Raw genomic sequence first — 54,253 nt, 5'->3', positions numbered from 1 at the left:
TGTTGTCGTCCATCGGTCGACGCGGCGCTAATGGTGCATCAGTCATTGAGAATCTCCATCTAATCGGATGGCTGTCAGGATATTATCAATACCGGCGAATGAACTCTCACACGACCTCTGTATTCTACACACAGGGTATCCGGAAAGCGAAAAGTACTCTCTATTAATCGGCAGACGGAGTTATTGTTCAGGGGAAAGCTTAATTGAAGCTGTATTAATACTCTGGCTATGGCGTCAGCTCTGGATCGAGTTGAGATCTCTTTTGATCGAGATTTTTGGATAGATGTCGAAGTTCCTGCTAATGTAATCGCAAATAATTGGAGTACAGAGTATCAATCACGGCTCTCAAGGTTTGTTGATTCTCAAACAGTCGTCCGTAAAGAGCTTGAGCCCTATTGGCGTCGGTTCAATCCAGATTCTGAAGATCTACCCGGTAAAAAGTCAAAAATGCTGACGGCGATCAGCAACCATGATCTCGAACTTGCCCAGAACCTATATTCGATTCACCATTTCGGAAAGAATCGTGCGTCTGAATTTATAGACCACTACTTCAACCAGCTGGAGACAGATGCGGGTGCAGCTAACCTTTTGGAATATTATAATGATTTTAGCGACAAGTCGAGGCGATTTGGGAAACTATTGATTGTGGATATGCTTGATCGTCCGAAGTTCCGAGATATTCTAGTACTAGACTTTTGTAAGGGAAAAATGCCAGATGCCAATTCAACAAGTGACAATATACTCTCTGATCCGATCGAAGAGCTAGATACGGACGCTATTCTGGACCAATTAGGTGCTGACAGTCGTGAGTATGACCATTGGCATAGTTTTGAATACAAGTCTGACAAATATATTGCTATAAAACGACATATTCGAGACAGAGTTGAGCGACAGGTTGATGAAAATCAGGACGTAGCTGAGGCAGACCTTGTTGTACTACGGTTTAATGATAAAAGATTGATGGTTTATGCCCCAACAGCATCAATTGCGAATCGCGCAGTTACGGGAGTCAATTCTGCTGCCGAGGACGAAGAGGGGGAAAGTCAGGTCACATATGAACCTGAGGGAGAAACTGCAGGGTCAGACCATTTTAGTGATTTTCGCGCGAAGGTTGAACAGATCCAGAATGAAGATGATGATGTCGAACTAACTGAGATTGGATTGAGACAGTCACCCCTCGCTGGCAGCCCCAAAGTCGAAATCAAGGGTAATAGTAGTATTTTACCCGCACTTAATCAATTAAAACAGGCAGATCTCGACCTACTAGATGATCCTGAAAATGTGCGCTACCTCAAGATTGAGTACGATGAGCGACCGTACAGTGTGTATCTAAATCGGCCTGAGCGCGATGGCGAAAAATTGTGGGCTCTTCGGTATAGCTCTTCGACTCCGACAGATGAGGAACGAGCTGCATTTGAGCAGTTCATCGAAGAAATGCTCGGTATTATACCAACTTACAAGCACTCGTGACTATTGATCGCCTCTTACAGCCCTCTGTTCACGGACTTACTGAAGATCAACTTGAGAGCGCCAGAAGTCTTGAAGAGTTAGGATTACTCCGTGAAATCGAGGAGCGAGAATATATCAAATGTGTTTCTCCAAAAGATGATGATTACTTCGAAGTAAAAGAACGTGGATGTGATGAGGAGATAGGTCTCTCTGAAGTTCCAGACGGCAATATAACTTGCCCAGGTTGTGGTCGAAATATTGAATTATACAAAAAGACTCGCAGATCACGTCTAATCACGCACCGTGACGACCGTGGAGTCTATTCATATGTTCGTGACGTAATCAAGCATGAACTCGATGCAAGGGCCTCAAAAATAAATAACGGCCTTCGATTCTTAGATACTCGATTGAAACCTGCATTCACCGTTCGCCATGGTGCAAATCAAACTCGCTTTCTGATTCAGTTTGAGTACACCAGCTCAGAAATACTCGATTCAATACAGGTATTCAATCAACCATTAGTTGTTGTCCTCGTTGGTAATGCGGTTCCTCAGGCAACTCAATATGAGCAGAGGGGACTTACCTGTGTAGCCGCATCAGAAATAATTGAGATCGGTGATAGTAGCGCCGACATTGAACAATTGATTTCTTCTGCTCGGGAATCAAAGATTCCAGCTGGTCAACTGGCAGATAAGGGAATCGATCTATACAGCAAACATCGTTCAAGGTATACTTGGCGTGAGTTCGAACATACTGTCCAACACTGCTTTTCGGCTTCTTTCGAAACCTCTCGACTACTTGGGGGTGAAGAAAGCGGGGAGCAGGTTCCTGAAGGAGTTTTGTCACTTGATTATGAAGATAGTTCACATGCGTATATTTGGGATGCAAAGTATGTTCAAGAACCAGGTGAGAGTAGGGGTCTGAGTGGCGAGTATGAAAATATGGCAAAACATCTAGTAAATTTCCGTCGAGAATCGAATGTGAAAGACATCTATGATGATCTCTCAGGATATCTTATCATCTCCCCCGGCGTTTCAGATAGCTCAATGGTTCGGCTTGCAGAGCGCATACAGCGGCGACTGACAGAAAATGATGACGACTGGAATGGTTCCGTAACACACCTCCAGTTTGATGCGCTAGTCCATATATTCCAAGCCGTACAGTCGGATCGAGATGGAGTGCAAGCGAAATCAAGAGAGTTCCGTAAGCACGTCCATAGGCTATTTACAAAGGGTAATTACCATGATCCCGACCCAGATACATATATGGAAGCTGACCAGCGAGTATTTGACGTTTCTACTGAGGATGTTGATAAGATCTTTCGAGAATTCATCGCTCCGCAAGAACCTGAGACTGAGCGTGTGAATATTGATGGCTATCTTGCAAATATTCGGAGTTTGGATTACTGAGTTGTCGTTATCCAACTCAACATGAGGCGTTGCATAAGACAAACCAAGATCGGCCACGCCCAGAAGAGAGCTACGTACCAGGGGGTGTCCCAGGAACGAAATCTTGCACGCGTCCCTCCTCTAAGCTCCGACTGAAGAACGAGTTCATCTTCTCTCGTAGAGTCTCCTTCCGAGAATCAACCCGAAGGCCGTACGCTTTCGTTTCTCCGACTTCGAGGTCTTGCCAATTCTCTGGCTTGGGCTCGTTGAGCGGTACGAGGAGACTCCCGGTCGTATCAACCTCGCCTTCGATTATCAGCTCGCCCCGAATGATACCCGCGTCCTCCTCGATGAGGTCCATTTCGAGAACGACAATCGAGTCTTTGAAACCTTCGTCATCTTCTCGTTCTTCGAGCATCAGTTCTTTCGCACGTTCCTTGTCCATCGTCAGATGTTGCAGTGAATCGGAGACAGGTCCTTATCGTTCGGGTTGTAGTGAGCCCGGTCCCCAGTGAATGACTCGTCTGTCAGCGTCAGGTTCCCCATCTTCGCTACGGTGAAGAGACGCCAGAACGGAACTCGCCGCGAATTGCTCCCTCCTGCGATTTGGTAGCCTCGAAGCGACTCCTTGCCCTTCTTGCTTCGGCCGTGGCAGTAGGGTTCGACTTTTCGGTGATGTCCGTCATAGGTGAATTCGATTGCTTTCTGCTCCTGAATCGCTTTACAGATGATATTGCTCATGATGAGTGTAGCCTTCACTTTGTGACCGACCGTCATGAAAGTCCTCCAACCGGAGTGAAAGTGGTCTCGAAGATTCACATTTCGGATTACGAGTTAGAGATTTACATGCGGGTTTGTTAATGAGAGTATGTCCTACGGAAATCGCTCAGCATGGCGCGAGTGCCCCGAGTGCGGGGAAAAGCAGAAGGTAACGGCAGGCCAGTGGGTCACCTGCCGAAATTGCGAAGAAAACTTTCACGCGTAATGGAAGTCATCGAAGTACTCGAACAGCACTAAGTCGATGCCCGAGATCTATTCTTGCCTGAATTCACTCAGTCGGGACCTATGGGAGTCTATCTCCTGCTGAGTGAGCTTCAGTAGCATTTTCGAGAACAGATGTCGCCCCGTTTCCCAATCATCCATTTCCTCTAGAAACGAGAATTCACTTCCGTCTACTGTGTCTCCGACATGGGTGTTGAACTCAGAGACTGCTTCTTCCATGAACTCTCGTGCATCACTGGGATTATCGGCATCGAAAGCCTCGATGTTTTCTGCTTGAGAGTATAATTTGCCAGAAAGGGATTCTACTTCTCTGACTGCCGCGATACTGACTCCAGTTGGAGCCCGGCCTGCAATTCTGGCGAGTTCGTCTGAGACTGCTTCGTGTTCTTCCGCTACCTGTTTAAAACCGATATCAGAGGTGGTCAGTTGCTTCTGACAATAATGTTTGAGTCGGCTCAGTTCTTCGTTCAACTCTCGATACCATTGGTCCGCCTCTTGCTTTTCATCTTTCGTGGATTGTCTCCTCACTTGATACTCAGATACGAGAAAGCTGACAGCAAGACTCACACCTCCACTAAGAAGCAACGTTTCGGCAGTGGCCATGGAAGCTAATTGAAATAGAATCCAAATAAATGTGGGAGAGAATCAAATGAGGATTCCACAACATAGGGCGCATCTCAGTAGTTATCCCTGCGCCGTCTATCGGTTTAGGCGCGAATCGGATTTCCTTCTATAAATAGTTTCGTAAGTCGGTAATATTTACTGGTTCGAGTGCGTGTGTGTCCAAAAAGCGCGCAAATCGGTTTACTTCGTTTGGGTAGCGTGGATGGTTGCGAGCAGCCGTGGAGCGTTCCCCAACATAGGGCGCGTGGCCTAATACCATAGCGCCGTCTATCGATTTGGATATTGGGCGAGTGCTCTTCTATAAATAGTTTCGTGAGTCGGTAATAGTTACTGGTTCGAGTGCCGAGGCCAAACTCTTACCGACCGTTTAGACAGGGGCGTTGAGCGCGCCGAAGAACACCTGCCAGGCCAGCAGGGACTTCGCGACCAGGCTGAGGACGATGTAGGTCCTCTCGCCGAAGAGGTAGTCCTGCCACTTCCAGGTCTCGCGGTACTGCAGCACCATATTGATCGCGAACAGGTTGAAGAACACGAACAGGCTGACGTAGATTAGCAACACGAAGTCCGGCGGCCCGCCGCCGTCGCTCCCGAGTACGGTGGCCACGATGGTGATGGCGATGACGACCCAGGGGACAAGGCCCGCGACGGAGCCGATGATGTAGGACGTCCAATCGGTCTCCTCGGTGGTCTGGTTGTGCACTTCCATCATGAGGCCCATGAGGTTCATCACGGCGACCAGCGAGAACAGCGCCACGAGGGTCCCGAGGTCCCAGACGCCCGCGAGCATCGCGATGACGACGATCATCACGGACGCGCTGATCGAGTACTCGTACCAGCGGTACGGGTTCATGCCACGTTTGAGATACGCCACGTAGGAGTCGTACAGCACCGTCGCGATGAGGAGATGTGCGAGCGCCGAGAGGAGCAGGAACCCGGCGACGAGATACGACAGTTGAATCGTCGTCCACGGTTCGAGGACGGGTGCGAGCCGTTGGGTGTCGGCGTTGAATTCGAGTGCGGTGACGGTGATGGTCCAGTTGCGTGTGGTGCTCAGGTAGACCATCAGTGCCCCCTGAACGAAGTGGAGGACAGCCATCACGGCATTGAACTGGCGGAGCCGTCGATACTGCGAGTCCGGCGTAGTCACACCCTCGTATTCGACGGGAAGTGTTATGATGATATGTTTTCCAAACGAACGTTTTCGACGACTGCGTCCAGAACGCGTCCTCGGACTCACGCACTGCCGAGAGGAACGATACAGGTCGGTTCCGACCCTCTATGCGGTGCTCGGATTACGGGCTGCGATGCCACCGTCGGTTTGCCCGCGCTCACTCTGGATCAATTGTGCGTCGCGAGTGCCGAGCCCACCGTTCCGACACCTCCCGCTGGGCCCCCTTCGTCCGCGTACTCCGTCGATGGCCGTAGAACCGGCTTGCGGCCCCGATTCCGGGGGTTTCTGGACTGTCACGTCGCCGAGACGGCGAGCGATAGCCCGCTCACTCGCCCGGCCACTCGTCGGCCGCGAGCGGCTCCCCCGAGAGGAACGCCTCGATCCCCTCGTTGGCGTCCGCCGTCGTGCACAGGCCGGCGAACTGCTCGTTGGAGTAATCGAGCGCCTCGTGGTAGGGCATGTCCTCCATCTCGTAGTAGGCGCGCTTGCCCAGTTGCACGGCTGCGGGGCTCTTCGAAGCGATGGTCTCGGCGAGCTCGACGGCTCCCTCGACGTGTTCGCCCTGCGGTCGGACGCGGTTGACGATCCCCCACTCCAGGGCCGTCTCCGCGTCGATCAGATCCCCCGTGAGCACCATCTCCAGACACCGCTTGCGCGTGAGCGTCTCCATCAGCGGGACCGACGGTCCCATGCAGAACAGCCCGACCTTCGGCGCGGTCGCCCCGAACATCGTCCCCTCGGCGGCGACAGCGAGGTCGCACGCCGCCACCAGCCCGAGGCCGTTCGCGGCCGCGTGGCCGTGCGCCGCCGCGATGACCGGTGTGGCCATCTCCGCCAGCGTGTGGAACGGGTCCTCCATCCGCGCGACCCACGCCTCGTACTCGGCTTTCGTGTCGTACTCGCCGTGCTCGGAGACGTCGATCCCCGCGGAGAACGCGTCGCCCGCTCCGTCGACGACGACCGCTCGGATGTCGTCGCGCTCGTCGAGATCGTGCAGCGCGTCGTCGAGGTCGACCGCCAACTCGGTGCTGAACGTGTTCATCGCCTCCGGTCGGTCGAGGGTGATCCGGCCGACGTAGCCGTCGCGATCGACGTCGACAGTCTCGTACGCGTCTCCTCCGACCGGATCGGTATCTGCTGCCATGGTTGGCGATCCGCGAGCGCCACCATAGTACTTCGCTCCCGCCGCGTTACGTCGCGACTGCCTGGGTGTCGTCTTCCGCCGCGCCGACGCGGTGAGCGCGCGTCGACGGTCGGGCCGAGTCGGTCGATATGGCACGTGTGTTGATATCGGTCCGTGACATCTGCGGTCGTGTGACGCTACAGCGTCGGTTCCTCCTCGTCGCCACCGCGGTCGTCGTCGCGGCGGCGGTAGCGGTTGTCGCGCCGGTCGCACAGTACGTCCTGTTCGGGGTGCTGCTCGCGTACGTCCTCCGGCCGGTTCACGATCGGCTCGCACCGAGCATCGGCGAGCGTCCGTCGGCGGCCGTCCTCGTTTCGGTTTCGACGGCCACAGTCCTCGCGCCGATCGCGGTCGTGATCGCGGTGGCGCTGCGTGAACTGCTCCGTCTGCGCGCGGCGCTCGCAGAGGGGACCGTCGAGCTCGAGACGGTGGAACTGCTCGCGGCGGCCGGCGGCATCGACCTGCGCGCCGAGCTCGACCAGTTGACGCGTCGCGGGCTCGAATCGGGGCTGGGGAGGGTCCTCGACCTGTTCGGCGGGCTCACCGAGGTGCTCGTGGGGCTCACCGTACTGCTGTTCGTCGTCTACTACCTCCTCGCGGACGGGGACAGACTGCTCGCGTGGACGGGGCGTGTCATTCCGCTCGACGGCGAAACGCAGACGGCTCTCCGCCGGGACCTCGACCGGATCACGTGGGGCGTCGTCGTCGGCAACATCGCCGTCGCGGCCGTTCACGGCGTGCTCACCGGGCTCGTGTTCGGGCTCGTCGGGATCTCGAACGTCGTGTTTTGGGTCGTCGTCACGACGCTGCTGTCGCTGCTGCCGCTGATCGGCGCGTCGGTCGTGTGGCTTCCGATGACCGCCTTCCTGTTCATGGCGGGGCGCCCGGTTGACGCTGCGGTCGTGTTCGCGTTCGGGACCGCGGTGATCAGCCTCTCGGACAACTACCTGCGCCCCGTGATCACCGGACACGAGGCGCGGGTGAGTCCGGGGGTGATGGTGGTCGGCATCTTCGGCGGCGTCCTCGCGTTCGGGTTCGCGGGCCTGTTCGTCGGTCCTATCGTGCTCGCGTTCGCCGCGGTGCTCGTGGAGACGCTCGTCGAGGTCGACGAGCCCGCCGGCGCGAGCCAGGAGACTCCCGGCGCAGTGGAGGCCGACGGCGAGACTGACGGCGATGTCGAATCGATCGACGACGGCGGGGTGTGAGGTTCTTTACCCCTCGGTGTCGCATCCGGGGGTATGGACGGTCACGCGCCGGGAGGTGCACCGCGAGCGTTCCGCGAGCGGGTGCGCTTCTACCTGCTCGATCACCAGACGAGGCTCGGACAGGCGATCGACATCGCGCTGTTGGCACTGAACCTCGCGTTCGTCGGCGTGTTCGTCGTCCAAAGCTACGACATCTCCCAGTCGACGCGGGACGCGCTGTGGCGCGTCGAGGTCGCTATCGCCGTCGTGTTCTCCGTCGAGTACGTCTTCCGACTGTACGGCGCCCGCGACCGACTCGACGAGGCGACCGACCCGTACACCGTCGTCGACCTGTTTTCAGTGCTGCCGACGCTCATGGCGATTGCCGCCGTCGGCCCCGTGTTCGGCGTCAACATCGGGTTCCTCCGGGCGATCCGCGTCGTTCGCGTGCTCCGCTTCTATCGGTTCGCCCGCGACGAGGAGTTCTTTTTCGGGACCGTCGAGGTCAGCACGCTCCGGGCGACGAAGCTCCTGTTCACCGTACTCGTGATCTTCTTCGTCGGCGCCGGACTGTTCTACAGCGCCGAGGCGGCCGTGAACCCCGGCGTCGCGAACTTCGGCGACGCGTTCTACTACATGGTCATCGCCCTCACGACCGTCGGATTCGGCGACATCGTCCCCGCCACCCGGCTCGGGCGATGGGTGACGGTCGGCAGCGTCCTCGCGGCCATCGTTCTCGTCCCGTGGCAGGCGAGCAAGATCATCCGCGCGTGGACCCGCGGCGACCGCGTCGACGTGACCTGCCCGAACTGCGGGCTCACGGGCCACGACGCGGACGCGTCCCACTGCAAGGCCTGCGGACGCGTCATCTACCAGGAGTACGAGTCCGACGAGTGACTTCCGCACGTGGGTGCAGTTCCCGTCCACGGTGTGAGCCGGGTCCGGAAATCCGACGGCCGAGCAGTGTGCTGTGGGTGCACGGATCGGGCGTCAGTGCCTCACAGGGGGCCGATACCTCCGAATTCCGAGAATCACCGCCTCGTTATGGTGGATCAGTCACCGTACTCCTCGATAACCGAGTGTATATCGGCGAATAACAACTATTCTCATTTGTCACAGAATATTTGTCCGGGAAGAATCGCTGTTGGAACACAAATGCGGAACCCTTATCCGATCGACGGGTGTTCGATCAGTTGCAATGGCAAACGGTAAGGTTGACTTCTTCAACGACACTGGCGGCTACGGTTTCATCGCGACTGAGGACTCCGACGACGACGTGTTCTTCCACATGGAGGATGTCGGCGGCGAGGATCTGACGGAAGGGACCGAGATCGAATTCGACATCGAACAGGCCCCCAAGGGCCCGCGCGCGACGAACGTCGTCCGCGCATAATTCCGGCTCACACCGTCGCCTGACGGCGACATCACTGTGATTCCGTTTCTTCACTGACGCGCACATCCGACAGCGACGGCCCCGCCTCCGACAGTACGCCCGGATCGGGGTGAGTTGAGAGCGACCGGTGTGGGGCGTCGGCTCCCGTCGCGTGTCGTGGACGGGTCACCGTACGCGGGACCGCGATCGGGCCCCTCGGTCGTGGAGGCGACCTATCCGGTCGTCACGACCTCGACCACGTCGCGGTGCTCAAGCACGGTATCGGCGCCGACCTGGCGGCCGCTCCGGCAGTCGATCCCGTGGAGGAAGCCGTCGCCGATATCCGAGTGCAGCGTGTACGCGAAATCCTCGGCGGTCGCGTACCCGGGGAGGACGAAGCAGTCGCGGAACGGCCCCTTGCTCCAACTGCCGCTCGCGCTCCCGGGGAAGACGGCCTTCGCGTCGAGTTCCTCGAACAGCGCGGCCTCGATGACGCGCTGGACGCCGGTGCCGCCGTACTCGGTCACGAACTCCCGGATGGCCTCGAGCCCCCGCTCTTGCTCGTCGCTCACGTCGCCGACGATGGCGAAGTCGTCGTCGCCCTGCGCGTAGTCGACGACGCCCGCCTCGTCGGCCTTCTTCAGCGACCCCTCCGCGTGCGCGCTCGCGGGAACGACCGTGAGGTGCTCGTACTCGGGGTCGCTCGTGATCTCGTCGTAGTTGTCGCGCGCGGCGGGTGTGTCCATCTTGTTCGCCGCGATCACCATCGGCTTCGTGCGCTTGCGGATCTCGCGGGCCAGATCGAAGCGGTCCTCGTCGTCCCACGTCTCCGGATCCAGCGCCAGATCCAGCGCGAGGACGGTCTGTTTGATCTCGTCTTTGTTGGTGCGGAACGCGCTCATCTGCTCGGCGAGCACCTCCTCGACGCCGACCTCGTCGCCGGGGTTGGGGCCCTGATACATCGACTCGAACTTCTGGATCCCCTTCTGGAGGATATCGAGGTACCACTGGTCGAGTTCGTTCTCCAGGAAGTCGATGTCCTCGCGCGGGTCGTGACCCTCGGTCGGTTCGCCCTCGATGTCGGTCGTGCCCGAGAAGTCGACGACGTGGACGAGCACGTCCGCCTCGTTGAGGTCCGAGAGGAACTGGTTGCCCAGCCCCTTTCCCTCGTGGGCGCCGGGGATGAGCCCGGCCACGTCGACGAGCTTCACGGGGACGAATCGGGTGTCGTCGCGGCAGAAGCCGTGGTTGGGCTGGCACGTCTCCTCGAACTCGGGGGCGGGGCAGTCGACCCCGACGTACGCCTCGCCGACGCTTGGATCGATAGTCGTGAACGGGTAGGCGCCCTCGGGCACGTCGTTCATCGTCGCCGCGTTGAAGAAGCTGGACTTGCCGACGGACGGCTTCCCGACGAGACCGATCTTGTAGCTCATTACGCTCGCTGGGCCGTCGCGACTGAAACGCGTTTCTACCGCAGGTCGCCTGTGCTGTCCGTTCACACGGGATCCACACGGGACCGCTTCGACTGGAACCCGAATCCACCTCGCGTAACCGATGCCGGCGTCGACGCGGCGCAGTCGGCCGATCTCGCCGGAATCACGGTACCGACTCTCTCGGAAGCCATATACGTGAAACTGCCCTCCATCGCCTATGAACTACGCCGACGCGCTCGACAGAGCCTACGACGAGCTGCCCGACACGCCCGCCGACGCGGGCGAGCGCCTACAGGTCCCCGACCCCGAGGGACAGACCGACGGGGCGTTTACCCGGCTGACGAACCTCTCGGACATCGCCGACGCGCTCTCGCGAGACCCCGAGCACCTCCACAGCGCCATCCAGCGACAGCTCGGGACGAACGGGCAGTACGAGGACGGCGTCGCCCGCTACAACGGGTCGTTCTCTATCGCCGACTTCGACGGCGCCATCGACGAGTACGTCGCCGAGTTCGTCACCTGCTCGGAGTGCGGTCTCCCCGACACGATCCTCAAGACAGAGGACGGGGTCCGGATGCTGCGCTGCCAGGCGTGCGGTGCGTTCCGCCCGGTCCAGAAGCGTTCCTCGGCGGCGGCCTCCCACTCGCAGGGCCCCGAGATCGAGGAGGGCAAGACGTACGAACTGGAGATCACCGGCACCGGTCGCAAAGGCGACGGCGTCGCCGAGAAGGGGAAGTTCACCGTGTTCGTCTCCGGCGCCCAGGAGGGCCAGACCGTCCAGGCGTACGTCCACAACATCTCGGGCAACCTCGCGTTCGCCCGCCTGACGTAACGCCGACCGGCGCGCGCACGACCGCGTCACCCGCAGTTCTCCGGTCCCCGCCTCGCCGCTCGCAGCGCTGCGGGCCGGGACCGAAGCTACTTGCCCGTCAGCCACCGCCTTCCCGTGTGACTAGCCTCGATCTCTCCAACGGCTTCGACGTCCACGACTACCGGGCCAAACTGAAGCTCCTCCGGCAGGACGCCGGTTCGATGTCGCTGGCGAATCGCGAGGGACTGAGCTGTCCGGCCTGCGGCGCCGAGTTCGACCGACTGTTCGTCAGCGACGACGAGGCCGTGACGTTCGACTCGGCGCCGAACGGCCCGATCTGCGTGGCGCGCACCGACGAGCGACTGCTCGTGTTGACCCACTGAGGGCCTCGGTTCCAACGCGATCGGCGGCTCCGGCGACCCCCCGCTACACCACCCGATTCCGGAGTCCGTCGATGTCGCCATCGGCCAACGCCCGGGAGTTCTCCGCGATGATCTCGGCCCACCGTTTCTGCTTGTGTGGCGTGCTCCCGGCCATGTGCGGCGTCACGATCACGTTCGAGAGATCCCACAGCCGCGAGTCCGCGGGAAGCGGCTCCTCCTCGAACACGTCGAGGGCGGCCCCGCCGATCAGGTGCGAGCGCAGCGCGCCGACGAGGGCATCCTGATCGCAGACCCCGCCGCGGGCGACGTTGACCAGCACGCCCGCATCGCCGAGGAGCCGGAGTTCGTCACCGCCGATCAGCCCCGACGTCTCGTCGGTGAGCGGACACGCGAGCACGAGGTAGTCGGCGGCGAGACACGTCTCGTGGAGCGCGTCGGGCGGGCGCGCCTCGTCGACGGCGTCGGGCATCGTATCGAGGTCGCGCTTCACCCCCCACACCTCCATCCCGAACGCGCTCGCCAGCTCTGCGACGCGCGTGCCGATGGCGCCGACGCCGACGATCCCGACGGTCTTCCCGCGCAACTCGCCGCCCTCGCGGCGCTCCCAGCGCGACTCGGCCTGCTGGCGCGCGAGTGCGTGGAGGTCGCGCTCGAAGCTCAGCATATAGCCGAGCACCTGCTCGCCGATCGGTTCGGCGTGGACCCCCGCCGAGTTCGTGAGTGCGACGCCACGGTCGGCGAGGTCCTCGGTCGGGAGGTAGTCGGTGCCCGAGGAGAGCACCTGTACCCACCGAAGCGAGTCGGCGCGGTCGAGCAACCCCTCGGGGAGTCGGCCGACGACGATGCCGTCGGCGTCGGCGACGTGCGCGTCGGTCTCGGCGGGCGTCGCGGCGGCGACGACGCGGTCGGCGGGGAGCCCCTCGTCGAGTAACCGCTCGCGGAGATCGGCGCCGCGCCCGGGGCCGACGGTGTGTGCTAACAGGAGGGTGTGATCGGCGGACATACCGCTCGCGTCGCCCGGTCGAAACTAAAACGCGCCGGTGAGTGCGGGCGTCGGACCATCGGGCGTCGGACCATCGGGCGTCGGACCATCGGGCGTCGGGCCGCTCGGCGACCGTGTCCCGCGGTGGCGCAGCCTACTCGTCGGGCTCGAAGTCGAGCACGGCGGAGTTGATGCAGAAGCGCTCGCCGGTCGGTTCGGGGCCGTCCTGGAACACGTGCCCGAGGTGGCCGTCACAGACGGCGCAGTTCACCTCGACGCGAGACATCCCGTGACGGTTGTCCTCTTCTAGCGTCACCGTCGACTCGTCGGCGGCGTAGAAGCTGGGCCAGCCACAGCCGGAGTCGTACTTCGTCTCCGACTCGAAGATGACGGTGCCGCAGCCAGCGCACTTGTAGACGCCGTCGTCCTTCCGGTCGACGTGCTCACCGGAGAACCGCGCCTCAGTGCCCCGCTCGCGGAGGATCCGGTACTCCTCGTCGGTCAGCCGCTCGCGCCACTCCTCGTCGGTCTCCGGGAGGTCCTCTTCGGGTGTCTGCTCGGCGGAATCGCTCATACTCGATAGTGGAGCCACAGCCGCATGAACCCACGGGAGCCGGCGGTCGGACGCACCGACCGCCGGCACGGCGCGATCCCGCGACTGCTACTGCGAGCACGGAACGGTCCCGCGCCGACTCACTCCGGGAAGAGCTCCTCCTCGCGGTCGATCCCGTCGATGCGCTCGCGGTCCTCGGCGTCGAGGTCGAGGTCGGCGGCAGCGAGGTTCGCTCGCAGGTGGCGCTCGCTCGACGCCTTCGGGATCGTGACAACGCCCGCCTTGTCGGTGAGCCACGCGATGCTCACGGCCTCGGGCGTCGTGTCGTGCTTCTCGGCGACCGCGCGAACCGCCTCGACCTCGCTCACCCGACCGCCCGCCAGCGGCGAGTAGGCGACGAGCAGGTAGTCGTGCTCGACGGCATGCTCGCGCAGCGCCGGCCGTCGAAACAGCGGGTGGTACTCCGTCTGGTGGGCCGCAAGCGGTGCGTCGAGGAGGCGAATCGCCTCGTCGAGCTGATCGAGCTCGAAGTTCGAGACGCCGACGTGCCCCACGAGGCCGTCAGCGACGAGGGCGTCGTAGGCGGCGAGCGTGTCCTTGGGATCGTAGCCGCCGCGGGGACGGTGGACGTACAGCAGATCGACCGCGTCGAGGCCGAGGCGGTCCAGGCTGGCCGCCGTCGAGGGGCGTACGTCCTCGGGGTCGAGGCGGTCGATCCACGTCTTCGTCGCGACAGTGACGTCGTCGCGGACGACGATGTCCGCCTCGACGGCCGCCGCGAGTCCGGCGCCGACGGTCGCCTCGTTCTCGTACACCTGCGCGGTGTCGAGGTGGCGGTACCCGACCTCGAGTGCCGTCTCCACCGCGGCAGCGCCCTCGTCGCCGTCGAGGCCCATCGTGCCGAGCCCGACGGCCGGAAGCGGGAGCGTCGTGTCCATGCGTGACCGTCGTCGGTCGTGCGGAAAGCGTCGGCGGTGGCTGTTCGGCGCCCGTCGGCCGACGGAAACCAGTCAGGGGGTCGACGACCGTCCCCGACCTCACCTCACAGGCAGATCGCTTGGAGGTCCGCGAGCCCGTCGATGTCGTACGTCGGCGTGACCGAGAGAGTCCAGTCCTCCCGGTGCGGGCGGCGGATGAACGCCGAGTCGATGCCGGCGTTGTCGGCCGCCTCGATGTCGGACTCGTTGTCGCCCACGAACAGTGCCGTCTCGGCGTCGAGGTCCGCGAGCGCGCGGTCGATGTAGTGGCTGTTCGGTTTCTTCCGGCGGAGGCTCTCGACGGTCGGCTCGCGGCCGTAGGCGGTGTCGAACAGGTCGGCGACGCCGAAGTGGTCGAGCAGGAACTCCACCGTCTCGTGTTGGTTCGAGGAGACGACGCCGAGGGGCGCAGAGAGGTCGCGCAACACGTCGACGTCGTCGTACAGGCGTTTGTTGCCCGCACGGACCTCGCGACGCTGTGCCTCGAACGCGGTCCGGTCGCGCATCGCCCAGAACTCCCGCGGCGTGAGGTCGTACGTCGAGCACACTTCCTCGACTTGGTGGGGGGAGACGCCGACGACCATCGACTCGACGTGCTCGGGGTCGGGATCGGCCACAGAGAGCGCCTCGAAGGCGTCCCAGGCCGCCTCGTGGAGCACCTCGTAGTGGGTGCGCCCCACGAGCACCCCGTCGTTGTCGAAGACGATCGCGTCGTACATGCCTGTATTGACGCGTCTTTGCGGATAAGCGTTTCACACACGGACGCTGGCGTGAGCACGGCGCGCCCGGACCGCCCGCAAGCGATACGGCGCCGCCGCCCGTGGACACGGTGATGGCACACATCGGTATCGTCGGCGCCGGCCTCGCGGGCGCCGGTGCGGCGTACGCGCTTCGCGACACTGACCACGAGGTGACGATCTTGGAGAAGTCGCGCGGGGTCGGCGGGCGGGCGGCGACGCGGCGGCGCGACGGCTGCCGCTACGACTACGGCGCCAACTACGTGAAGGTCCCCGACGACCGGACCGGCGAGTTGATCCGCGACCTCGGCGAGGAGGGCCTCGTCGACATCGCGGAACCGGTGTGGACGTTCGGCGCCGACGGGGAGATCGCTCCCGGCGACGGCGACGACGACCACAAGTACACCTGGGAGGCCGGGATCACCCAGTTCGCCAAGCGCCTGCTCGCCGAGAGCGGCGCCGAGGTACGCAAGACGACCCGCGTCGCCGCCCTCGACCGCGCGGGGGGGACGTGGGCCGCGACCGACACCGACGGCGACGACCACGGCCCGTTCGACGCGCTCGTGCTCACGCCCCCGGCGCCGCAGACGGCCGAACTGCTGGCCGCGACGGAAGGAGCCGACGCCGACGGCGCGCTCGAAGATCTCCGTGCGGCCGTCGAAGGGACCAAGTACCGGACGATCCGGACGCTCGTGTTGCACTACCCGTTCGAACTCGACGTGCCGTGGTACGGGCTCGTCGACACGGACAAGGCACACGAGATCGGGTGGCTCTCGCGCGAGGAGTGCAAACGCGGACACGTCCCCGACGGGGAGAGCCTGCTGATCGTACAACCGAGCCCCGAGTGGTCCGCCGAGCGCTACGACGACCCGCTGGAGGAGACAGCAGAGACAGCGGCGACGCTGGCGGCCGACCTCGTCGGCGACGATCGACTCGCGGACCCGGACTGGGTCGACGACCAGGGGTGGCGCTACGCGCTCCCGAACGAGGGGCTCGACGGCGACCGGGACGGCGTCGAGGGCGGCGGAACCGACGCCGACGCTGACGGAACCGCCGACGCGGTCGCTGCCGCCCGCGAGGCGGGAGTGTTCGTCGCCGGCGACTGGGTCGCCGGCCGCGGCCGCGCCGCCGCGGCGCTGTGGAACGGGATCGACGCTGGCGAGTCCATCGCCGACCGGCTGTAGCGCTCCGCCGTCGACAGCGTCCGTATTCTCCGCTGTCGAAACCAACACCCGATAGTCGGTCGAAACTTTCCCCGAGACGCGATGCCGGACCCAGCAGCCGTCCGACGTGCCGACGCACCCGGTCCCGTCACGGTGGAGTCCGGCGCGCGCCTGCATTTCGGCTTCGCCAACCTCTCGCTTGCGCACGAGCGCCTGTACGGCGCCGCCGGCGTCGCCCTCGAGGCGCCCCGCGTCCGACTCCGCATCTCGCCCGCGGGCTCTGTCACAAGCGAGCACGTCGCCGTCCGCGACTACGCCGAGCGCGCGTGCGACCTGCTCGGCGTCGACGGCGCTCGCGTCGCGGTCGAGACGGAACTCCCCCGCCACATGGGCCTGGGGAGCGGGACGCAACTTGCGCTCGCGACGCTCGCGGGCGTCGCCGCCGCACATGGCTGCGACCCGGCGGTGCGCGAGCGCGCGCCGGCGCTCGGGCGGGGCGGCCGATCGGGCGTCGGCGTCGCGACGTTCGAGGACGGCGGCTTCGTCCTCGACGCGGGCCACCCCACCGGGAGATTCACCACGGACCGCCCCGCAGACGGCGACTGGCGCGTTCCCGCGGTCGCCGCGCGCCACCGCGTGCCTGCCGACTGGCGGTTCCTGCTGGTCGTCCCCGACGCGGACCCCGGTCGCGCCGGCGACGACGAGGACTCGGCGATACGCCGCGCGGTCGAGGACGCCGACCCCGCGGTCGCCGACCGCGTCGCAGGCGTGATACAGCGCCGACTGCTCCCCGCGGTCGCGGAGGGCTCCGCCGAGCGGTTCGGCGCCGCAGTCGAGGAGATCGGGCGGCTCAACGGGGCGTGGTTCGCCGACGAGCAGGGCGGGGTCTACCGCCCGCCGGTGGGCGACATCGCCGCCGAAGTGGGGGACGACCCCGCGGTTTACGGCACCGGACAGTCCTCGTGGGGGCCCGCCGTCTACGGCGTCACCGACGCGGCCCGCGCCGACGCGGCCCGCGAGGCGGGGGTCGACGCGCTCGAGGCCGCCGGCGTCGCCGGCGACGTGCGGGTCGCCGAGCCGCGGAACGGCGGCGCGACGATCGCCCGCGTCGACGCCGACTGACGGCGCGACGCGCCCGCGACCCCCGCGGTTCGGCACAACGCCTAAGCGCCCGCCCGAGCGAGCAGACGCATGGACCGGATCCCGTTCGGCGTCGCCCAACTCGACTCGGTGCTCGGCGGCGGCGCCCCCGAGGGCAGCGTCGTGCTCGTCGCCGGCGAGTCCGGCGCCGGCGCCCGGGAGTTCGCCTACACGAGCGCCGCGATGAACGCGCTCGCCAGCGTCGACGACGAGACGTTCGACCTGTACTACGGGGATCTCGACGACGACGCGACGGTCCCGCCGGAGGTCCACTACCTCTCGTTTACCACCGACGACGACTACATCGAGCGCGAGCTGCGCTACACGATGGCCGACGAGATCGTCGACGCCGCCATGGCGGGGATCGAGTTCGCCGACCTCTCGGCGGAGTACTTTCAGCTGTCCCCGATCCCCCGCGAGTGGTACATGGGGGCCACCAGCACCATCCACGACCTCAACGGCGCCGGCAACCGCGACACCGTCCTCTCGGCGCTCGGCGAGTATCTGACGGCTAACGCCGCCGGCAACCTCGTCGTGATCGACGCGGTCACCGACCTCGTCGGCGCCTCCGGCGGCGAGGTCGAGTGGGAGGACGTGGCGATGCTCGTTCGCGGGCTCGCGAAGGCGGTCCACTCGTGGGGCGGGCTGCTGCTCGCGCTCGTCAATACCGACACGATCGCCGACCGCCAACTCGGCCAGCTCGTCGACGGCAGCAGCGGCACGCTCCAGTTCAGCTGGGAGTCCGGCGGCTCGAAGCGCGCCCGGACGATGGTCGTCCGCGAGTTCCGCGGCGTCCTCTCCCAGCTCGAATCGGAGAACATCGTACGGTTTGAGACCGAGATCCACGACGGCGGACTCGACATCAGCGACGTGCGGAAGATCCGGTGAGCGACGCCGTGCTGCGGCGGCGCCCCCCGAGATCGGGTTGCGCGGGCCGATCCTCACCGGTGGTGACCCGATCGTTTCAACCCGATACCACTTGCGATAGTCGGGCCGGTAGTATTTACCTACCCACAGCCAACGGGCTGGTAGATGGACGGTGAACAGGTCCAGGAGCTCCCAGACGTGCTCCACGAGTGGATCGAGGCTCGGGCCGAGGAGACGGGGCGCTCCCGGGAGGAGGTGCTGGCTCGGGCCGTCACCGTCGCTCGATTGATCGACGACCACGACGAGGCGCTCGGAGACGCGGCGCCCCTTGACGGTGCCGCGGGGACCTCGACCGGGGAACTCCCCGAGCGGATCGCCGATCTGACCGCCCGCGTCGACGACCTGGACGCCGAACTCGACGAGAAGATCGACGACGTCCGCTCGCGGGTGATCCAGGTCAAACGCGAGGCCGACGCGAAGGCCGAGGCCGACCACGATCACCCGAAGCTGCGGGAGGCGACCGAGTCGGTCGACGACCTAGAGGCCGAACTCGACGACCTGGGGGCGGACGTCGAGTCGATCCGGACGGACCTCTCCGAGTTGGAGGAGTCGTTCGACGCCGGCTTCGCGAACTACGAGGAGGTCTTAGAGTATCTCACCGACACTGCAGACGATCACGAGGAGAAGCTCTCGCGGGTGGCTGCCGTGGTGTCGGACGTGCGCACCCGCGTCTCGACGCTGGAGGCGCGCGAGACGCGCCGTCTCGCGGCGGCCGATCTGAAAGCGGAGGCGAACCGGCTTGGGGTCGCGAGCGCAGACTGCAACGGCTGCGGCGCGACCGTTCGGCTCAGTCTGCTGTCGACGCCGGAGTGCCCCCACTGCGAGGCAACGTTCGAGGCGGTCGAGCCGGCGTCCGGCTTCTTCGGATCGCCGTCGCTCACGGTTGGCACGCGCCCCGCGTTGGAGGGCGAGACCGTCGACGAGCAACCCACCGAACCGATCTTCGAGGACGAGTAGATGACGGACGACCGCGACGACGACCGCCGCGACGAGGCGAAGGGGGACCAGGAGGGTTCGCCGGAGGTCCGGAACCCGTTCGCGTCCGACGAGCCGACACGCGGCGAGCGGGGCGACGAGATGGACGCCGAGAGCGGAGACCAGACCGACGGCACGACCGATGAGATCAGCGCCACAACCGACGGGACCGACGCCACGACCGGTCCCCCGGGTCGTCGGAGCCGCGACGCTCCGCTCAGCGATCTCGCCGAGCGGGTCGGCGAACGCGGGCGGGACCGCGACGCGCGCGACGACTCCACCCCGTTCGAGGAGGTCGAGGTCGGGGACATCGACACCGGCGCGCTGTGGGAGTCGCTCGCGACGGGAGAGCCGGCCGAGCCGGGCGACGACGACGACCTCGGCCAGTACGACCCGTCCGAGGCCGCGGCCGAGCGCGTCGAGGCGTCCGCCGCGGGGGACACTCGTCTCGAGCACGTCCTCGATAAGCGGGAGTACTGCCAACGCTGTCCGCACCTCTCTGCGCCGCCGGACGTCGCGTGCGGCCACGACGACACGGACATCGTCGAGGTCGTCGACGGCGAGCACTTCCGCGTCCGTGGCTGTCCGATGGCGACCGCTCAGGGGCGACCGAACTTCGCCGCCGGCGACGACGCGTAAGCCATACCGGTGCGGCCCGACTACGGTCGGCCATGCAGTTTTGCGACGAGTGCGGCTCGATGATGCGCACCGAAGACGGGGTGATGGTGTGCTCGTCGTGCGGCGCCACCGCCGACCGCGACGAGGACCGTGCCGCGCGGTTCGTCTCCACCGAGGCCCAGACCGACGGCGACGTGATCGAGACCGAGGAGGGCGCGAACTTCGAAGGGAAACCCACCTCCGACGACGTCGTCTGCGACGAGTGCGGCCACACCGTCGCGTGGTACACGATCAAACAGACCGGCGCCGCCGACGAGCCGCCGACGCGCTTCTTCAAGTGCAAGGAGTGCGGGTACCGCTGGCGCGAGTACAACTGACGACGGGAGACCGGTCACTCACAGCGCGTTTACCAGCCACTCCCCGACCGCCTCGCCCACCTTCCCCGCTTGGCCCACGAAAAAGTGGTCAGCGGAGAACTCTTGCAGATCGAATCCCAATTCCTCGGCGCGCTCCACCACCGGCCGCCAGTCGGCGGTGTCGTCGCGGGTCGCGTACACCACCTGTGCGGAGCAGTCGATGCCGTCGAGCGCGGTGACGGCGTCCAGGTCCGCCGCGATGCGAGCGGTGGGCGCGAGCGCCGAGACGGCGGCAACGTCGCCCACGCGCGCTCGCTGGCCGCCCGGCTCCCCGCTCGCGGTCGAGGCCTCGCCCGGTTCGGCCTCGCTCGCCACGATCAGCGCGAGCGTCCCCCGAAGCTGAAGCCGAACAGCCCGACGCGGTCGTACCGGTCGCGCGCCCACGCGACGGCGTTGCGCGCGTCGGCGCGCTCGCCGTACCCCTCGTCCCAGTCGCCGTAGTCGAAGCGGAGACAGTCGACGCCGCCGCCGGTGAGCGCCGCTGAGACCGCTCGAAGACGTTCGTCGCCGCGGTGACCCCGATGCTGTGGATGCGGCGGACACGCGACGACGCAGGCGTCGGCGCTCGCGGCGACCCCTTCCGTGCTATCGACGTCGCCCGCGCGATCCAACGTCGCGCGGACGTCGCGGCCGCCGGGGACCAGGACGTCGGTCATGCGGTTGGATCCGGGCGCTCTGTTAAAAATGGTAGCGGGTAGGTTCCTCTCGGTCGGGTGAGATTTATACGGCCTGTTCACCAACTTCGGGCCATGGGTATCCTCTCGCGCACCTCCTACGTCATCCGCTCGAAGATCAACTCGATCCTCAACCGGGCGGAGGACCCGTCGGAGACGCTCGACTACAGCTACGAACAGATGCGCGACGAACTGCAGGAGGTGAAACAGGGTATCGCCGACCTCACGACTCAAAAGAAGCGCCTGGAGATCCAGAAGCGACGACTGGAGGAGAACGTCGAGAAGCACAACGAGCAGGCGCGAGAAGCCGTCGAACAGGACCGCGACGATCTGGCCCGCAAGGCGCTGGAGAAGAAGAAGTCGAAGATGAACCAGATCGAGGACCTGGAGACGCAGATCGCCGAGCTCCAGAACACGCAGGACCAACTGGTCGACAAGAAAGACGAGCTCCAGGGTCGCATCGAGGAGTTCAAGACGAAAAAGGAGACGATGAAGGCGCGCTACGAGGCCGCGGAGGCGTCGACGCGGGTGTCGGAGGCGATGTCGGGCGTCGGCGACGAGATGGCGGACGTCGGCCGCGCGATCGAGCGCGCCGAGGACCGCACCGAGGAGATGGAGGCGCGCTCGCAGGCGATGGACGAACTGCAGGACACCGGCGCCTTCGACGACGCGCTCTCCGACGATGACGAGATCGACCGGGAGCTCCAGTCCGGGCGCACCGACCGCGAGGTCGACGCCGAACTGGAGACGCTGCGCGCGGAGCTGGGCAAGGAGTCCGCGGAGTCGGACGACGGCGGCGATGCGGCGGTCGACGCCGACGCCGGTGGCGACGGCGAGGCCGTCGCCGAAGACGTGACCGACGAGGAGGTCGAGGCGGAATTGGAGGAACTCCAGCAGGAGGAGTCCGACTCCTCGAAGTAACGTCCCCGTTCCCGATCGGACTCCCCGCTTTCGGCTCTTCGCGCTGCTCCGTCGCGGCGTCCCGTCGGCCGTCGGTCCCGCTCAGTCGTCGCTCGCGCTCGTCTCGCGGAGGGTGAACGGGCCGATGGAGAGCGTCCGTTTCGTCACCGTCGCGATGCGGAGCACGTACGACAGCAGGACGGCGAACGGGAGCAGCCCGACCGCGGCGACGAGGCTGACGACGAACGGCCCCGCGAGGTACACCCCGCCCGCGGGGGCCCCGGGGACGAGCGCGCTGAGGTACAGCACCGAGCCGAACGCGACGGCGAGCGACGGCACCGCCGCCCACAGCACGGACCGCGAGAGGTCGACCAGCTCCCACTGGAAGTACAGCGTCTTGAAGTGCTCGCGGGCGGGGCCGAACAGCTCCAGCACGTCCGCTAACGCCGACAGCGCCTCGTCTTGATCGTCGGTGAGGTCGTGGTCGGCTCGGAGGCGTCGGGCCTCGTACAGCTTCCACGAGTAGTTGAAGTTCAGCGCCGCCGAGACCACCGCGAAGGTGCCGAACTGCGCGTCGTCGAGGCTGTCGCCGACCGCCTCGGCGTTGCCGCGGACGCTGTCGACGAGCCGTGCGGCGTCGTCGGCGAGCTCCTCGTCGTCGGCCAGCGCCTCGTCCACGTCGTCGGCGCGCTGTCCGGCGGCGATCACCAACTCCCGGAGGAACGCCGACGGCTCGGGCGGCATCACGTCGCGACCGAGCGCGTCGGCCACGTCGCGTCGGAACTCCGTCGCGCCCTCCATGCGCTCACGCTGGTCGCCGACGGCGCCCAACTCCTGGGAGAGCACGAGCTGGTTCAGCGTGAGCACGAGCGTGACGACGGTGATCGTTCCCCCGATGAGCGGCTGGAACGCCGTCTCGATCGGGTCGCCGTCGGTGAGCAGCGCCGCCGCGCCGGGGACGAGGACGCCGGCGGCGAACAGCAGGAGGAACACGGCCGCGAGAAAGCCCGCGGCGACGAGCCACCGGTCGGCGTCGACGAGGAGCCAGAGTTTCAGCCGGCTCGTCCCCGCCCGTTCGCGCATCGTGTCCTCCGGGGCGTCGCTCACTACCGCGTCGCTTGCGGGCCGGCGGAAAAAGCGCGTCGGCCGTTCCCGTGCCGATGGGACCACCTCGACGCCGCTTCCCGCGCCACCGGGCGTGGATCGCCGCCGTCGACAAGGACGCGTCCGCCCGGCCACCGACAGACGAAAGTCGCCCCGGGCGGAAGGTCGGGTATGAGCGACCTCGACGCGGAGGTACAGACCGCCAGCGACTTCGGGGGCGACGGGCCGCCGGTGGAGGAGAAGCCGTACAAGATCATCTTCGAGGCCAACGCCTGCTTCGGCGCGGGCAAGTGCGCGGAGGTCGCGGACAACTGGGAGATGGATATCGCCAGCGGCATGGCGAAGCCGAAGTCGTACTACATCGGCGAGGACGAGTTGGAAGAGAACATCCGCGCGGCGGAGGTGTGTCCCGCGAAGAAGGACGTGGGCTGCATCCACGTCGTCGATCGGCGGACCGACGAGGAGCTGTCGCCGGACCCGCACGGCGACGGAACGTTGAGCGTCGACTGGTGAGCGGGCTCAGTCGTTCAGGCTGACGGTGTCCTCCCCGGTCAGTCGCGGGTTGATCCCGGAGACGGTGTGGGGGCGGAACCCTTCGACGGTGTCTCTCACGCCGAAACTGTTCTTGAGGTTGTACGCGGGGAGGTGGGCGCGGTCCTCGAGGATCGTCGTCGTCGCCTCCGTGTAGAGCCGATTGCGCTCCTCGCGGTCGGCGGACTCCCGCGCTTGGGTCAGCTTGTCGGCGACCTCCTCGTTGCGGTAGTAACAGCCGTTGGTCTCGCTTTCCACCTCGGGGTGGAACATGTAGTAGAGGTAGCCGTCGGGGTCGAACTCGTCGACCCACCCGAGGGTGTACATGTTGTAGTCGTCCTCGTTGCCGGTGGAGTACTTGTCGAGGAACGCTCCCCAGTCCAGCCGCTGGACCTCGACGTTGCTCCAACCGGCCTCTTGGAGCCCGTTACCGACCGAGACGCCGATCTGTTCGCGCTTGTCGTCCGGCGGAACGATGATCTTCCAAGAGTAGTCCGTGGGCACGCCGGCCTCCTCCAGCAACTGAGCGGCCATGTCGACGTCCTTGTCGTGGGAGATGTCGGCCCACTCGTCGGTCGGGAAGTCCCAGGCGTCGGTGACGGTGTCGGGCATCGGCGCGGTCAGGCGCGTGCCCGCCGGCTCGATGTAGTTCTCGACGGCCTGGTCCATCGAGACCGCGTAGTCGATTGCCTCCCGGACCTTCGGATCGGCGGTTGGCCCCTCGTTGCAGTTGAACGAGAGGTAGTAGTAGCCCAGCCCCTGACGCTCGGCGACGGAGGAGCCCTCCTGGCTCTCGACGGTCGAGTACAGCTTCGGCGGCACCGTCTGGACGATGTCGAACTCGCCGTTCTTCAGCGTCGTCACCCGCGTCGTCGGCTCCTCGACGGGGCTGAAGACCGCCCGTTCGAGGCTCGGCGCGTCCCCGTGGTACTCGTCCCACCGTTCCATGACGACCTCGTCGCCCTCGGTGGCCGACTCCAGCGTGAACGGCCCGGAGCCGACGGGGTCGCGGTTGAACGAGTCCTTGTTCTCCTCGCGGTACGCCTTCGGGACCGGCGCCCACGCGAGCTTGTGGCGGAACGGCCCGAAGGCGAACTTCAGGTCGAACTGGACCGTCCGCTCGTCGACGACGGTGATGGAGTCGATCATCGTGAACTCCGACCCGTTGTTGGTCTCCTCGCGCCCCGGTGCGAGGAAGGAGTACTTCACGTCCTCGGCGGTGATCGGCTCGCCGTTGTGGAACGTGATCCCCTCCCGGAGTTCGACGACGTACTGCGTGGCGTCGTCGTTGACCTCGGGGTCGCCGGCGGCAAGCTTCGGAACCAGTTCGGTCCCCTCGCCGTACGTGTAGAGGCTGTCGAAGAGCTGTTCGACGACCTGCAGCGACGGGACGTCGTTGGCCTTCAGCGGGTCGAAATCCAGCGGCGACTTCGACTGCGCGAAGTTCAGCGTCCCGCCGCCGGTCGCCGCGGTCGTCGATTCGCCGTCGCTCGTCTCGGGCGCGTCGGTCTCGGACTCGTCGCCGCCCGACCCGCCGGTGCAGCCGGCGAGGCCGACTGCGCTCGCGGTCCCGGCGCCCGCGAGGACTCGCCGCCGTGTGATCGCGTCCAGCGTTTCGTCTGTGGTGTCGCTCACGAGGACAACAACATTTTTCCACACGTATTCATCCGTCGCTCGCCGCAGCGTTGTCCGCAACCCCGGAGCCGTAGCAAACGACTCCGTCGGGCGACCGAAATCCACTTCCACCATCCGGCGAAACGACGACCCGCGCGAGGGTGGCTGAGCTTGGCCAAAGGCGGCGGACTTAAGATCCGCTCCCTCAGGGGTTCAAGGGTTCAAATCCCTTCCCTCGCATGCGTGCGCGCCGCAAGCGCGCTCGAATGCACATCGAGGAAAGATTTGACGTAGGGAGCAGCTTGCTGCGACCGCGGTTCAACTCACTTCTCTCGCAGTCGCGAGGACCACAGCGACGAGTCGCGGGACCGATAGCTCCGCGTACGCGTCCGCAGCAAGCGGGCGATCCGATCGGCTGCTGCAGCCGGTCTCGTGACGACGGCTTACTCCTCCCAGTCGCCGCCGACGCGGTCGTAGCCCATCATCTCCTCGCCCGCGTGTGCAGTGAACGTCGCCTTGAGGTTCGCCTCGGGGACGCCCCACTCGTCGATCAGATACTCCATCGTCGCGAGCGCGAACGCCCGTTTCAACTCGAACGGGCGGCCCTCACGGATATCCGCGTCGAGAACGACGAGCGCGCCCTCGACCGCGCGGCCCAGATGGAGCTCGGCCGGGTCGCGGTCGCGGATCGTGACCGCGACGTGCCCGGGTGACGTCTCCATGTGGTCGGTGTACAGATCGGTGACCGTCGCCGCGAGCGCCTCCTTCTGGGCGGCCGTCGGGCCGGCGTCCGTATCGAACTGCAGGTGTGGCACGTCCGGACCTCGTCCCCGAGTCACCTACCCGTTCCGACGACCGTCGAACGACCCCAAGCGGTTTCCGTCTCTAATGAGATGTAATTACCATGCTTCCGACCGACGGACCGTCGCGGCCGGACGCGCTCCTCGCGCTCATCGGCGTGAGCCTGCTCGCGGCCGTGCTCGCGACGGCCGCGCTCGGCGTCCCGTTTCGGCTGACCGCGCCCGCAGGATCGGTGGTCGGCGGCCTCGCCATCGCCGACGGCGTGTTCCGCAACCCGCCCACCGACGGGTGACGAGCCGGGGGCTCGACGGTTCGCGCAACCGATCGGATCCACACGACACGCAGCGGTAGCTCGAACGTGTGAAACGTGGGAGGAACGCGTGCCGGTGAAAAGAGCGGCACGCGTTCCGCCCTGAATTGGTCCCCGCTGACGCTTCGGCCCTCCAGACGAAGCGTCACCTGTGACAAGCGGGTGCGGGTACTTAACGATATTGGCGCCGGCCGTACCAACCTCAACCGTGACTACCGGTCGTGCGCCGCCCACGGCACAGCGATGCCGTTTGCGATCCTTGCGGACTGCGGTTCGTTCATTTTACCTCACTGTCGCGCGGGATGCGACAACGAGAGGCGCGGACCCCCTCCGAGCAGTCGCTCGCGGAGGGTCTCCCCGGCCGTCGGTTCCGCGAGGAGGTCGCGCGCGCGCAACTCGGGGACGAGAAGGTCGACCACGTCGTCGAGGCTCCCGGTTCGCAGCACCTCCTTCACGTTGAAGCCGTCGACGCCGACCTCCTCGTGCCAGTACTGGAGTTCGTCGGCCACCTGCTGGGGCGTGCCGACGACGACCGGCGAGGTGGTGCCGAGCCCGGAGAACTGCGCGACCTCCCGGACGGTCCACTCGCGGTCGGGATCGGCCTTCGTGAAGGCGTTCATCGTCCCCTGGATCGCGTCGGTCTCGATGTGTTCGATCTGCTGGTCCGGGTCGAGCGCCGAGAGATCCATGTCGAGGAACCCCGAGAGCAGCGCGAGCGTGGCCTCCACGTCGACGGTGTCGAGGAGGCGCTCGTACTTCGCCTCAGCCGCCGCCTCAGTCTCGGCGACGACGGGGACGACGCCCGGGAAGAACGCCAACTCGTCGGGGTCCCGACCGAGGTCGGCGGCGCGCTCGCGGAGGTCGTCGATGTACTCGCGGACGCCGCGCTCGGTGGGCTGCGAGCAGAACACCGCCTCGGCGTTGGCGGCGGCGAAGTCGCGCCCGCGGTCGGAGGAACCGGCCTGGAAGATCACGGGCGAGCGCTGCGGCGACGGTTCGCAGCCGTGCGGGCCGGGCACGTCGAAGAACTCGCCCTCGTGGTCGATCTCGTGGACCCCGGCGGGGTCGGTGAACGCGGCCGACTCGCGGTCGCGGACGACCGCGCCGTCGTCCCACGAGTCCTCCCACAGCGCGTAGCAGACGTCCATGAACTCGTCGGCGCGGTCGTACCTGGTCTGCTTGTCCATGCGCTCGTCGAGCCCGAGATTCCGCGCCGCGGATTCCAGGTACGAGGTGACGACGTTGAACGCGACGCGGCCGTCGGTGAGGTGATCGAGCGTGGAGAACTCGCGGGCGAGTTGGTACGGATGGGTGTAGGTGGTCGACTTCGTGACCGCGAATCCGAGGGAGTCGGTGACCTCGGCCATCGCGGGCACGAGGTAGCCGGGGTCGTTCGAGGGCGTCTGGACGGCGTGTTCGATGGCGGTCTCGCGGTCGCCGCCGTACACGTCGTAGATGCCGCGCACGTCCGCGAAGAAGACGGCCGCGAAGCCGCCGCGCTCGGCGGTGCGGGCCACGTCGGTCCAGTATTCCCTGTCCGTGTACTCCGCAGATCGGTCCGCCGGATGCGTCCACGACCCCGGGGAGACGTGCTCCACGGAGTTCATGGTAAAGAGGTTGAGATGGATCCCGTCGCTCATTGATCGTGAGTTGTGTGTGCTGTCGGGTAAGAGGCGGTGAAATCGGCCGGACGTGCCTGTAGTCGGACCGGTCGGTCTCGGCGCGGTGGTGGTCGCGCCGTCGACATGGTCACCGTCGATAGTGACGGCCGTCGGTGTGGTCGCCGGTGCAGCGGCGGCTATCGCCGTCCAACTCGTAGTCGACCTGTTCCACATCTCTTTCATCAGACCCGGAGTTCCCGGCTGATCCGCCCGCGTGAGTCCGATTTAAGACGGGCCCTCACGGATCTCATCGCATGTCCGACCGCGTCGCCGTCCTCGCCCACGAGAAGTTCCCGGACCGCTCGAAGACCGCCAACGGGATCATCCGCTACGCCGACTACGAGGTGGCGGCCGTCCTCGACCGAGACCGCCCCGGCGAGCGCGTCGCCGACCACCTCCCGGCGGTACCCGATGCGCCCGTCGTTGCCTCGTTCGCGGATGTGCCGGGCGACGTGGACGCGCTCGTGATCGGCATCGCCCCCATCGGCGGCGGCTTCGACGAGTCGTGGCGCCCGGACGTGGAGGCGGCCATCGAGGCGGGGTGCGACGTGATCTCGGGACTCCACTACTTCCTCGACGACGACGACAAACTCTCCGCGCTGGCGGCCGAACACGGCGTCGAGCTGTGGGACGTGCGCCGTCCCGACCGCGACATCGGCGTCGCCGAGGGGCGCGCCGACGAGGTGGACGCCGACGTGGTCCTCACCGTCGGCACCGACTGTTCGGTCGGGAAGATGACCGCGACGATGGAACTGGTCGAGGCCGCCCGCGACGCTGGAATCGACGCCTGCGCGATCCCGACCGGGCAGACCGGGATCATGATCGAGGGCTGGGGCAACCCCGTCGACCGCGTCGTCTCCGACTTCACCGCCGGCGCCGTCGAGGAGATGATCCTCGAGAAGGGCGACGAGCACGACCTGCTCGTCGTCGAGGGGCAGGGGAGCATCGTCCATCCCGCCTACTCGGCGGTCACCTGCGGCATCCTCCACGGCGCGATGGCCGACAAACTGGTCCTCTGTCACGCCGCCGGCCGCGAGGCGATCCACGGCTACGAGGACACCGCACTCCCGCCGATCGAGGCGTACGTCGACCTCTACGAGTCGCTCGCGGCGCCCGTCCACGAGACCGAGGTCGTCGCCGGCGCGCTCAACACCGTCGACATCGACGACGACGCGGCCGCCGAGGACGCGATCGAGGCGTTTGCCGACGACATCGACGCGCCCGCGACTGACCTGATTCGCCTCGGCGCCGACGAGGTACTGGAGGCGATCCGATGACTGGAGCGCCGTCCTCCACCTCGCTCTCGACCTCCTTCGAGCGCGTGTCCCTGCCGCTGGAACACGACTTCACCATCTCGCGGGGCACCACCACCGCCGCCGAGAACGTGATCGTCCGCGTCGAGGACGAGGGCGGAATGGTCGGCGTCGGCGCGGCCGCCCCCTCCAGCCACTACGGCGAGACCGCAGCGACGGTCGAGGCGGTCCTCCCCGATCTGCTCGCCGCCGTCGAGGCCGTCGGCGACCCGCACGCGCTCGCCGAGATCGAGCGGCGAATGGAGGGCGTCGTCGCCGACAACCCCGCCGCCCGGTGTGCGGTGAGCATCGCGCTGCACGACCTGGTCGCGAAGCGCCTCGGCGTCCCGCTGTACCGCCTCTGGGGACTGAACCCCGGGGAAGCGCCCACCTCGTCGTTCACCGTCGGCATCGACGACACCGACGTGATGCGCGAGAAAACCCGCGAGGCGGTCGACGCGGGCTACGCCACCCTCAAGCTGAAACTGGGCACCGACCGCGACCGGGAGGTCGTCGAGGCGGTGCGCGAGGAGGCGCCCGACGCCACCCTCCGCGTCGACGCCAACGAGGCGTGGACGCCCCGCGAAACCGCCCGCAAGAGCGAGTGGCTCGCGGAACGTGGCGTGGAGTTCATCGAACAGCCGCTCCCCGCGAGTGACCCCGCGGGCCTGAAGGACGCCTACGAGCGCTCGGTCCTCCCGATCGCCGCCGACGAGTCGTGCGTCACGCTCGCGGATATCCCCCGGATCGCGGATCGCTGCGACATCGCGAACATGAAGCTCATGAAGTGCGGCGGGCTGCTAGAGGCGAAGCGCATGATCCACGCCGCCCGCGCCCACGGGCTGGAGGTGATGCTCGGCTGTATGGTGGAGTCGAACGCCGCCATCGCCGCCGGCTGTCACCTCGGGCCGCTGCTCGACTACGCGGATCTGGACGGGAGCCTGCTGCTCGCCGAGGACGCGGACCCGTTCGACGGCGTGCCGATGCCGGACGGGCGGATCGACCTCAGGGCGGTCGAGCGCAGCGGAACGGGCGCGGTCGAGCGAACGGAGTGAGCGAGACCGCGGCCACAGACCGTGACGGTCGAGCGGTCCGGACGATATCAGTGTGTGAAACTCTCACGCCGACGAAACGCTGATATCGCGCGACCGAACACAGCCGTCGTGAGCGACCACCGTCTGGAGAACCGTCGGTTGTGGGACGAGTGGAGCGACGAGTTTCAGTCGTACTGGAACGCGACCACCGCCGACGGCGACCTCCCGCCGGCGCCGTCGCCGTTCGACACGGACCGCCCGGGCGGGATGGCTCCCGACCCGCTCGACTCGGTCGCGGGAACCGACTACGTCGAGTTGGGCTGCGGCGGCGGACAGGGCAGCGTCGGTACCGCCCGAGCGGGAGCCGACACCGTCGTCGGCGTCGACTTCTCCGGCGAACAGCTCCGACACGCCCGCCGGCTTCGCGACTTCTACGGCGTCGACGCGCGGTTCGTGCAGGGCGACGTGACCGACCTCCCGCTGCCCGACGGCGCGTTCGATCTGGCCTCCTCGGAGGCGGCGTTCCAGATGGTCCCGGATCTCGACCGGGCGCTCGCTGAGGCCCGTCGGGTCCTCCGCGACGGCGGCGTGTTCGTGCTCAGCCTCCCGCATCCGCTGTACGAGGCACTCGACGCCGAGACGCGGACGCTGGCGGGGAGCTACCTCGACGCCGGTCCGCGCGAGGTCACGGTCGACGATGGGTACGAGTCGACGCTGGTCCTGTTCGACCGCACCGTCGCACAGGTGTACAACGCCCTCCGCGACGCCGGCTTCGAGGTGAACCGGATGCTGGAACACGTGAACGACCCGGTCGCCGAGGGCGACCCGTCCGAGAGCGACCGCCCGGACGTGCTGTGGGAGATCCCCCGGAGCGTGCGGTTCCGAGCGGTCGCGCGGTAGGGCGTCGGGACCGAGGTCGGAGGCCGCTTCCGCCTACTCCCCGACCAGTTCCTCGTACTGCGCGCCGGTCTGCTTCAGCGTCGCCGTCGAGTAGAGGCGTTCGTGATCGAAGGGGAGCTGCTCGCTCGCGAGTTCGTCGATCTTCGCGTCGACGGCGTCGGCCTCGCGGCCGTGGACCATCGTGAAGAGGTTGTACTCCCAGTCCTGCTCGGGACGGCGCGGCCGGTGATAACACAGCGTCACGTACGGGAGTTCGCCCACCGACTCCCCCAACTCGTCGAGGCGGTCGTCGGGGACGTTCCACACGACCATGCAGTTGTTCCGGAAACCGGTGACGATGTGGTTCACGACGCAGCCGATCCGCTTGATGCAGCCGTCCGCCAGCAGGCGCTCGATCGCCGCGAGCACGTCCGACACGTCGGCGTCGAGGGCGTCGGCCACGTCGCGGTACGGCGTCGCCGTCAGCGGGAAGCCGTCTTGGATCTCGACGAGGAGCGCCCGATCCAGCGCGGAGAGGTCCCCGGTCGCGTTCTCGGAGATGCGGGTCGCTCCGGCGTCCGTCGAGTCGAGCGACTCTCTCGCGAACGCGTCGTCGTTCCAGACGGGGAACTCTAAGTCGATGTAGTAGTCGGTCAGCATCGGGAGGTTCAGCACCGCACAGCCGGTGCGCTCCTCGATGTCCGCGAGGATCCGGTCGCGCGTCTCCCGGCTCGCGGCGGTGACGACGAACCACTGGTTCCACTCGTGATCGCGGCGGTAGTTGTGGTTCACCTGCCGGTAGCCGTTGATCACCTCCGCGATCTCGTCGAAGCGGTCCTCGGGCGCCGAGACGGCCGCCAGCGTCGAGGAGCCGATCACGGGTGGATTGAGCACCGCGCCGAAGCGCCGGAAGACGCCCCGTTCGCGGAGCCGCTTCACTCGATCCAGCGCCTCGGCCTCGTCGATCCCGAGTTCCTCGCCGACGACCTCGAACGGGCGCTCGACGACCGGGAAGCCGCTCTGGTAGTCGTCGATCAACCGCGCGTCGATGTCGTCGAGCCCGGCGCGCCAGTCGTCAGCTGGATCCGCGTCCGCCCCGTCGCCCTCGGCGCTACTCATTACCCGTCGTAGGGACCGGCGGCACCTACCGGTTTCGCTCGTACCGGGGCGCCGATCAATCGGGCCCGTCCTCGGTCCCTCGGGATCGATCTCGGGTTCTGCGAGCAACCGGGTGGTTTTTGCGGCGAACGTCCCTTCGATCGAGCATGGCGAAGGCGACCACCGAGGAAGACGAGGCGTTCGGCGAGTGGCCGCTCAAGCGGCTCATGACCGAGGTGTGTGGCTCCGGGCCGAAGTCGGCCGACGACATGACCCGCGCCCAAGCGACCGAGGCCATGCGCCGGATCTTCGCGGGCGAACCCGATCACACGACGCTCGGCGCCTTCTGGCTGGCGAACCGCTGGAAGCGCAACAACCCCGAGGAGCTCGCGGCGTACGTCGACGAGATGTGCGCGCGCGTCGAGTACGCCGAGCCCGAGGTCGACCCCGTCGACTGTGGCGCCAACTACGACGGCAAAGGGGAGACGGCGATCCTCGGCGCCGCCGCGGGCATCGTCGCCGCCGGCGCCGGCACGCCCGTCGTCGTCCACTCCGGCGACCGCGTCCCCACGCAAAAACAGGACGCCTACAAGCACGTCCTCGACGAACTGGGGATCGCGACCGAGCTGACGCCGCGCGACTCCGCCGAGATGGTCGACGACACCGGCTTCGGCTTCTACTACCAGCCGACGTTCAACCCCGCGATCGACGACCTGTGGGAGCGCCGCGACATGATGGGCGTCCGGTCGTTCGTCAACACGATCGAGACGCTCGCCAACCCCGCGGGCGCCTCGACGCACCTAGGCTCGTTCTACCACCTCGCGTTCGCGAAGAAGGTCGTCGACACCTTCGTCGAGAGCGACTTCCACGACCTCGACCGCGTCATCATGTTCCAAGGGATGGAGGGCTACGACGACATCCGTCCCGGGTACACGAAAGTCGCGGAGTGGAACGCGGGAGGCGACGCGGACGGTGCCGACGGCAGCGAGGGCGACTCGTTCACCGACTTCGAGATCGAGACGGCCGAGTACGGCATGGACTTCGAGGAGGCCGACCTGGAGGTCGACGACGTGGCCGTCGATTCGGCGACGCTCACCGAGGAGGTCCTCGCGGGCGAGCGGGAGGACCACTGGCGCGACGCGGTCGCGCTCAACGCCGCCTTCCGTCTCTACGCCGGGGACGACGCCGACAGCATCGAGGAGGGCCTCGACCTCGCACACGAGGCGATCGACGACGGCGCCGCGGCGGCCGTGCTCGAGGACCTCCGCGCGTTCTGAGAGGTGCGGTCCGACGATCCCCGGTTCTCAGGCGTGAAATACGGCGCGTGAGGATTAAGCCCTCGCGTCGCACCCGTCCACGCAGCATGGCCGTGGGACCGGCGAGTCTGTATCAACTGTTCTTCCTCGCGGCCAGCGCCGTGGTCGTCCTGCTCGCGCTGTCGACGTACGTCCTCGGCAGGCTGATCGGCCACGACCGCGCGCTGGGCGCGATGCTGGCGCTCGTCGGCGTCTTCACCGGCACCGGGGCCGGCTTCGGGCTCCCGCCCGACGCCGCGGCGCTCCCGCTCGCGCTCGGGTTCGCGTTTCTGTACGTCCCGGTCGGCATCGGCGGCGCCGTGGCCAAGGGCGTCTCGGTGGCGCCGTGGCGGGAGGTGTGTCGCCTCCTCATCGGCGGCTGGATGGCCGCGCTCGTCGTCGCACTCGTCACGCAAGCGGCGGGCGCGTCGCTGCCGGCGCTCATCGGCTGGACGCCCGGTCTCTTCGGCGTCGAGTGGTACGTCGGCTTCCTCGGTTATATGACGGCGCTCGGGGTCGTCGCCGGCGGGTTTACCCTCGTCCTGCTCAAGCGGGGCGACGGCGAGGCCTCACCCGTCGTCGCCGGCGGCTGAGTCGACTTCACGATCGCTCGGGTCGGGCGGTACCCGAGGCTTCACTCCATCTCTCGCTCCTCGTCGTCCAGCCGAATCGCGATACCGACGAGCGTCTGGCCCGCGGTGACGGTCGCCTCGCGGGCGACCGAGTAAACGATCCCCGAGCGGTCGGCCGTCGCCTCCTGGCGCACCTCGTAGGTCGTCGGGTCGTACACTTCCCCCACGTATCTTCCCTCGACGACCTCGTCGCCGACGGCGATGTCGGCGGCCGCGCGGAACAGCCCCGACTCGCTCGCGGTCACCCGACCGAGGTGGTTGCGAGCGCGGGTGCCGTCCCACGCGGGGACGGCTCCCCCTCCGTCGGACGAGTCCGACGAGCCTCGGCTCGCTTCGCTCGCCTCGGCGTCGTCAAGCACGCCCGCGTGTCGGAGCGCCCGCTTCGTCCCCTCGACCCCCGTCTCGATCGCGTCGTCGACGAGTTCCTTGTTGTGGGCTAACTCGGGGGTGATCGAGGGGATCCCCTCCCGGGTCGCCGCGACGCGGAGCTTCCCGCCGAAGTTCCGACTGGCCCACTCCTCGTCGGCGTCCTCGCCGGCCGACTCCGCCAGCAGGAGGTCCGTGCCGAACGCCTCCGCGAGCCGGCGGCAGTCGTCGTCGCCCCGGAGGTAGACTGTGTGGGTGAGCATGTCGCGGCTCCCGGTGTGGAGGTCGACGATGAAGTCCGCGGCGCCGGCGTACTCCCACAGCGTCGCCGCCATCCGCTCGTGGAGGGTGCCGTCCGCGTCGCCGGGCCAACAGCGGTTCATGTTCGGGTTCACCGAGTCGTACGCCTCCGGGGTGGTGTACGAGACCGTATCGAAGGTGAGCGGGTCCGCGACGGGAACGACGTGGACGGCGCCCGCGAGGTCGGCGGCGACGAGGTCGTCGTGGAGCTGGCGACACACGGCGGCGCCGTTGATCTCGCGGCCGTGCTGGGCCGCCTGCACGTAGACCGCGGGGCGGGCGTTCGACTCGTCGCCGTCGACGCCAGACTCGGGCGTGTAGGTGTGGACGGTGGTCTCGATGGCGACGCCCGAGGGGAGGCGCGCGAGCGTGACGCGCTCGGCTTCGTGGTCTGCCATGGCGGGACTTCCGCGGCCGGCGGCTTGTAGCTGTGGCTCGTCGTCCCGTGCACGGACAGGGATCCGACCGCCGAAGCCGAAGCCGAACGACTTTCCCCCGCTCGCCGTCTGGAGGGTGGTATGAGCGACGACCTGCCGCACGTCACGCTGCACACGACTCACGGCGACATCGACATCGAGCTGTATGCCGACCGCGCCCCGACGACGGTCGAGAACTTCCTCAACCTCGCCGAGCACGACCCCGCCGCAAGCGAGGAGCCCGACGTCGAGACGACGACGTGGGAGGACCCCGAAAGCGGCGAGATCCGCGGCGACTCGCTGTACGAGGGCGTCGTCTTCCACCGGATCATCTCCGACTTCATGCTCCAGGGCGGCGACCCGACCGGGACCGGCCGCGGCGGCCCCGGCTACGAGTTCGACGACGAGTTCCACGACGACCTCACGCACGACGGCGCGGGCGTCCTCTCGATGGCGAACTCCGGCCCGGACACGAACGGCTCGCAGTTCTTCATCACGCTCGCAGCCCAGCCCCACCTCGACGGCCGCCACGCCGTCTTCGGCGAGGTCGTCGACGGGATGGACGTGGTCGAGGAGATCGGCTCGGTGCCGACCGACCGCAACGACGAGCCTCGAGAGGAAGTGAAGATCGAGCGCGTCACCGTCGACCGGTAGGCCGACCTCGGCGTCTCGGACGCCACCGACCCGCCGGTTCTATTCGACGAACCGCCCGTACACCTGCGGGTACTCCTTCAGTTTCATCCGGGCGATCAGCGCGTAGCAGTAGGCGTCGACGCGGTCGCGCCAGATCGGGCGTTCGTAGCTCCCGGCGAATCCCACCTCCGCGACGTCGATGTCCTCGCCAGCGCGGGCCGTGAGAACCGCCAGCAGCGGCGCCGGATCGTCGCCGACGACCCGCCGGAACCGCTTCATCGCAGCCCGTTTCTCGCCGACGACGTGGCCCGAGTCGAACCCGTCGTCCTCGGGGTCGATCACGAGCGCGTCGACGGCGCGGTCGTGGGCCCGCCGCTGGACGAGGGCCTGCGCGGCCGCGACCGCGTTCACCAGACTCAGCCCCTCGTCCCACTCCGCGACGTAGTAGTCGCCGTCGTAACACCACATCGAGAGCTTCCAGCGGGCCGTGTAGTACGGGCCGGGACCGTGCTCGTCTTCGATCGCCTCGACCGACTCGCGGACGTCGTCTCGGCTCGGGAACTCGGCGATCGCCTCGCGATACCGCGCGTCGAGCCGTTCGACCCGGTCGGCCCACGGCTCGCCCTCGTCGTCGCCGACGAGCTTGTCCAGCTGCTCGCGGTAGTGCTCGGCGTCGCGGACGCGTTGTGCGGCCTGGCGGTTTCCGGCGCGGATCGACCCGATCTCGTCTGCGTCGTACTCGCGCTCGCGGTTCGGGTCGCGTTCGTGGGCGTCGAGCCGAACGAGTCGGATCCGCCGCTCGATCTCGTGGTACCACCCGAGGTCGCGGCCGGGCTCGACGACTCGGTAGTCGCTGATCTCCTCGCCGAGCCGGGTCGCTCGGTCCCGGAGCGCCTCGCCACGCTCGGCGAGCCGCTCGGGGTCGGCCTCCGGGCGGTCGAGCTCGGCGAGCGCGAAGCCGACGTCCTCGGCGGCGAACTGCATCCCGCCGGTGGCGTACACCGTGGCCTCGCGGTAGCGCCCCGCTTGGAGGTACTCCCGGGCGTCCTCCAGCCAGCCGCCGTCGCCGGTGAACCGTTCGTCGGTGTCGAGGTCGTCCCACAGGTCGCGACCCCGCTCGACCTCGCTCGCCAGCCGCTCGACGGCGTCGCGGGCGTGCGCCTCGCGCACCGGTGGCCGCCACTGGTGGTCGGTGGGATCGGGGAGGTACTTCGACGCGTGATCGGTCAGGGGGTCGGGGAGGGCGGTCGGCTTCGTCGCGCCGACGGCTGCCGTCGCGCCGACGAGCGCGAGGCCGGCGCCCGCGATGAAGCCACGCCTGCTCGGGGAGGGGAGGTCGGGGACCATACCGCGTGGTCCTCACTGGCGACTGATAGGTCTTCTCCTACTCAGACGCACTCGGCCAGGAAGTTCTCGATCACGTCGTGGCCGACCGCCGTCAACACGGACTCGGGGTGGAACTGCACCGCCTCGATCGGGTGATCGCGGTGGCGCACGCCCATCACAAGCTCCTCGCCGTCGTGGTCGGTCGTCGCCGTGATCGCGAAGCAGTCGGGCACCTCGGTGGCGACGAGCGAGTGGTAGCGGCCGGCCCGAAAGCCCTGATCCAGCCCGGCGAACACGCCGTCGCCGTCGTGATCGACGGGGAACGCCTTCCCGTGGACCGGCTCGGGGGCGTGGCCGACGGTCCCGCCGTACTCGTACACCGCGGCCTCGAGGCCGAGACAGACGCCGAGCGTCGGAACCTCGGGAGAGAGCTCCCGGAGGACGGCCATCGTCACGCCCACGTCGCGGTCGTGCTTCGGGTGGCCCGGTCCCGGCGAGATGATCACCGCGTCGGGATCGGTGTCGCGCACCGCCGCAAGCGTCGCGGCGTTTTTCAACACCGTGATCTCGGGCGTGTCGCCGCCGACTCGGAGGTCCGAGACGTACTCCACGAGGTTGTACGTGAACGAGTCGTAGTTGTCGACGACGGTGACGTTCACCGCTCCACCTCCGGCGCGTCGCCGTCGGATCCGGTTTCGCGGTCGGAGCCGCCGCCGTCGGCGCCGACGCGGATCCGGTCGACGGCGTCGAGCACGCCCGCCATCTTCTGTTCGGTCTCCTCGTACTCGGCGGCCGGGTCGGAGTCGGCGACGATGCCGGCGCCTGCGCGAACCGTGAGCGAGTCCACCCCGCCGCTGTCCACCCCGTGATCCACTGTCGCCGTCCGGATCACGATGGCGAAGTCGGCGTCGCCGTTCCACGAGTAGTAGCCGACGCCGCCGCCGTACACGCCCCGCGGCTCCAGTTCCAGGTCGTCGATCAGCTCCATCGCGCGGACCTTCGGCGCGCCCGTGAGGGTGCCGGCGGGGAACGTCGCCCGGGTCGCGTCGAACGCGTCGGCGTCGGCCGCGAGCGTGCCCGTGACGGTCGATTCGATGTGCTGGACGTGGCTGTACTTCAGGACGTTCATGAACTCCTCGACGCGGACGCTCCCCGCCTCGCTCACCCGACGCACGTCGTTTCGCGCCAGGTCCACGAGCATCGTGTGCTCTGCGCGCTCCTTCCCGTCCGCCAGCAGTTCGCCGGCCAGCCGGCGGTCCTCGACGGGCGAGGCGCCGCGGCGGATGGTGCCCGCGATGGGGTTGGAGACGACGCAGTCGCCGTCGACGGAGACGAGCGTCTCCGGAGAGGCGCCGATCACCGAGCGGTCGCCGTGGCGCAGCAGGTACATGTACGGCGAGGGGTTCACCGCCCGCAGCGACTCGTAGAGGCCGAGGTCGTCGACGGCGCCCTCCAGCGTCCGCGTCCGGGAGATGACGCCCTGATACACCTCGCCGTCGAGGACGGCCTCCTTCGTCTCGCGGACGGCCTCCTCGTACTCCTCGCGCGGGCCGGCGGTCTCGCGGTCGACGCGGACGCCGCCCGCGTCCGGCGCGTCGGCGTCGCGCAGCGTCGCCGCCACGTCGGCCGCCTCGGCCGACAGGCGGTCGTACACCGCCCGGGGGTCGTCGTCGCCGCCGACGATCGGCGTGAAGACGAGCGAGACGCTCCCCTCGCGGTCGTCGAACGCGAGCGTCCGGGTCGTGAGCACGAACTCGGCGTCGGGGACGACCGGGTCGGGGCGGTCGACGCCGACCTCTTCGAGCCACAGGTCGTACACCGCGTCGTACGCGAGGAAGCCGACGAGGCCGCCGTCGAGCGTCTGTCGGTCGTTGTCGGGGAAGCCGACCCGCGTCACGTCGGGCAGCGCCGCGCGCACGCGGTCGACCGTGTCCCCGGCCTCGGGACCGCGGAGGTCGACGTGGTCGGCGGCTGGTCCCAGCCGATCCAGGTCGGTGCCGTCGGGGCCGACCGCGATCACCGCGTCCGGGTCGTAGCCGACGAACGAGTAGCGGGCGTGGCGCTCGGCGCTGCCGTCGGTCCCGGCGGCGCCGCCGTCGCCGCGGGCGCCGTCGCGGTCGCGACCGCGACCGTGCGAACTCGGGGCGAACGCGCCGTCCGGGTCGCTGGAAGCGACCTTCTCGGCGCTCTCAAGCAGGAACGAGTGGTCCGACCGGTCCGCGAGCGCGGCGTAGGCGGTCAGCGGTTCCACGTCCACGTCGAGCGTCGCCGTCTCGTGGACGACCCGAGGGTCGGCGCCGTCGGCCGACTCGACCAGGTCGACGAACTCCTCGCGCGAGCGCGAGAGGTGGTCGGTTTCGACGTCCGCACCGTCGCTCACTCGTACACCTCCTCCGCCTCGCCGAGCGCGCGCCCGGCGTTGCGAACGAACCGCGAGACCGCGGCGTGGTCCTTCGCGCCGGGCGAGCGCTCGACGCCGCTGGCCACGTCGACGGCAAACGGCTCGACCGTCGCGGCCGCCTCGGCGACGTTCTCGGGGTGAGCCCCCCGCGAGGATCACGGGGGAGATGAGTTCGCGTCGGAGGTCGGCCGCGGCGCCCCAGTCGCCTGTCTCGCCGGTGCCGCCGCCGCCGTCCGCGTCGGTGGAGTCGACCAGCAGCGCGTCGGCCGCCTCGTCGAGGGCCCGCACGCGTTCTGGCTCGTCGTAGTCGACGACGGGCACGACCTTCGCCTCCGTTTCCGCGCGGATGTAGCCGATCTCGTCCGGGGAGAACTCCCCGTGGAGCTGGACCACGTCGGGCGTCACCGTCCGGGCGGCATCGACGGCGTTCTCGGGCGTCTCGGGCATCGTGACGAGCACCGTCGTGAGCAGCGGCGGCGCCGTCGAGGTCAACTCGGCGGCCTGCGCGAGGTCGACCTCGCGGGGGTGTCCACCGTCACCTCGGAGATGACGCCGACGGCGTCGGCGCCCGCGTCGGCGACCGCGCGGAGGTCGGCGCCGTTGGTGACGCCGCAGATCTTCACGCGGACCATCAGTCCCGGAGCGCCTCGAACGTCGCGGCGGCGTCGCCCTCGTCGATCGCGTTCGCGGCGACGGTGGCGCCCTCGTCGATCGAGTCGGCGAGGCCGGCGACGTAGACGGCGGCGCCGGCGTTCGCGAGGATCACGTCGCGCTTGGGGCCGGTCACGTCGCCCTCGACGATTCCCGCCAGGTCCTCGGCGTTCTCCTCGGGCGTGCCGCCGGCGATGTCGGCGACAGGGGCGCGCTCCAGCCCGATGTCCTCGGGCGTGAGCGTGAACTCCGTCACCTCGTCGCCGTCGACCTCGGCGACCGTCGTCGGACCGTGGAGAGCGATCTCGTCCATGCCGTCGCCGTGGACGACGAGCGCCCGCTCGACGTCCATGTGGGTGAGCGACTCGGCGATGGTCGGCACGAGGTCGGGGTCGTACACCCCGAGCACCTGCGCGTCGGCGCCCGCGGGGTTCGTCAGCGGGCCGAGGACGTTGAAGACCGTGCGCATTCCCAGTTCCTTTCGCGGGCCGATGACGGCCTTCATCGCGGGGTGGAACACCGTCGCGAGCATGAAGCCGATGCCGTCGCGCTCGATGGCGTCCTCCACCGCCGGTGGTTCGGCGTCGACCTCGACCCCCGCGACCTCAAGCACGTCCGCCGACCCGGACGACGAGGAGACGGAGTAGTTCCCGTGTTTGGCGACGGTGACGCCCGCGCCGGCGGCGGCGATCGCCGACGTGGTCGAGACGTTGATCGTGTTGTAGTCGTCGCCGCCGGTGCCGCAGGTGTCGACGAGCGGGCCGGCGTCGGGCTCGATCGTCCGCGCGGCCTCGCGCATCCCCTGCGCGAACCCGGCGATCTCCGCCTCGGTTTCCCCCTTCGCGCGCAGCGCCGCCAGCAGCGCGCCGATCTGCGCCTCCGTCGCCCCCTCGAAGACCCGTGTCGACGCTTCCCGCGCCTCTGCGACGCTCAGGTTCTCTCCCTCGGTCGCGCGCTCGATGTACTCTTGTATACTCATTATATGTCACCGGTGTCGGTGTTGGTCGTACGATGTACGAATGTGTGCATCGCAATAAGGCTGTCGCGGGTGACGGGCGACCGGTGCGTGGCCGGCGCTGGCGGCCGAACGCGGAGCGGGGATCGAACGTGAGGCGGACAGCCGTCGGCGGCCTACTCTCCGTCGTCGTCGCGAGCGGTGTCCGGGTCTGTCGGGAACTCCTCGACCGCGTTCGCGAGGCTGGCGGCGTCGGCCGCGACCGTCTCGGCGTCGACGCCCGCCTCGTCGGCGACGGTGCGGAGGTGGGAGGCCAACAGCGACAGCGTCTCCAGTCCAGCCTGTTCGCCCTCGCTGCGGCGGGCGGTCGTGGTGTCCACGCGGTCGCCGCGGACCACGCCGACGTGGAACGCGGCGAGGTCGTCGGCGTCGTCGAGGAGGGCGCGGGCGGCCGCGAGCTCGCGATCGAACGTTCGGTCCGCGGGCGGGTCGCCGCCGGCGGTGTCGTCGTCGGTCGCGTCGGGAGTGTCGTCGCTCACGGTCGGGTCGTCGCGGGCAGCGAGGAAAAACCGGTCGGGTGCGGTCGGCGCTCGACTACTCGTCGGGGCGCGGACGCGCGGTGAACAGCGTCGAGACGATGCTGAACGGCTCGTACACCGACTGGTGGCACGGGCAGTAGACCTCGTTCGAGGCGTTGAACTTCACGCCGCCCTCGGCCTTGAACGCGGGGACACAGCAGAAGTGCGTACACTTGTTGAGCCACGCGATGACGCCCTGAGAGGTCGACGCCTGGAGCCACTGCTGCACGTCGGAGGTGACGGTGTACGGCTCGTCCTGGTCCGGGGCGGGCGCCTCCCCGTTCTCCGCGAGCTGTTCGATGACCGTCGACCGGAGGATATTCACGGGGATCGTGTCCTCGGTGTCCTGCGAGCGCCAGTTGGCGGTTCCGGCCTTCCCGATGCCCTCGACGCCGATCCCGTTGCCCCAGGTCTCGTAGTCGTCGAACATGTCGATGTTGAGGGCGGTGCCCGACTCGATGTCGCTCTGCCATTCGAAGCCCGGGGAGCCGCCGACGTAGAACACGTTGTCCGACTCGTACTGCGGCTGGATCCCCTCGTACGTCTCGACGCCGCAGTACTGGAACCACTCGGAGGAGTACGTCTTGCCGCCCATGTCCATCTCGGCGATGTTGATCGTGACCCCGCCTTGCTCACGGGTCGACACCTCCGGCCAGACTCCCTTGATTGTGCCGTCGCTTTGGATCTCGACGGGGACCTGCGGCATGCCGCGTGGCGCCGGCCCTGCGGTGTTCTCGATAGCCATCGCCTCGGTGGCACCCCCACCGCGTCCGGGGGAGGTGGTGAGGCTGTTGACGGCAGCCGACCCGGTGGCCCCGACGCCCGCGAGGGCCGCTCCGCCCACGACGCCCTTGACGAACCGGCGACGACCGGACTCGCCGGGGTACTTGTCGTCGTCTGCGCTCATATCTCCTTCTCGGTAGCCACCACGCAAAAGCCTGACGAAAGGGCGAACTCGGGCGCCTTCCGCCGATTCTGTCGCACGCCAACCGGGCGGTATCGAAACGGGATCGCGATGGCGACCCGCCCCGCTGGCTCGGTTCCGCACCGAGGCACAACCGAGCGCTCCGGACCCCTCCACAGTCATCATAGCGAGGTTCTTGTTCTCCCGCCGCATGCAGCCGATGGCGGCCGCGTCCCGCCGACTCGGTCCGCCGGTTCCGTGTCCATTCCCCGCCGGGCGGTACAGCCACGCCCGGCCGGGGCCGTCGAGTCGTTCTCCGTCGAGCGGTTCGCTCGCCTCTCCACGATTGACTTACTCGATCGTGAAGGAATTTATCGCAATATTGCCCCCTATCGGGAGCGTTGTCCCCCAGGACGAGCATGTGAGTGTATGTCATTCGATGAGCGGGATGTCGGTCGCGACATCCGCGAGTTGGCTGCGCTGTTGGGCGAGGTGCTCGAACGCCAGACGTCGAAGGACGCGTTCGACACCGTCGAAGACGTTCGTCGGGCGTCTATCGACTACCGGCGCGGCGACGCGCCGTCTCGCGATCCGGTTCGCGAGCGGCTCTCGGGACTGGACCCGGAGACGATCCGGACCGTCGCACGGGCGTACGCGGCGTACTTCGAACTGGTCAACGTCGCCGAGGAGCGCGAGCGGGTTCGCGCTGTCCGCCGAGGGCGTGCGGAGGGGGACCTTGGCGACGGGCTCGACCGAACCGCCGAGGCGCTCGCCGAGGTGGACGCCGACACCGCCCAGCAGGTGCTGGAGGACGTGCGGGTGATCCCGACGTTCACCGCCCACCCGACGGAGGCGCGGCGAAAGACGGTGAAAGCGAAGCTCCGACGCATCGCGGAGGTCCTCCGTGACCTCGACGAGCGGCGGCTCACCGACAGCGAGTTCGACGGGCTCGAACGCGACCTGGAGTCGGAAGTCGAGACGCTGTGGTCGACGCGACAGGTCCGCCCCCGGCGGCCCACGCCCACGGACGAGGCCCGCGACGTCCGCTGGTACCTGGAGAACACGCTGTTCGACGTGGCCGCGGAGGCCGAGGCGGCGCTGGCGGACCGCGTGACTGAGGCGCACCCGGACCTGGACGCGGCCGACGCTGCCGACGCCGCGGGCACGCTCGACTTCCGGTCGTGGGCCGGCTCGGACCGCGACGGCAACCCGTTCGTCACGCCGGAGGTGACCAGCGACACGCTGGAGGCACAGCGAGACGCCGTGCTCGACCGCTACGTAGACGCTCTCTCCGACGTTCGCGGCGCGCTCAGCCAGGAGGGCGGGCGCCTCGAGCACACCGACGAGTTCACCGAGCGCGTCGCCGTCGACCGCGAGGCAGTGCCGGCGGTCGCGGACGACGCCGACGAGCGTTACCCCGAAGAGCCGTACCGCCGCGCCGCGACGGCGATTCGCGCCCGCGTCGAACGGGTCGACGACCTCCGGCCCGGCGGCTACGAGGACCCCGACGAATTCGTCGCGTCGCTGCGGGCGCTCGCGGCCGACCTGCGCGCCAACGGTCACGAGACGACCGCCGCCGAGCGCGTCGACCCGCTGGTGCGTCGCGTCGAGACGTTCGGCTTCTCGCTCGCGGCGCTGGACCTGCGCGACCACCGCGAGAACCACACCGAGACGGTCGCGGACGTGCTCGCTCGCGAGGGGCTCGACTACGAGGCCATGGACGAAGACGAGCGCGTGGCGGTGCTCACGGAGTCCGTCGTCGACGACGCGGTCGGCAGCCTCGACCCCGGCGAGGCGTTCTCGGAGACCAGCGAACGCGTCTGCCGGCGGTTCCGCGCGCTGGCCGACTGGCACCGCGAGTACGGCGAGGAGGCGATCGACGCGTACTGCATCTCGATGACCGAGCACCCGTCGCACGTGCTCGAAGTGCTGTACCTCGCAGACCTGGCTGGCGTCGTCGACCTCCCGGACCACTGCGGCCTCGACGTGGTGCCGCTGCTGGAGACGGCGTCGGCGCTGGCGAACGCCCGCGACATCCTCGGCACGCTCGTGAACAACGACGCCTACGGCGCGGCGTTGAGCGCGCGCGGGAACCTCCAAGAAGTGATGCTCGGGTACTCCGACTCCAACAAGGAGAACGGTCCGCTGGCGGCCGCCTGGGACCTCCACCAGAACGCCCGACGGCTCGCGGAGGTCGCCGACGACCTGGGCGTCGAACTGCGGCTGTTCCACGGTCGCGGCGGCTCCATCTCCCGCGGCGGCGGCCCGATGAACGAGGCGATGCTCGCGCTGCCACCCGAGACGGCGACCGGCGAGATCAAGTTCACCGAGCAAGGCGAGGCGATCGCAGAGAAGTTCGCGAACCCGCGCGTCGCCGAGCGCGAACTGGAGCAGATGCTCGACGCGCAGGTCCGCGCGCGACTGCGCGCGCTCCAGGGGAACGCCCAGCCGGTCCACGACGAGTGGGAGGCGGCGATGAACGCGGCCGGCGAGGGCGCCCGCGAGGCGTATCAGGACCTGTTGGAGACCGACGGCTTCGTCGAGTTCTTCGAGACGGCCACGCCCATCACCGTCATCGAGGACCTCAACATGGGCTCGCGGCCGGCCTCGCGCTCGGGCGAGCGGACGGTCGAGGACCTGCGCGCCATCCCGTGGGTGTTCTCGTGGACGCAGAGCCGCGCCATCCTCCCCGGCTGGTTCTCGACCGCCTCCGGGCTTGAGACGTACCTGAACGACGGCGGCGACCTCGACACGCTTCGGGAGATGTACGACGAGTGGCCGTTCTTCCGGACGACGATCGACCACGTCGCGCTGTCGCTGGCCCGCACGGAACTGGAGATCGCCGCCGAGTACGCCGATCTCGCCCCCGAGGAACTCCGCGAGGAGTTCTTCCCGCGGATCGAAGCCGAGTACGAGCGCGCCGTCGAGTTGGTCCGCGAGATCTCCGGTCGCGACGAACTGGTCAATCGCGAGTGGCTCGACGAGAGCCTCGACCGCCGGAACCCCTACGTCGACCCGCTGAACCTCCTGCAGATCGACCTGCTCTCGCGGACCCACCTGACGGAACCGGAGGAGCGGGCGCTTCGCCTGACGGTGAAGGGCATCGCGGCGGGGATGAAGAACACCGGATAATACCCACCGGCGGGCGAGTGAAGGGCGGGCAGTCACTCCGACCGGATCACCGCCCGAGCACACGGACCGCCGCCCGAACCGCGTCGCCGCCGAACAGCGCGACAGCGGCCGCAACGACGACCACAGCCATCGCGGTCCACACGACGTCCGGAGGCGACTCGACGGTCGCGAACCGAACGAGTGCGCCACCCAGCACTGTGAACACCACCGCGACCGCCAAGAGCAGCCGAGCAGGCGGGTCCTCGCGATCGGCTCGCTCGCCGTCTCCGCTGGGGATTCGTCGCATCGTACTCGACCAAACGGGCCGACCAGGGTTAACTATCGGCCATGTCCGGAGTGAAAGTAAAGCTCGGACGAAGTCAGATCCGCCACTCGATGAGGGTGTCCGTTCGGTCGTCGATTCGGTATTCAGGCGTCGACTTGGTGTTCAGGCGTCGGCCTGATTCCAGGGCGCTTCATCGAAGTCGACGATGCGGTGCTCCTCGGCGAGGTCGTCGATCGTCGCGACCTCCTCGTCGGCCAGCGTCAGCTCGGTGGCGGCGAGGTTGTCGCGGATGTGCTCTGCGCTCGTCGCCTTCGGGATGGCGGCGAGCTCGTCGTGCGCGAGCAGCCACGCGATCGACACCTGCGCGGGCGTCGCGTCGTGAGCCTCGGCGATCGCGACGATCTCGTCGATGTCCGCGACTTGGTTGCGCGCGATCGGACAGTAGGCGACGAGCCAGTGGCCGTCCTCGCGGGCGTACTCACGCAGCGCTTCCTGCTGGAGCATCGGGTGACACTCGACCTGATGGGCGAAGATGTCCACGTCGAGATGCTCACGCGCCTCGTCGAGTTGGTCGGGGCGGAAGTTCGACAGGCCGACGCGGTCGACGGTGCCCTCGGCGACGAGATCGTTCAGCGCTCGGGCCGTCTCCTCGGCGTCGTAGCTGTTGATCGGCCAGTGGACGTACAGCAAGTCGATGGCGTCGACGCCGAGGCGCGCGGCGGACTCGTGGGCGGTGTCGTAGGCGTCGTCGTAGGCAAGGTTGTCTGTCTTGAGCTTCGTGGCGACGAACAGGTCCTCGGGGTCGGCGCCGGCGGCCTCGATCCCCTCGCGGACGAGCGCTTCGTTCTGGTAGCCCTGCGCGGTGTCGATGCACTCGTAGCCCGCCTCGACGGCGGTCGCGACGCTGTCGACGCACTGGGGGCCGGTGAGCTGGTACGTGCCGAGGCCGAACCGCTGGAAGTCGGTCATACTCGGACGCTCCGCCGCGCCGACCCTCAAAGCGTCGGTGTCGGCGGGCGACGCCGGATCGCGCGCCGGGGCCGCGGCCGTCCCCGGCGGTCGCCGCGTCGCGCCGGACCGCTCGTCGACTCGACTGTTCGACGGCGAGCATCGGGCTCCCCGGAATGCGGTCCGACTTAATGGTTCGTGCTAACGCTTAACACGGATGCCGACTGCATATCGGGTGTACCGCATGTTCGAACGGTTCTCACACGGCTACTACCTGGGCGAACTGTACGTGCAGCCCAGCGGCGACGATGGCGCGGCGGCGATCAAGCGGGCGGACCACGAGCACGTGAACGAACAGTTGTACGGTGACGAGGAGGGGATCACTCGACTCGACAACCCGCTCGTGATGAAGGTCGGGACCAAGCACTTCCCGGTCGTCGGCGACGAGGACGTTCCTTCCGGGACGCTTGCGCTGCCCGAACCCGCGGTGCCGGAAGACCTCAAGTACCGCCTGCCGGGCCGCAGCGAAGTGTTCCTCGCCAACGCCGAGCGCGCCCGCGACCTGATCCGGTTCACCGGGTGGGAGGGCGACACCGGCGACCCCGCGGAGTACGCCTGAGCGGCGAGTCGCGGCCGACGGCGGCCGACAGGGGTCGGCGATGGACGGCCAGCGACGAGCAGCGACTCTCTTCGCGCGATCGCGTGGCCGACCGATCCCCGCACCGTTTTTGCCTCGGGGTTCGCCGTCCCGCGTATGATCGATCGACTCCTCGGCCGTAAGCGACTGAAGGAGCGCATCGCCGAGTTGGAGGGGGAGCGCGACGACGCAGTCGCGCACATGGAAGCCGAGGAGCGGCGCCGCGGCGAGGCGGCGCGCAAGCGTCAGGCGGCCGAAAAGCGCGTCAACGAGTTGGAGACGCGTGTCACGGAGTTGGAGGACAGACTGGAACGCGCCGAGACGCGAGAGGCGGCGGGGAGCGTCGACTTCCGCCGCGTCGAGACGCTCCGTCCGGGTCGCCGCGACGACGTCCTCGCGCGCTTGCGGAGCCTAGAGACGGGGGCGGAGGGCGCGCTCTCGGCGTTTGTCGCCGCCGACGGCGACGTGCCCGACGCGGTGAGCGAGGCGCTCGGCGAGCGCGCGTCGCTCGTCCGGCGAGCGGCGCCGACGCTGGTGTACCTCGATGACGCGGGGCTCGTGTCGTGCGCGCTGGAACCGGCACTCGACCCCGAGCCGTTCTGCGGGTGGGACGACTCGTTTCGGGTCGAGGACGACTGGTTCCGCCCGATGGGAACGTTCGCGTTCGGACTGGTCCGCTCGGACACGTTCGCCGTCGGCGTGTACGAGGGCGACGAGCGCGTCGACCTGGAGACGGTGCGGACGGACGTGATGGACGAGCACGACAAGGGCGGCTTCTCGCAGGCCCGCTACGAGCGGCTGCGTGAGGAGCAGATCGACGAGCACCTCGACGAGTGTCGCGAGGCGCTGTCCGGGGTGCCGGCGGGTCTCGACCGCACGGTGCTGGTCGGCGAACGCGGGGTGGTGAAGCGGCTGGCGGAGTTCGCCGACTACACGGCTGGGAGCGACGCGACCGGAAAACCGGAGCCCGCCCTGGACGAGGCGTTCGCAGAGTTCTGGACGGCGCGGCTGCGAGTGATCTGAGGCGCGTCGGCTCGCCGTCGCAACCATCGATCGCGGTCCCCGGATCGGTTGACTTCAACGGACTGTCGGTTGAATACTACTTCTACAGAAAAGACCGTCGTATGGCTACGTCTGGCGATCGACCCGATGCAGTCCGACGATCGATCGGTTACGTGAGAGCCACGCCTATTATTCCGGGTACTGATTCCCCCCGCATGAGTAACGACTCCGAGTCACAGATCATCCACCGCAAACTCGAGACGGACGTGGAGAACCCGGGGGTGCAGATAGCCGAGATCGTTCAGGACATCGAGGAGAAGGAGGCGACTGACCTGTCGACCATCTACGAGTGCGTCGACGGCGTGCTCGATCACGTCTTCTCCACGCCGCCGTCGCCGCAGGCACAGATGCAGATCGAGTTCAGCTACGAGTCGTACCGGATCACCGTGCATCAGGACGGCGAGGCGACCTTCGTGAAGACGAACTGACCGGCAGCGCCGGATCGATCGGCGGGACCGATCCGATCTGGTCCAACCCGACCTGACCCGACGCGACTCGATCGGACCCGACCCGCGCCTGCGACTGCGCTGCCGCCGAGGGGTCGCCTTACTCCCCTGACCGGCCCTCGCTCAACACGAGCAGTAGTACTCGCGGTCGGTGAATTCCCCGGTTAGATACCTCACCGCGGGGGCGGGGTCGCTCGGGCGGTAGAGTCCGGTCGTCAGCTCCCCCTCGCGCTCGAACTCGCCCGAGAACAGGCTCCTCCAATCGTCCTCGGAGAGCACGTCCCAGAACGCCTCGTCGGTGAGACACCGGCGGACGTAGTCCGGGAGGTACACCCAGCGCCCGTCGCGCGGGCCGTCCGTCGCCGCCTCGGCCTCGTACTCCTCCTCAGCCACCGCGTCGGCGTAGGCGGCCATCGGGAGGTTCGCGCCGGCGGCGACGGGCATGGAGATCCACTTCCAGGGCCGCGTGTTCACGTCGAGCAGCACGTACTCCTCGCGGTCCGCGTCGTACACGAACTCCGACTCGCTGATGCCGTGATAGCCCGTCTCCTCCAGCACCGTCAGCGCGTGCTCGCGCACCGCGGGCTCCTCGACGCGCTCGACGAGACAGGAACTCCCGAACTCGGGGTACCTGACGGCCGCGTTGCCGACGACCGCCAACGGGTCGCGGTCGGCCGACTCGGGCGGCACGTAGCTCGCGAGGGAGGTGTCGGCGCCGACCGCCACGTTCACCCTCTCTTGTGCGAGCACGGTCGCGCCGTACTCCTCGGCCTCGGCGACGACGTCTTCGAACTCCCCGCGGTCTTCGACCTCGATGACGTTCGTTCCGAACGCCTCCTCGAACTTCCGCTTGTGCGCGGGCTTGACGACGAACGGGAACGCCAGGCGTTCGACGATCTCGTCGGCATCGGTCTCCCCGACCTCGTACGTCTCGGGGTACGGGACGCCCAGCTCTTCACACAGCGCGTAGAGGTTCGCCTTGTCGAGCACGCGTTCGACGCCCGCGAGATCCGAGAAGGGGAGGCGGACGCCCGCGGGCTCGGTCTCGGCGAACCCGCGGACCCACTCGTCCATACAGGCGAACGCGACCGGTTCGAAGGCGAGGGCGCCGGCGATGCGCTCCACGTCCGCCCGGAAGCCGTCGGCGTCGTCCAGCGGGTACGTGACCTGCCCGGCGTAGTCGACTGCGTCGGAGGGCGGCGCCACCCCCGAATCGGTGCGATCCAGCGCGATCACGGGCACGTCGTGCGCCGAGAGGGCGCGGGCGACGCTCACGCCCGTGATGTGCGCGTTGGCGACGAGCGCCGGCGGGCGGTCGAGGTCGGCGTCCGAAAGCGCCGCGACGAGCGCGTCGGTGTCGTGGAACGTGTCGGCCATGTCCCGGCGTTTGACCCGGCGGGCTAAAGCCCCGCGTTCGGCGGCGTCGACTGCCGCGACGCTGTCGAGCGCGCCGCGATCGTCGGCGACGCGACCGCCTCCCGCGAGCGCGCCGTTTATCCGGACTCCTCCCCATCGAACGGGCATGAGCGACACCGACGCAGACTCCGCCCTCCCCGGCCGCGTCCGCCGCGCCGCCCGCGACCACGACGCCGTCGAGGACGACGCCCCCGACGGCACGCTCGCGGTCACGTCGACACCGTTCGACGCCGCGCTCGCCGTCGCCGAGGCCGACGACGGCCGCGTCGAGTTCGACGTGACCGTCTCCGTCCCGACGCTCTCGGCCGTCGCCGAGGACGACGTGGCGGACGTGGTCGAGGACGGCTGGCTCGACACCTTCGAGCGCCGGATCGCGGCCGTCGGCGACGTGACAGCCGCCGGCCACGACCTGGCCCCCGCGGTCGAGCGCGCCGGCGACGAGGTGACCGTCGCGGAATCGATCCGGGACGTGAACGAGCGTCGCGGCCTGAACGACGCGGTCGCGATCGTCGACTTCGTCGAAGGGACGTACGTGCAGGGCGTGATTCCCGGCTACGAGTACGGCGAGCCGGTGACCGGGCTCATCGGTCGGGCGCGAGCCGCCGCCGGCGACGAGGGCGACGGGACGTTCTGATTCGGGCGGTGAGCGGGCTCGCGCTCGATCGGTCCCCGCCGTTCACCCCATCGCGATGTAGGTGTGAGTGTCCTCGACGCCGGAGATTCCTTGGACGCCGTCGGCGGCGACGCGCTTCACCTCGGCCGGTTCGGCCACGTCGACTTTCACGACGAAGTCCATGTCGCCGGCGACGACGTGCGCTTCGACCACCCCCTCGAGATCGAGGATCGCGTCGCAGATCCGGTCTGCGTCGCCGGAGGTGGCTTTCACCATCACGTACGCGACGACCATTCAGGCACCACCCCCCGCGCTCGCGGCCGAGGCGAGCGTCTCGCCGGCGTCGTCGCCGACGAGCAGCTGACGCACGTCGTCGAGCACGTCGAAGTCCGCGAGGACGGCGACGCGGTCGCCCGTCTCCAGGGAGTTGTCTGGCAGCGGGATCCCCATCGGCTCGTCGCGCTTGCCGAACGCCAGCAGCCGCGCGTTCGCGGGCAGTTCGACCTCCGAGAGGGTGTACCCGCGCATCGGGGACGCCTCGGGGATCGTGAACAACAACACCTGCAGGTGCTCGGCGATGTCGGCGATTGCGCGGACGTTCCCGCCCAACAGGGCGTTCTTCGCGCCGATCGCGCCCAGGCGCTCGGGGTAGATGATCTCGTCGACCTCGTCGGCGTACTTCTGGTAGATCTCCTCGCGGTAGTCCTCATCGATGCGCATCACGGTGCGACAGCCGTGGTGCTTCGCGATCATGCACGCCGCGAAGTTCACGTTCAGATCGCCCGTCAGCGCGCCGACGGCGTCCGCGCGCTCGACGGCCGCCTCCGACAGCACGCCCTCGCGGGCGCCGTCGCCCTCGACGACGCTGAAGCCGTCGGCTCGGGCCCGGTCCGCCCGATCGGCGTCGCGCTCGACGACCGTCACGTCGTGGCCCTCCTCGCGGAGCACCCGCGCCGTGCGCAGGCCGACGCGACCGCCTCCGATGACAATGAAACGCATGTGCTACCAATTACCACGGGAGAATATAACGCTACCTCCGACGCGCAGGAAGGTTTTTGACTGTGGTACATGTTCACACACTATGGTTCACGCGTTCGTGATGGTGAAGGTGAGCGGGGACGCGGACACGCAGGGCGTCGCAGACGCGGTCTCGGGGATCGAGACGGTCACGGAGGCGCACGTCGTCGCCGGAGACTTCGACGTGATCGCGGAGGTCGACGCGCCCGACATGTACACCGTGCTCGACACCGTCGCCGACGCGGTCCGCGGCGTCGACGGCGTCACCGACACCCGGACGTACGTGTCGATGACGGAGTGAGCGACCGAGCGCGAGTGCGGGGCGGGGGTCGAGTGACGCGGCGAACCCCGGAGGAGCGGGGCCGATGGGGTTACCGATCCAACTCGTACGTCTCGGGGTGCTCGTCGGCGACCGCGCTGGCGGCCTCGCGCTGGCGTCGCACGTCCGCGGGGAGCTCCTCGGACAGCGAGTCGAACAGTTCTTCCGGGTCCGGTCGCGGCACCGCCTCGGCGGTGTCGACGGCCTCGGCGAGTTCATCGTTCGCCGCCTCGGCGACATCCTCGACGAAGCCGTCGTCGACGATCTCCTGATCGCGACACCACTCGGCGAAGCGGTCGAGGGGGTCGCGCAGGCGCCACTCGGGCAGGTCCGGGTCGCCGTCGCGGTACTGACTCGGGTCGTCGGCGGTGGTGTGGGCACCCCGGCGGTACGTCAGCGCCTCGACGAGCACCGGATCGCCGTCGCGGGCGCGGGACAGCGCGTCCTCGACGACCGCCCGCGTCGCCAGCGGGTCGTTTCCGTCGACCTGCACGCCCTCGATGCCGTAAGCGTCGGCCTTGACCGCGATCGACTCGCTTGCTGTCTGGCGGTCGCGCGGCAGCGAGATCGCCCAGCCGTTGTTCTCACAGAAGAAGACGGTCGGGGCGTCGAACACGCCCGCGAAGTTCAGCCCCTCGTGGAAGTCGCCCTCCGAGGTCGCGCCGTCGCCGAAGCAGACCAGACTCGCCCACTCCTCGTCCGCGTAGTTCGCCGCCATCCCCGCGCCGGCGGCGTGGGGGATCTGGCTGGCGATGGGCACCGCCTGCGGGAAGACGGGGATATCGTGGTCGGAGTGGTACTCCGGGAACCCGCGTCGGAACAGGAGGATGTCGCTCATCGGGACGCCGCGGGCGATCTGGAGGGCGTTCGAGCGGTAGGTCGGGAACAGGCGGTCGTCGGCGTCCATCGCGTGGGCGGCGCCGACCTGCGCGGCCTCCTGGCCCTCGTACGGGGGGTAGCCGCTCATCCACCCGCGCCGCTGGAGGGCGAGCGCGCGCTCGTCGAACCGCCGCGTTCGGACGATATCGCGCAGGGCCGCGCGGGCGTCCTCGGCGTCGAAGCGCGTCTCGTCGAGGTCGCGCGCCCCGACGATCCGCGTCACGTCGTCGCTCATGACCCCACCTGTCGCGGCATCCGGCATAAATTGCGGCGGGACGGTCGCGAGTGCGGGGGCGGTAGCCGTCGCGTCGGTGATCGGTCGAGCGTCGACCCGCGCCGGCCCCGACAGGCCAAAGAGCGACCGCGCCCTACGCGGGGTATGGTCTCTGCGCTCGCGCTCGTGCTCACCCTCGTCGCGCTCGCGGTGAACACGCTCGTCGTCGCGGTGCTCTCGCGCTTCTTCCGTATCCGACTGAAGACGCAGTGGGGCTGGGTGACGTACACGATGCTCGTCTCGCCGGTCGTCCTGACCGTGCTCGGACTCGTGCAGGGGTCGGTGATCCCGCCGTTGTTCGAGGGCGCCGCGGGGCTGTTCCTCGCTGTGTTCGTCGGCGTTCCGCTCGCGCTCGGGTTCACGATCGACCTGCTGTACGTGCCGCCCCCCGAGGAGTACGAC

At 67.5% G+C, this 54,253-nt stretch carries 58 protein-coding genes, 1 tRNA gene and 2 pseudogenes (2 of these 61 running past the window's edge); 30 read left to right on the top strand and 31 right to left on the bottom strand.

Features of this window, described 5'->3' with window-relative positions; all coding sequences use genetic code 11:
• Nucleotides 1-13 carry the 5' end (the start) of a hypothetical protein gene (locus P0Y41_RS06720; protein ID WP_284063181.1) on the bottom strand. 161 nt of this gene lie to the left of the window's left edge, so only the first 13 of its 174 coding nucleotides appear in the window; its start codon is at nt 11-13; the stop codon falls past the left edge of the window.
• A 215-nt stretch (nt 14-228) separates the two neighbouring features.
• On the opposite strand from P0Y41_RS06720, the gene P0Y41_RS06715 reads away from it, so the two are divergent.
• Both P0Y41_RS06715 and P0Y41_RS06710 read left to right on the top strand, forming a co-directional pair.
• Nucleotides 229-1,470 carry a hypothetical protein gene (locus P0Y41_RS06715; protein ID WP_284063180.1) on the top strand — a complete coding sequence of 414 codons (1,242 nt, stop codon included), beginning with the start codon at nt 229-231 and terminating at the stop codon, nt 1,468-1,470.
• On the top strand, nt 1,467-2,858 hold the full coding sequence (locus tag P0Y41_RS06710) for a hypothetical protein (RefSeq protein ID WP_284063179.1): 1,392 nt from the start codon (nt 1,467-1,469) through the stop codon (nt 2,856-2,858). Before P0Y41_RS06715 ends, P0Y41_RS06710 begins: the two co-directional genes overlap by 4 nt.
• A 70-nt stretch (nt 2,859-2,928) precedes the next feature.
• On the opposite strand, the gene P0Y41_RS06705 is transcribed toward P0Y41_RS06710, so the two are convergent.
• From P0Y41_RS06705 to P0Y41_RS06685, 5 genes are all read right to left on the bottom strand, one after another.
• Complete coding sequence (locus tag P0Y41_RS06705) at nt 2,929-3,282, bottom strand: hypothetical protein (RefSeq protein WP_284063178.1); 354 nt, start codon at nt 3,280-3,282, stop codon at nt 2,929-2,931.
• A gap of 2 nt (nt 3,283-3,284) precedes the next feature.
• On the bottom strand, nt 3,285-3,614 hold the full coding sequence (locus tag P0Y41_RS06700; RefSeq protein ID WP_284063177.1) for a WYL domain-containing protein: 330 nt from the start codon (nt 3,612-3,614) through the stop codon (nt 3,285-3,287).
• 255 nt (nt 3,615-3,869) lie between these two features.
• Nucleotides 3,870-4,442: a hypothetical protein gene (locus P0Y41_RS06695; protein WP_284063176.1), complete on the bottom strand. Its 573-nt coding sequence runs from the start codon at nt 4,440-4,442 to the stop codon at nt 3,870-3,872.
• A gap of 388 nt (nt 4,443-4,830) precedes the next feature.
• Nucleotides 4,831-5,610 (bottom strand): heliorhodopsin HeR, encoded by a 780-nt coding sequence (gene heR / locus P0Y41_RS06690; protein WP_284063175.1) that lies wholly within the window; start codon nt 5,608-5,610, stop codon nt 4,831-4,833.
• Between the two features lie 349 nt (nt 5,611-5,959).
• Nucleotides 5,960-6,778: an enoyl-CoA hydratase/isomerase family protein gene (locus tag P0Y41_RS06685; RefSeq protein WP_284063174.1), complete on the bottom strand. Its 819-nt coding sequence runs from the start codon at nt 6,776-6,778 to the stop codon at nt 5,960-5,962.
• Nucleotides 6,779-6,948: 170 nt separating this feature from the next.
• Here P0Y41_RS06685 and P0Y41_RS06680 point away from each other — a divergent pair, with 170 nt between their 5' ends.
• The 3 genes from P0Y41_RS06680 to P0Y41_RS06670 all read left to right on the top strand — a co-directional run bounded on the left by P0Y41_RS06680 (nt 6,949) and on the right by P0Y41_RS06670 (nt 9,394).
• Nucleotides 6,949-8,022: an AI-2E family transporter gene (locus P0Y41_RS06680; RefSeq protein WP_284063173.1), complete on the top strand. Its 1,074-nt coding sequence runs from the start codon at nt 6,949-6,951 to the stop codon at nt 8,020-8,022.
• Between the two features lie 33 nt (nt 8,023-8,055).
• On the top strand, nt 8,056-8,898 hold the full coding sequence (locus P0Y41_RS06675; RefSeq protein WP_284063172.1) for an ion transporter: 843 nt from the start codon (nt 8,056-8,058) through the stop codon (nt 8,896-8,898).
• A 301-nt stretch (nt 8,899-9,199) separates the two neighbouring features.
• Nucleotides 9,200-9,394, top strand: a complete 195-nt coding sequence (locus P0Y41_RS06670) for a cold-shock protein (protein ID WP_113275558.1) — start codon at nt 9,200-9,202, stop codon at nt 9,392-9,394.
• A gap of 212 nt (nt 9,395-9,606) precedes the next feature.
• Here P0Y41_RS06670 and P0Y41_RS06665 read toward each other — a convergent pair whose 3' ends face one another.
• The gene (locus P0Y41_RS06665) at nt 9,607-10,806 is read right to left on the bottom strand and encodes a redox-regulated ATPase YchF (protein WP_284063171.1); all 1,200 of its coding nucleotides are present in this window, start codon (nt 10,804-10,806) and stop codon (nt 9,607-9,609) included.
• A 217-nt stretch (nt 10,807-11,023) separates the two neighbouring features.
• Here P0Y41_RS06665 and P0Y41_RS06660 point away from each other — a divergent pair, with 217 nt between their 5' ends.
• Nucleotides 11,024-11,638 carry a translation initiation factor IF-2 subunit beta gene (locus P0Y41_RS06660; RefSeq protein WP_284063170.1) on the top strand — a complete coding sequence of 205 codons (615 nt, stop codon included), beginning with the start codon at nt 11,024-11,026 and terminating at the stop codon, nt 11,636-11,638.
• Nucleotides 11,639-11,754: 116 nt separating this feature from the next.
• Entirely contained in the window at nt 11,755-12,000 is a 246-nt protein-coding gene (locus tag P0Y41_RS06655) for a DUF7385 family protein (protein ID WP_284063169.1), read from the top strand.
• Nucleotides 12,001-12,043: 43 nt separating this feature from the next.
• Here the strand turns inward: P0Y41_RS06655 and P0Y41_RS06650 are convergent, their stop codons facing one another.
• The 4 genes from P0Y41_RS06650 to P0Y41_RS06635 form a co-directional block, all read right to left on the bottom strand.
• Nucleotides 12,044-13,003 (bottom strand): D-2-hydroxyacid dehydrogenase, encoded by a 960-nt coding sequence (locus tag P0Y41_RS06650; RefSeq protein WP_284063168.1) that lies wholly within the window; start codon nt 13,001-13,003, stop codon nt 12,044-12,046.
• A 133-nt stretch (nt 13,004-13,136) separates the two neighbouring features.
• Nucleotides 13,137-13,556, bottom strand: coding sequence for a peptide-methionine (R)-S-oxide reductase MsrB (msrB, locus tag P0Y41_RS06645; protein WP_284063167.1), 420 nt, complete (start codon nt 13,554-13,556; stop codon nt 13,137-13,139).
• Between the two features lie 119 nt (nt 13,557-13,675).
• The gene (locus P0Y41_RS06640; RefSeq protein WP_284063166.1) at nt 13,676-14,473 is read right to left on the bottom strand and encodes an aldo/keto reductase; all 798 of its coding nucleotides are present in this window, start codon (nt 14,471-14,473) and stop codon (nt 13,676-13,678) included.
• A 104-nt stretch (nt 14,474-14,577) separates the two neighbouring features.
• Nucleotides 14,578-15,231, bottom strand: a complete 654-nt coding sequence (locus P0Y41_RS06635; protein WP_284063165.1) for an HAD family hydrolase — start codon at nt 15,229-15,231, stop codon at nt 14,578-14,580.
• A gap of 110 nt (nt 15,232-15,341) precedes the next feature.
• Here P0Y41_RS06635 and P0Y41_RS06630 point away from each other — a divergent pair, with 110 nt between their 5' ends.
• From P0Y41_RS06630 to P0Y41_RS06605, 6 genes are all read left to right on the top strand, one after another.
• The gene (locus P0Y41_RS06630; RefSeq protein ID WP_284063164.1) at nt 15,342-16,433 is read left to right on the top strand and encodes an NAD(P)/FAD-dependent oxidoreductase; all 1,092 of its coding nucleotides are present in this window, start codon (nt 15,342-15,344) and stop codon (nt 16,431-16,433) included.
• 81 nt (nt 16,434-16,514) lie between these two features.
• Complete coding sequence (locus P0Y41_RS06625; RefSeq protein WP_284063163.1) at nt 16,515-17,534, top strand: beta-ribofuranosylaminobenzene 5'-phosphate synthase family protein; 1,020 nt, start codon at nt 16,515-16,517, stop codon at nt 17,532-17,534.
• Between the two features lie 69 nt (nt 17,535-17,603).
• Entirely contained in the window at nt 17,604-18,440 is an 837-nt protein-coding gene (locus P0Y41_RS06620) for an RAD55 family ATPase (protein WP_284063162.1), read from the top strand.
• Nucleotides 18,441-18,584: 144 nt separating this feature from the next.
• On the top strand, nt 18,585-19,436 hold the full coding sequence (locus P0Y41_RS06615) for a CopG family transcriptional regulator (protein WP_284063161.1): 852 nt from the start codon (nt 18,585-18,587) through the stop codon (nt 19,434-19,436).
• Nucleotides 19,437-20,093 (top strand): DUF8135 domain-containing protein, encoded by a 657-nt coding sequence (locus P0Y41_RS06610; RefSeq protein WP_284063160.1) that lies wholly within the window; start codon nt 19,437-19,439, stop codon nt 20,091-20,093.
• A gap of 32 nt (nt 20,094-20,125) precedes the next feature.
• A complete protein-coding gene (locus P0Y41_RS06605; protein ID WP_284063159.1) occupies nt 20,126-20,449 on the top strand; it encodes a transcription factor S in 324 nt (107 codons plus the stop codon).
• An 18-nt stretch (nt 20,450-20,467) separates the two neighbouring features.
• On the opposite strand, the pseudogene P0Y41_RS06600 reads toward P0Y41_RS06605, so the two are convergent.
• Nucleotides 20,468-21,144 (bottom strand): annotated as a pseudogene (locus P0Y41_RS06600) (alpha/beta hydrolase).
• Nucleotides 21,145-21,237: 93 nt separating this feature from the next.
• Here P0Y41_RS06600 and P0Y41_RS06595 point away from each other — a divergent pair.
• Nucleotides 21,238-22,083: a PspA/IM30 family protein gene (locus tag P0Y41_RS06595; RefSeq protein ID WP_284063158.1), complete on the top strand. Its 846-nt coding sequence runs from the start codon at nt 21,238-21,240 to the stop codon at nt 22,081-22,083.
• Between the two features lie 81 nt (nt 22,084-22,164).
• On the opposite strand, the gene P0Y41_RS06590 is transcribed toward P0Y41_RS06595, so the two are convergent.
• Nucleotides 22,165-23,169 carry a DUF7972 family membrane protein gene (locus tag P0Y41_RS06590; RefSeq protein ID WP_345783195.1) on the bottom strand — a complete coding sequence of 335 codons (1,005 nt, stop codon included), beginning with the start codon at nt 23,167-23,169 and terminating at the stop codon, nt 22,165-22,167.
• Between the two features lie 168 nt (nt 23,170-23,337).
• On the opposite strand from P0Y41_RS06590, the gene P0Y41_RS06585 reads away from it, so the two are divergent.
• Nucleotides 23,338-23,679: a ferredoxin gene (locus P0Y41_RS06585; protein ID WP_284063157.1), complete on the top strand. Its 342-nt coding sequence runs from the start codon at nt 23,338-23,340 to the stop codon at nt 23,677-23,679.
• Nucleotides 23,680-23,685: 6 nt separating this feature from the next.
• Here the strand turns inward: P0Y41_RS06585 and P0Y41_RS06580 are convergent, their stop codons facing one another.
• Complete coding sequence (locus P0Y41_RS06580; protein ID WP_284063156.1) at nt 23,686-25,332, bottom strand: ABC transporter substrate-binding protein; 1,647 nt, start codon at nt 25,330-25,332, stop codon at nt 23,686-23,688.
• Between the two features lie 134 nt (nt 25,333-25,466).
• Between P0Y41_RS06580 and P0Y41_RS06575 the strand changes: the two genes are divergently transcribed.
• Nucleotides 25,467-25,551 (top strand) — tRNA-Leu (locus P0Y41_RS06575).
• A 203-nt stretch (nt 25,552-25,754) separates the two neighbouring features.
• Here P0Y41_RS06575 and P0Y41_RS06570 read toward each other — a convergent pair.
• Nucleotides 25,755-26,126 carry a tautomerase family protein gene (locus tag P0Y41_RS06570; protein WP_284063155.1) on the bottom strand — a complete coding sequence of 124 codons (372 nt, stop codon included), beginning with the start codon at nt 26,124-26,126 and terminating at the stop codon, nt 25,755-25,757.
• Nucleotides 26,127-26,215: 89 nt separating this feature from the next.
• Here P0Y41_RS06570 and P0Y41_RS06565 point away from each other — a divergent pair, with 89 nt between their 5' ends.
• Entirely contained in the window at nt 26,216-26,404 is a 189-nt protein-coding gene (locus tag P0Y41_RS06565; RefSeq protein WP_284063154.1) for a DUF8015 family protein, read from the top strand.
• Between the two features lie 305 nt (nt 26,405-26,709).
• Here P0Y41_RS06565 and P0Y41_RS06560 read toward each other — a convergent pair whose 3' ends face one another.
• Nucleotides 26,710-28,062 carry an LLM class flavin-dependent oxidoreductase gene (locus P0Y41_RS06560; RefSeq protein WP_284063153.1) on the bottom strand — a complete coding sequence of 451 codons (1,353 nt, stop codon included), beginning with the start codon at nt 28,060-28,062 and terminating at the stop codon, nt 26,710-26,712.
• 275 nt (nt 28,063-28,337) lie between these two features.
• On the opposite strand from P0Y41_RS06560, the gene P0Y41_RS06555 reads away from it, so the two are divergent.
• From P0Y41_RS06555 to P0Y41_RS06545, 3 genes are all read left to right on the top strand, one after another.
• Nucleotides 28,338-29,360, top strand: a complete 1,023-nt coding sequence (locus tag P0Y41_RS06555) for an N-acetyltransferase DgcN family protein (protein WP_284063152.1) — start codon at nt 28,338-28,340, stop codon at nt 29,358-29,360.
• Complete coding sequence (locus P0Y41_RS06550; protein WP_284063151.1) at nt 29,357-30,430, top strand: dipeptide epimerase; 1,074 nt, start codon at nt 29,357-29,359, stop codon at nt 30,428-30,430. The genes P0Y41_RS06555 and P0Y41_RS06550 overlap by 4 nt, the downstream gene beginning before the upstream one ends.
• Nucleotides 30,431-30,538: 108 nt before the next feature.
• The gene (locus P0Y41_RS06545; protein WP_284063150.1) at nt 30,539-31,309 is read left to right on the top strand and encodes a class I SAM-dependent methyltransferase; all 771 of its coding nucleotides are present in this window, start codon (nt 30,539-30,541) and stop codon (nt 31,307-31,309) included.
• A gap of 33 nt (nt 31,310-31,342) precedes the next feature.
• Here the strand turns inward: P0Y41_RS06545 and ahbB are convergent, their stop codons facing one another.
• Nucleotides 31,343-32,407, bottom strand: coding sequence for a siroheme decarboxylase subunit beta (ahbB, locus tag P0Y41_RS06540; RefSeq protein ID WP_284063149.1), 1,065 nt, complete (start codon nt 32,405-32,407; stop codon nt 31,343-31,345).
• A gap of 146 nt (nt 32,408-32,553) precedes the next feature.
• Between ahbB and P0Y41_RS06535 the strand changes: the two genes are divergently transcribed.
• Together P0Y41_RS06535 and P0Y41_RS06530 are read left to right on the top strand one after the other, a co-directional pair.
• On the top strand, nt 32,554-33,663 hold the full coding sequence (locus P0Y41_RS06535) for an anthranilate phosphoribosyltransferase (RefSeq protein ID WP_284063148.1): 1,110 nt from the start codon (nt 32,554-32,556) through the stop codon (nt 33,661-33,663).
• 86 nt (nt 33,664-33,749) lie between these two features.
• Nucleotides 33,750-34,274, top strand: a complete 525-nt coding sequence (locus tag P0Y41_RS06530) for a hypothetical protein (protein ID WP_284063147.1) — start codon at nt 33,750-33,752, stop codon at nt 34,272-34,274.
• Between the two features lie 41 nt (nt 34,275-34,315).
• Here the strand turns inward: P0Y41_RS06530 and P0Y41_RS06525 are convergent, their stop codons facing one another.
• A complete protein-coding gene (locus P0Y41_RS06525; protein ID WP_284063146.1) occupies nt 34,316-35,377 on the bottom strand; it encodes a succinylglutamate desuccinylase/aspartoacylase family protein in 1,062 nt (353 codons plus the stop codon).
• A 120-nt stretch (nt 35,378-35,497) separates the two neighbouring features.
• Between P0Y41_RS06525 and P0Y41_RS06520 the strand changes: the two genes are divergently transcribed.
• Nucleotides 35,498-36,049 (top strand): peptidylprolyl isomerase, encoded by a 552-nt coding sequence (locus tag P0Y41_RS06520; RefSeq protein ID WP_284063145.1) that lies wholly within the window; start codon nt 35,498-35,500, stop codon nt 36,047-36,049.
• Nucleotides 36,050-36,088: 39 nt separating this feature from the next.
• Here the strand turns inward: P0Y41_RS06520 and P0Y41_RS06515 are convergent, their stop codons facing one another.
• The 7 genes and pseudogenes from P0Y41_RS06515 to P0Y41_RS06485 all read right to left on the bottom strand — a co-directional run bounded on the left by P0Y41_RS06515 (nt 36,089) and on the right by P0Y41_RS06485 (nt 42,846).
• Nucleotides 36,089-37,375 carry a hypothetical protein gene (locus tag P0Y41_RS06515; protein WP_284063144.1) on the bottom strand — a complete coding sequence of 429 codons (1,287 nt, stop codon included), beginning with the start codon at nt 37,373-37,375 and terminating at the stop codon, nt 36,089-36,091.
• A gap of 41 nt (nt 37,376-37,416) precedes the next feature.
• Entirely contained in the window at nt 37,417-38,013 is a 597-nt protein-coding gene (trpG, locus tag P0Y41_RS06510) for an anthranilate synthase component II (protein WP_284063143.1), read from the bottom strand.
• Nucleotides 38,010-39,734, bottom strand: a complete 1,725-nt coding sequence (gene trpE / locus P0Y41_RS06505; protein WP_284063142.1) for an anthranilate synthase component I — start codon at nt 39,732-39,734, stop codon at nt 38,010-38,012. Before trpE ends, trpG begins: the two co-directional genes overlap by 4 nt.
• Nucleotides 39,731-40,387, bottom strand: a pseudogene (locus tag P0Y41_RS06500) (phosphoribosylanthranilate isomerase). Before P0Y41_RS06500 ends, trpE begins: the two are co-directional and overlap by 4 nt.
• Nucleotides 40,387-41,379, bottom strand: coding sequence for an anthranilate phosphoribosyltransferase (gene trpD / locus P0Y41_RS06495; protein WP_345783201.1), 993 nt, complete (start codon nt 41,377-41,379; stop codon nt 40,387-40,389). Before trpD ends, P0Y41_RS06500 begins: the two are co-directional and overlap by 1 nt.
• 158 nt (nt 41,380-41,537) lie before the next feature.
• Complete coding sequence (locus P0Y41_RS06490; RefSeq protein ID WP_284063140.1) at nt 41,538-41,900, bottom strand: DUF8113 family protein; 363 nt, start codon at nt 41,898-41,900, stop codon at nt 41,538-41,540.
• Nucleotides 41,901-41,955: 55 nt separating this feature from the next.
• Nucleotides 41,956-42,846, bottom strand: coding sequence for a Rieske (2Fe-2S) protein (locus tag P0Y41_RS06485; RefSeq protein WP_284063139.1), 891 nt, complete (start codon nt 42,844-42,846; stop codon nt 41,956-41,958).
• Nucleotides 42,847-43,272: 426 nt separating this feature from the next.
• On the opposite strand from P0Y41_RS06485, the gene ppc reads away from it, so the two are divergent.
• Nucleotides 43,273-45,975, top strand: coding sequence for a phosphoenolpyruvate carboxylase (gene ppc / locus P0Y41_RS06480; protein WP_284063138.1), 2,703 nt, complete (start codon nt 43,273-43,275; stop codon nt 45,973-45,975).
• A 46-nt stretch (nt 45,976-46,021) separates the two neighbouring features.
• On the opposite strand, the gene P0Y41_RS06475 is transcribed toward ppc, so the two are convergent.
• Both P0Y41_RS06475 and P0Y41_RS06470 read right to left on the bottom strand, forming a co-directional pair.
• Nucleotides 46,022-46,261, bottom strand: coding sequence for a hypothetical protein (locus tag P0Y41_RS06475; protein WP_284063137.1), 240 nt, complete (start codon nt 46,259-46,261; stop codon nt 46,022-46,024).
• A gap of 141 nt (nt 46,262-46,402) precedes the next feature.
• Nucleotides 46,403-47,209 (bottom strand): aldo/keto reductase, encoded by an 807-nt coding sequence (locus P0Y41_RS06470; RefSeq protein ID WP_284063136.1) that lies wholly within the window; start codon nt 47,207-47,209, stop codon nt 46,403-46,405.
• 223 nt (nt 47,210-47,432) lie between these two features.
• Between P0Y41_RS06470 and P0Y41_RS06465 the strand changes: the two genes are divergently transcribed.
• From P0Y41_RS06465 to P0Y41_RS06455, 3 genes are all read left to right on the top strand, one after another.
• Nucleotides 47,433-47,807: a DUF5802 family protein gene (locus P0Y41_RS06465; RefSeq protein ID WP_284063135.1), complete on the top strand. Its 375-nt coding sequence runs from the start codon at nt 47,433-47,435 to the stop codon at nt 47,805-47,807.
• Between the two features lie 135 nt (nt 47,808-47,942).
• Nucleotides 47,943-48,848 carry a Vms1/Ankzf1 family peptidyl-tRNA hydrolase gene (locus tag P0Y41_RS06460; protein ID WP_284063134.1) on the top strand — a complete coding sequence of 302 codons (906 nt, stop codon included), beginning with the start codon at nt 47,943-47,945 and terminating at the stop codon, nt 48,846-48,848.
• 194 nt (nt 48,849-49,042) lie between these two features.
• A complete protein-coding gene (locus P0Y41_RS06455; protein WP_284063133.1) occupies nt 49,043-49,315 on the top strand; it encodes a HalOD1 output domain-containing protein in 273 nt (90 codons plus the stop codon).
• A gap of 141 nt (nt 49,316-49,456) precedes the next feature.
• Here the strand turns inward: P0Y41_RS06455 and P0Y41_RS06450 are convergent, their stop codons facing one another.
• Complete coding sequence (locus P0Y41_RS06450; protein ID WP_284063364.1) at nt 49,457-50,710, bottom strand: carboxylate--amine ligase; 1,254 nt, start codon at nt 50,708-50,710, stop codon at nt 49,457-49,459.
• 145 nt (nt 50,711-50,855) lie between these two features.
• Here P0Y41_RS06450 and P0Y41_RS06445 point away from each other — a divergent pair, with 145 nt between their 5' ends.
• Nucleotides 50,856-51,383: a DUF5813 family protein gene (locus P0Y41_RS06445; RefSeq protein ID WP_284063132.1), complete on the top strand. Its 528-nt coding sequence runs from the start codon at nt 50,856-50,858 to the stop codon at nt 51,381-51,383.
• 42 nt (nt 51,384-51,425) lie between these two features.
• Here P0Y41_RS06445 and P0Y41_RS06440 read toward each other — a convergent pair whose 3' ends face one another.
• Both P0Y41_RS06440 and P0Y41_RS06435 read right to left on the bottom strand, forming a co-directional pair.
• Nucleotides 51,426-51,656 (bottom strand): Lrp/AsnC family transcriptional regulator, encoded by a 231-nt coding sequence (locus P0Y41_RS06440; protein ID WP_284063131.1) that lies wholly within the window; start codon nt 51,654-51,656, stop codon nt 51,426-51,428.
• Nucleotides 51,657-52,361: a potassium channel family protein gene (locus P0Y41_RS06435; RefSeq protein ID WP_284063130.1), complete on the bottom strand. Its 705-nt coding sequence runs from the start codon at nt 52,359-52,361 to the stop codon at nt 51,657-51,659.
• Nucleotides 52,362-52,443: 82 nt separating this feature from the next.
• On the opposite strand from P0Y41_RS06435, the gene P0Y41_RS06430 reads away from it, so the two are divergent.
• Complete coding sequence (locus tag P0Y41_RS06430; protein ID WP_284063129.1) at nt 52,444-52,680, top strand: Lrp/AsnC family transcriptional regulator; 237 nt, start codon at nt 52,444-52,446, stop codon at nt 52,678-52,680.
• 70 nt (nt 52,681-52,750) lie between these two features.
• Here the strand turns inward: P0Y41_RS06430 and P0Y41_RS06425 are convergent, their stop codons facing one another.
• Entirely contained in the window at nt 52,751-53,800 is a 1,050-nt protein-coding gene (locus tag P0Y41_RS06425; protein ID WP_284063363.1) for a thiamine pyrophosphate-dependent enzyme, read from the bottom strand.
• 156 nt (nt 53,801-53,956) lie between these two features.
• Between P0Y41_RS06425 and P0Y41_RS06420 the strand changes: the two genes are divergently transcribed.
• Nucleotides 53,957-54,253, top strand: partial view of a DUF7991 family protein gene (locus P0Y41_RS06420; protein WP_284063128.1) — the 5' portion only. 18 nt of this gene lie beyond the right edge of the window; only the first 297 of its 315 coding nucleotides appear in the window; it begins with the start codon at nt 53,957-53,959; the stop codon falls past the right edge of the window.

The organism is Halobaculum halobium, assembly GCF_030127145.1.
In the GTDB taxonomy this organism is placed as follows: domain Archaea; phylum Halobacteriota; class Halobacteria; order Halobacteriales; family Haloferacaceae; genus Halobaculum; species Halobaculum halobium.
Note: the sequence above shows the minus strand (reverse complement) of the source record. Positions and strands in the feature narration are given on the sequence as shown.

Bases quoted from the DNA above. Each gene is read 5' to 3' on its own strand.
- P0Y41_RS06640 (WP_284063166.1), bottom strand. From the start codon at position 14,473: ATGGACACGACGCTCCCGCTTCCGGCCGTCGGGCTCGGCACGATGGGC.
- P0Y41_RS06465 (WP_284063135.1), top strand. From the start codon at position 47,433: ATGTTCGAACGGTTCTCACACGGCTACTACCTGGGCGAACTGTACGTG.
- P0Y41_RS06450 (WP_284063364.1), bottom strand. From the start codon at position 50,710: ATGGCCGACACGTTCCACGACACCGACGCGCTCGTCGCGGCGCTTTCG.
- P0Y41_RS06485 (WP_284063139.1), bottom strand. From the start codon at position 42,846: ATGAGCGCAGACGACGACAAGTACCCCGGCGAGTCCGGTCGTCGCCGG.
- P0Y41_RS06475 (WP_284063137.1), bottom strand. From the start codon at position 46,261: ATGCGACGAATCCCCAGCGGAGACGGCGAGCGAGCCGATCGCGAGGAC.
- P0Y41_RS06650 (WP_284063168.1), bottom strand. From the start codon at position 13,003: ATGTCCGCCGATCACACCCTCCTGTTAGCACACACCGTCGGCCCCGGG.
- P0Y41_RS06460 (WP_284063134.1), top strand. From the start codon at position 47,943: ATGATCGATCGACTCCTCGGCCGTAAGCGACTGAAGGAGCGCATCGCC.
- ahbB (WP_284063149.1), bottom strand. From the start codon at position 32,407: ATGAGTAGCGCCGAGGGCGACGGGGCGGACGCGGATCCAGCTGACGAC.
- P0Y41_RS06635 (WP_284063165.1), bottom strand. From the start codon at position 15,231: ATGTACGACGCGATCGTCTTCGACAACGACGGGGTGCTCGTGGGGCGC.
- P0Y41_RS06555 (WP_284063152.1), top strand. From the start codon at position 28,338: ATGTCCGACCGCGTCGCCGTCCTCGCCCACGAGAAGTTCCCGGACCGC.
- P0Y41_RS06625 (WP_284063163.1), top strand. From the start codon at position 16,515: ATGCCGGACCCAGCAGCCGTCCGACGTGCCGACGCACCCGGTCCCGTC.
- P0Y41_RS06530 (WP_284063147.1), top strand. From the start codon at position 33,750: ATGGCCGTGGGACCGGCGAGTCTGTATCAACTGTTCTTCCTCGCGGCC.
- P0Y41_RS06455 (WP_284063133.1), top strand. From the start codon at position 49,043: ATGAGTAACGACTCCGAGTCACAGATCATCCACCGCAAACTCGAGACG.
- P0Y41_RS06620 (WP_284063162.1), top strand. From the start codon at position 17,604: ATGGACCGGATCCCGTTCGGCGTCGCCCAACTCGACTCGGTGCTCGGC.
- P0Y41_RS06520 (WP_284063145.1), top strand. From the start codon at position 35,498: ATGAGCGACGACCTGCCGCACGTCACGCTGCACACGACTCACGGCGAC.
- P0Y41_RS06670 (WP_113275558.1), top strand. From the start codon at position 9,200: ATGGCAAACGGTAAGGTTGACTTCTTCAACGACACTGGCGGCTACGGT.
- P0Y41_RS06610 (WP_284063160.1), top strand. From the start codon at position 19,437: ATGACGGACGACCGCGACGACGACCGCCGCGACGAGGCGAAGGGGGAC.
- P0Y41_RS06605 (WP_284063159.1), top strand. From the start codon at position 20,126: ATGCAGTTTTGCGACGAGTGCGGCTCGATGATGCGCACCGAAGACGGG.
- P0Y41_RS06675 (WP_284063172.1), top strand. From the start codon at position 8,056: ATGGACGGTCACGCGCCGGGAGGTGCACCGCGAGCGTTCCGCGAGCGG.
- P0Y41_RS06595 (WP_284063158.1), top strand. From the start codon at position 21,238: ATGGGTATCCTCTCGCGCACCTCCTACGTCATCCGCTCGAAGATCAAC.
- P0Y41_RS06435 (WP_284063130.1), bottom strand. From the start codon at position 52,361: ATGCGTTTCATTGTCATCGGAGGCGGTCGCGTCGGCCTGCGCACGGCG.
- P0Y41_RS06560 (WP_284063153.1), bottom strand. From the start codon at position 28,062: ATGAGCGACGGGATCCATCTCAACCTCTTTACCATGAACTCCGTGGAG.
- P0Y41_RS06665 (WP_284063171.1), bottom strand. From the start codon at position 10,806: ATGAGCTACAAGATCGGTCTCGTCGGGAAGCCGTCCGTCGGCAAGTCC.
- P0Y41_RS06515 (WP_284063144.1), bottom strand. From the start codon at position 37,375: ATGGTCCCCGACCTCCCCTCCCCGAGCAGGCGTGGCTTCATCGCGGGC.
- P0Y41_RS06660 (WP_284063170.1), top strand. From the start codon at position 11,024: ATGAACTACGCCGACGCGCTCGACAGAGCCTACGACGAGCTGCCCGAC.
- P0Y41_RS06565 (WP_284063154.1), top strand. From the start codon at position 26,216: ATGCTTCCGACCGACGGACCGTCGCGGCCGGACGCGCTCCTCGCGCTC.
- ppc (WP_284063138.1), top strand. From the start codon at position 43,273: ATGTCATTCGATGAGCGGGATGTCGGTCGCGACATCCGCGAGTTGGCT.
- P0Y41_RS06445 (WP_284063132.1), top strand. From the start codon at position 50,856: ATGAGCGACACCGACGCAGACTCCGCCCTCCCCGGCCGCGTCCGCCGC.
- P0Y41_RS06525 (WP_284063146.1), bottom strand. From the start codon at position 35,377: ATGGCAGACCACGAAGCCGAGCGCGTCACGCTCGCGCGCCTCCCCTCG.
- P0Y41_RS06440 (WP_284063131.1), bottom strand. From the start codon at position 51,656: ATGGTCGTCGCGTACGTGATGGTGAAAGCCACCTCCGGCGACGCAGAC.
- P0Y41_RS06705 (WP_284063178.1), bottom strand. From the start codon at position 3,282: ATGGACAAGGAACGTGCGAAAGAACTGATGCTCGAAGAACGAGAAGAT.
- P0Y41_RS06430 (WP_284063129.1), top strand. From the start codon at position 52,444: ATGGTTCACGCGTTCGTGATGGTGAAGGTGAGCGGGGACGCGGACACG.
- P0Y41_RS06585 (WP_284063157.1), top strand. From the start codon at position 23,338: ATGAGCGACCTCGACGCGGAGGTACAGACCGCCAGCGACTTCGGGGGC.
- P0Y41_RS06700 (WP_284063177.1), bottom strand. From the start codon at position 3,614: ATGACGGTCGGTCACAAAGTGAAGGCTACACTCATCATGAGCAATATC.
- P0Y41_RS06715 (WP_284063180.1), top strand. From the start codon at position 229: ATGGCGTCAGCTCTGGATCGAGTTGAGATCTCTTTTGATCGAGATTTT.
- msrB (WP_284063167.1), bottom strand. From the start codon at position 13,556: ATGAGCGATTCCGCCGAGCAGACACCCGAAGAGGACCTCCCGGAGACC.
- P0Y41_RS06550 (WP_284063151.1), top strand. From the start codon at position 29,357: ATGACTGGAGCGCCGTCCTCCACCTCGCTCTCGACCTCCTTCGAGCGC.
- P0Y41_RS06695 (WP_284063176.1), bottom strand. From the start codon at position 4,442: ATGGCCACTGCCGAAACGTTGCTTCTTAGTGGAGGTGTGAGTCTTGCT.
- P0Y41_RS06615 (WP_284063161.1), top strand. From the start codon at position 18,585: ATGGACGGTGAACAGGTCCAGGAGCTCCCAGACGTGCTCCACGAGTGG.
- P0Y41_RS06535 (WP_284063148.1), top strand. From the start codon at position 32,554: ATGGCGAAGGCGACCACCGAGGAAGACGAGGCGTTCGGCGAGTGGCCG.
- P0Y41_RS06470 (WP_284063136.1), bottom strand. From the start codon at position 47,209: ATGACCGACTTCCAGCGGTTCGGCCTCGGCACGTACCAGCTCACCGGC.
- P0Y41_RS06685 (WP_284063174.1), bottom strand. From the start codon at position 6,778: ATGGCAGCAGATACCGATCCGGTCGGAGGAGACGCGTACGAGACTGTC.